50 protein-coding genes (2 of these 50 cut by a window edge) are annotated in these 57,671 nt (G+C 67.0%); 39 read left to right on the forward strand and 11 right to left on the reverse strand.

From position 1 onward, the window contains the following. A protein-coding gene (locus AB6807_RS17340) for a LysR family transcriptional regulator (RefSeq protein WP_371085522.1) crosses the window boundary here: on the reverse strand, positions 1–549 show its 5' portion. The gene continues 426 nt to the left of window position 1, outside the view; the window shows 549 of its 975 coding nt (coding positions 1–549); it begins with the start codon at positions 547–549; its stop codon lies beyond the left edge, outside the window. Positions 550–703: 154 nt separating this feature from the next. Between AB6807_RS17340 and pyrB the strand changes: the two genes are divergently transcribed. Both pyrB and AB6807_RS17350 read left to right on the forward strand, forming a co-directional pair. Continuing rightward, on the forward strand, positions 704–1,663 hold the full coding sequence (gene pyrB, locus AB6807_RS17345; protein ID WP_371085523.1) for an aspartate carbamoyltransferase: 960 nt from the start codon (positions 704–706) through the stop codon (positions 1,661–1,663). Next, positions 1,657–2,412, forward strand: a complete 756-nt coding sequence (locus AB6807_RS17350; protein WP_371085524.1) for a sulfite exporter TauE/SafE family protein — start codon at positions 1,657–1,659, stop codon at positions 2,410–2,412. The genes pyrB and AB6807_RS17350 overlap by 7 nt, the downstream gene beginning before the upstream one ends. Before the next feature lie 42 nt (positions 2,413–2,454). Here AB6807_RS17350 and AB6807_RS17355 read toward each other — a convergent pair whose 3' ends face one another. Continuing rightward, positions 2,455–4,074, reverse strand: coding sequence for a phospholipase D family protein (locus tag AB6807_RS17355; RefSeq protein WP_371085525.1), 1,620 nt, complete (start codon positions 4,072–4,074; stop codon positions 2,455–2,457). Between the two features lie 173 nt (positions 4,075–4,247). Between AB6807_RS17355 and AB6807_RS17360 the strand changes: the two genes are divergently transcribed. The 6 genes from AB6807_RS17360 (at position 4,248) to AB6807_RS17385 (ending at position 14,039) form a co-directional block, all read left to right on the forward strand. After that, complete coding sequence (locus AB6807_RS17360) at positions 4,248–6,368, forward strand: TonB-dependent siderophore receptor (protein WP_371085526.1); 2,121 nt, start codon at positions 4,248–4,250, stop codon at positions 6,366–6,368. A 29-nt stretch (positions 6,369–6,397) separates the two neighbouring features. Next, positions 6,398–7,585 carry a PepSY-associated TM helix domain-containing protein gene (locus AB6807_RS17365; RefSeq protein WP_371085527.1) on the forward strand — a complete coding sequence of 396 codons (1,188 nt, stop codon included), beginning with the start codon at positions 6,398–6,400 and terminating at the stop codon, positions 7,583–7,585. Then, positions 7,582–7,797, forward strand: a complete 216-nt coding sequence (locus tag AB6807_RS17370) for a hypothetical protein (RefSeq protein WP_116912235.1) — start codon at positions 7,582–7,584, stop codon at positions 7,795–7,797. The genes AB6807_RS17365 and AB6807_RS17370 overlap by 4 nt, the downstream gene beginning before the upstream one ends. A gap of 254 nt (positions 7,798–8,051) precedes the next feature. Then, on the forward strand, positions 8,052–10,292 hold the full coding sequence (locus AB6807_RS17375; RefSeq protein WP_371085528.1) for a metallophosphoesterase: 2,241 nt from the start codon (positions 8,052–8,054) through the stop codon (positions 10,290–10,292). Positions 10,293–10,303: 11 nt separating this feature from the next. Beyond that, positions 10,304–11,845: an esterase-like activity of phytase family protein gene (locus AB6807_RS17380; protein ID WP_371085529.1), complete on the forward strand. Its 1,542-nt coding sequence runs from the start codon at positions 10,304–10,306 to the stop codon at positions 11,843–11,845. Positions 11,846–11,882: 37 nt separating this feature from the next. After that, positions 11,883–14,039, forward strand: coding sequence for a TonB-dependent receptor domain-containing protein (locus AB6807_RS17385; RefSeq protein ID WP_371085530.1), 2,157 nt, complete (start codon positions 11,883–11,885; stop codon positions 14,037–14,039). A gap of 123 nt (positions 14,040–14,162) precedes the next feature. Here AB6807_RS17385 and AB6807_RS17390 read toward each other — a convergent pair whose 3' ends face one another. From AB6807_RS17390 to AB6807_RS17400, 3 genes are read right to left on the reverse strand one after another with little or no spacing between them, the layout of a single operon-like run. After that, a complete protein-coding gene (locus tag AB6807_RS17390; protein WP_116912231.1) occupies positions 14,163–15,035 on the reverse strand; it encodes an ABC transporter permease in 873 nt (290 codons plus the stop codon). 50 nt (positions 15,036–15,085) lie between these two features. Further along, on the reverse strand, positions 15,086–15,925 hold the full coding sequence (locus AB6807_RS17395; RefSeq protein ID WP_371085648.1) for an ABC transporter ATP-binding protein: 840 nt from the start codon (positions 15,923–15,925) through the stop codon (positions 15,086–15,088). Between the two features lie 2 nt (positions 15,926–15,927). Further along, a complete protein-coding gene (locus AB6807_RS17400; RefSeq protein ID WP_116912229.1) occupies positions 15,928–16,956 on the reverse strand; it encodes an ABC transporter substrate-binding protein in 1,029 nt (342 codons plus the stop codon). 171 nt (positions 16,957–17,127) lie between these two features. Here AB6807_RS17400 and AB6807_RS17405 point away from each other — a divergent pair, with 171 nt between their 5' ends. Both AB6807_RS17405 and AB6807_RS17410 read left to right on the forward strand, forming a co-directional pair. Continuing rightward, positions 17,128–17,802, forward strand: coding sequence for a response regulator (locus AB6807_RS17405; RefSeq protein ID WP_371085531.1), 675 nt, complete (start codon positions 17,128–17,130; stop codon positions 17,800–17,802). A gap of 1 nt (position 17,803) precedes the next feature. After that, complete coding sequence (locus AB6807_RS17410; protein ID WP_371085532.1) at positions 17,804–19,249, forward strand: sensor histidine kinase; 1,446 nt, start codon at positions 17,804–17,806, stop codon at positions 19,247–19,249. A 28-nt stretch (positions 19,250–19,277) separates the two neighbouring features. Here AB6807_RS17410 and metK read toward each other — a convergent pair whose 3' ends face one another. Further along, positions 19,278–20,459, reverse strand: a complete 1,182-nt coding sequence (gene metK, locus AB6807_RS17415; RefSeq protein ID WP_116912226.1) for a methionine adenosyltransferase — start codon at positions 20,457–20,459, stop codon at positions 19,278–19,280. A 217-nt stretch (positions 20,460–20,676) separates the two neighbouring features. Here metK and AB6807_RS17420 point away from each other — a divergent pair, with 217 nt between their 5' ends. Together AB6807_RS17420 and AB6807_RS17425 are read left to right on the forward strand one after the other, a co-directional pair. Continuing rightward, on the forward strand, positions 20,677–21,567 hold the full coding sequence (locus AB6807_RS17420; RefSeq protein WP_286513347.1) for a lysophospholipid acyltransferase family protein: 891 nt from the start codon (positions 20,677–20,679) through the stop codon (positions 21,565–21,567). Next, positions 21,564–22,448, forward strand: coding sequence for a lipid A biosynthesis acyltransferase (locus tag AB6807_RS17425; protein ID WP_286513344.1), 885 nt, complete (start codon positions 21,564–21,566; stop codon positions 22,446–22,448). Before AB6807_RS17420 ends, AB6807_RS17425 begins: the two co-directional genes overlap by 4 nt. A 45-nt stretch (positions 22,449–22,493) precedes the next feature. Here the strand turns inward: AB6807_RS17425 and AB6807_RS17430 are convergent, their stop codons facing one another. Further along, entirely contained in the window at positions 22,494–23,408 is a 915-nt protein-coding gene (locus tag AB6807_RS17430) for an alpha/beta fold hydrolase (RefSeq protein ID WP_116912223.1), read from the reverse strand. A gap of 84 nt (positions 23,409–23,492) precedes the next feature. Beyond that, entirely contained in the window at positions 23,493–24,269 is a 777-nt protein-coding gene (yihA, locus tag AB6807_RS17435) for a ribosome biogenesis GTP-binding protein YihA/YsxC (protein WP_371085533.1), read from the reverse strand. 79 nt (positions 24,270–24,348) lie between these two features. Here yihA and AB6807_RS17440 point away from each other — a divergent pair, with 79 nt between their 5' ends. From AB6807_RS17440 to AB6807_RS17460, 5 genes are all read left to right on the forward strand, one after another. Beyond that, on the forward strand, positions 24,349–25,026 hold the full coding sequence (locus AB6807_RS17440; RefSeq protein ID WP_116912221.1) for a cytochrome c: 678 nt from the start codon (positions 24,349–24,351) through the stop codon (positions 25,024–25,026). A 153-nt stretch (positions 25,027–25,179) separates the two neighbouring features. Then, positions 25,180–27,354, forward strand: coding sequence for a cytochrome c biogenesis protein ResB (locus AB6807_RS17445; RefSeq protein ID WP_371085534.1), 2,175 nt, complete (start codon positions 25,180–25,182; stop codon positions 27,352–27,354). Further along, positions 27,351–28,667, forward strand: a complete 1,317-nt coding sequence (gene ccsB / locus AB6807_RS17450; RefSeq protein WP_116912219.1) for a c-type cytochrome biogenesis protein CcsB — start codon at positions 27,351–27,353, stop codon at positions 28,665–28,667. The genes AB6807_RS17445 and ccsB overlap by 4 nt, the downstream gene beginning before the upstream one ends. Before the next feature lie 116 nt (positions 28,668–28,783). Next, on the forward strand, positions 28,784–29,806 hold the full coding sequence (gene msrP, locus AB6807_RS17455) for a protein-methionine-sulfoxide reductase catalytic subunit MsrP (protein ID WP_116912218.1): 1,023 nt from the start codon (positions 28,784–28,786) through the stop codon (positions 29,804–29,806). Between the two features lie 28 nt (positions 29,807–29,834). After that, positions 29,835–30,497, forward strand: coding sequence for a sulfite oxidase heme-binding subunit YedZ (locus AB6807_RS17460; RefSeq protein WP_286513332.1), 663 nt, complete (start codon positions 29,835–29,837; stop codon positions 30,495–30,497). Between the two features lie 27 nt (positions 30,498–30,524). Here the strand turns inward: AB6807_RS17460 and lysA are convergent, their stop codons facing one another. Together lysA and AB6807_RS17470 are read right to left on the reverse strand one after the other, a co-directional pair. Continuing rightward, complete coding sequence (lysA, locus tag AB6807_RS17465) at positions 30,525–31,811, reverse strand: diaminopimelate decarboxylase (protein ID WP_371085535.1); 1,287 nt, start codon at positions 31,809–31,811, stop codon at positions 30,525–30,527. Next, positions 31,808–32,077, reverse strand: a complete 270-nt coding sequence (locus AB6807_RS17470) for a lipoprotein (RefSeq protein WP_371085536.1) — start codon at positions 32,075–32,077, stop codon at positions 31,808–31,810. Before AB6807_RS17470 ends, lysA begins: the two co-directional genes overlap by 4 nt. 36 nt (positions 32,078–32,113) lie before the next feature. Between AB6807_RS17470 and cyaY the strand changes: the two genes are divergently transcribed. Beyond that, on the forward strand, positions 32,114–32,446 hold the full coding sequence (gene cyaY / locus AB6807_RS17475) for an iron donor protein CyaY (RefSeq protein WP_116912214.1): 333 nt from the start codon (positions 32,114–32,116) through the stop codon (positions 32,444–32,446). An 18-nt stretch (positions 32,447–32,464) separates the two neighbouring features. On the opposite strand, the gene AB6807_RS17480 is transcribed toward cyaY, so the two are convergent. Continuing rightward, positions 32,465–34,873 (reverse strand): penicillin-binding protein 1A, encoded by a 2,409-nt coding sequence (locus tag AB6807_RS17480; protein ID WP_371085537.1) that lies wholly within the window; start codon positions 34,871–34,873, stop codon positions 32,465–32,467. Positions 34,874–35,113: 240 nt separating this feature from the next. On the opposite strand from AB6807_RS17480, the gene AB6807_RS17485 reads away from it, so the two are divergent. The 21 genes from AB6807_RS17485 to AB6807_RS17585 form a co-directional block, all read left to right on the forward strand. Further along, entirely contained in the window at positions 35,114–36,193 is a 1,080-nt protein-coding gene (locus AB6807_RS17485) for a pilus assembly protein PilM (RefSeq protein WP_286513320.1), read from the forward strand. After that, positions 36,190–36,810 (forward strand): PilN domain-containing protein, encoded by a 621-nt coding sequence (locus AB6807_RS17490; RefSeq protein WP_116912211.1) that lies wholly within the window; start codon positions 36,190–36,192, stop codon positions 36,808–36,810. The genes AB6807_RS17485 and AB6807_RS17490 overlap by 4 nt, the downstream gene beginning before the upstream one ends. A gap of 6 nt (positions 36,811–36,816) precedes the next feature. Further along, on the forward strand, positions 36,817–37,494 hold the full coding sequence (locus AB6807_RS17495; protein WP_371085538.1) for a type 4a pilus biogenesis protein PilO: 678 nt from the start codon (positions 36,817–36,819) through the stop codon (positions 37,492–37,494). After that, positions 37,491–38,033 carry a pilus assembly protein PilP gene (locus AB6807_RS17500; protein ID WP_116912210.1) on the forward strand — a complete coding sequence of 181 codons (543 nt, stop codon included), beginning with the start codon at positions 37,491–37,493 and terminating at the stop codon, positions 38,031–38,033. Before AB6807_RS17495 ends, AB6807_RS17500 begins: the two co-directional genes overlap by 4 nt. Continuing rightward, positions 38,030–40,174 (forward strand): type IV pilus secretin PilQ, encoded by a 2,145-nt coding sequence (gene pilQ, locus AB6807_RS17505; RefSeq protein ID WP_371085539.1) that lies wholly within the window; start codon positions 38,030–38,032, stop codon positions 40,172–40,174. The genes AB6807_RS17500 and pilQ overlap by 4 nt, the downstream gene beginning before the upstream one ends. Before the next feature lie 23 nt (positions 40,175–40,197). After that, positions 40,198–40,752 carry a shikimate kinase gene (locus AB6807_RS17510; protein WP_371085540.1) on the forward strand — a complete coding sequence of 185 codons (555 nt, stop codon included), beginning with the start codon at positions 40,198–40,200 and terminating at the stop codon, positions 40,750–40,752. 77 nt (positions 40,753–40,829) lie between these two features. Then, positions 40,830–41,939, forward strand: a complete 1,110-nt coding sequence (aroB, locus tag AB6807_RS17515) for a 3-dehydroquinate synthase (RefSeq protein WP_371085541.1) — start codon at positions 40,830–40,832, stop codon at positions 41,937–41,939. Next, entirely contained in the window at positions 41,936–43,066 is a 1,131-nt protein-coding gene (locus tag AB6807_RS17520; RefSeq protein WP_371085542.1) for a deoxyguanosinetriphosphate triphosphohydrolase, read from the forward strand. The genes aroB and AB6807_RS17520 overlap by 4 nt, the downstream gene beginning before the upstream one ends. A gap of 26 nt (positions 43,067–43,092) precedes the next feature. Then, complete coding sequence (locus AB6807_RS17525) at positions 43,093–44,334, forward strand: CynX/NimT family MFS transporter (RefSeq protein WP_371085543.1); 1,242 nt, start codon at positions 43,093–43,095, stop codon at positions 44,332–44,334. Beyond that, on the forward strand, positions 44,331–44,906 hold the full coding sequence (locus AB6807_RS17530) for a DUF1415 domain-containing protein (protein ID WP_371085544.1): 576 nt from the start codon (positions 44,331–44,333) through the stop codon (positions 44,904–44,906). The genes AB6807_RS17525 and AB6807_RS17530 overlap by 4 nt, the downstream gene beginning before the upstream one ends. Further along, positions 44,903–45,790 carry an SAM-dependent methyltransferase gene (locus tag AB6807_RS17535; protein ID WP_371085545.1) on the forward strand — a complete coding sequence of 296 codons (888 nt, stop codon included), beginning with the start codon at positions 44,903–44,905 and terminating at the stop codon, positions 45,788–45,790. Before AB6807_RS17530 ends, AB6807_RS17535 begins: the two co-directional genes overlap by 4 nt. A gap of 67 nt (positions 45,791–45,857) precedes the next feature. Then, positions 45,858–46,553: a transposase gene (locus tag AB6807_RS17540; protein ID WP_371085546.1), complete on the forward strand. Its 696-nt coding sequence runs from the start codon at positions 45,858–45,860 to the stop codon at positions 46,551–46,553. A gap of 186 nt (positions 46,554–46,739) precedes the next feature. Then, entirely contained in the window at positions 46,740–51,488 is a 4,749-nt protein-coding gene (locus AB6807_RS17545) for a glutamate synthase-related protein (RefSeq protein ID WP_286513266.1), read from the forward strand. Between the two features lie 34 nt (positions 51,489–51,522). Beyond that, the gene (locus tag AB6807_RS17550; protein ID WP_116912200.1) at positions 51,523–53,001 is read left to right on the forward strand and encodes a glutamate synthase subunit beta; all 1,479 of its coding nucleotides are present in this window, start codon (positions 51,523–51,525) and stop codon (positions 52,999–53,001) included. Between the two features lie 100 nt (positions 53,002–53,101). Continuing rightward, entirely contained in the window at positions 53,102–53,932 is an 831-nt protein-coding gene (locus tag AB6807_RS17555; protein WP_116912199.1) for an ABC transporter ATP-binding protein, read from the forward strand. Then, positions 53,929–54,711 carry a lipid asymmetry maintenance ABC transporter permease subunit MlaE gene (gene mlaE, locus AB6807_RS17560; protein WP_116912198.1) on the forward strand — a complete coding sequence of 261 codons (783 nt, stop codon included), beginning with the start codon at positions 53,929–53,931 and terminating at the stop codon, positions 54,709–54,711. The genes AB6807_RS17555 and mlaE overlap by 4 nt, the downstream gene beginning before the upstream one ends. Before the next feature lie 38 nt (positions 54,712–54,749). Further along, the gene (gene mlaD / locus AB6807_RS17565) at positions 54,750–55,250 is read left to right on the forward strand and encodes an outer membrane lipid asymmetry maintenance protein MlaD (RefSeq protein ID WP_116912197.1); all 501 of its coding nucleotides are present in this window, start codon (positions 54,750–54,752) and stop codon (positions 55,248–55,250) included. Between the two features lie 35 nt (positions 55,251–55,285). After that, positions 55,286–56,002 carry a VacJ family lipoprotein gene (locus AB6807_RS17570; RefSeq protein ID WP_207786783.1) on the forward strand — a complete coding sequence of 239 codons (717 nt, stop codon included), beginning with the start codon at positions 55,286–55,288 and terminating at the stop codon, positions 56,000–56,002. Positions 56,003–56,173: 171 nt separating this feature from the next. Next, positions 56,174–56,833: a phospholipid-binding protein MlaC gene (locus AB6807_RS17575; protein WP_116912195.1), complete on the forward strand. Its 660-nt coding sequence runs from the start codon at positions 56,174–56,176 to the stop codon at positions 56,831–56,833. 3 nt (positions 56,834–56,836) lie between these two features. Next, positions 56,837–57,112: a lipid asymmetry maintenance protein MlaB gene (locus AB6807_RS17580; protein ID WP_116912194.1), complete on the forward strand. Its 276-nt coding sequence runs from the start codon at positions 56,837–56,839 to the stop codon at positions 57,110–57,112. Positions 57,113–57,145: 33 nt separating this feature from the next. Then, on the forward strand, positions 57,146–57,671 hold the 5' portion of the coding sequence (locus tag AB6807_RS17585; protein ID WP_116912193.1) for an ABC transporter ATP-binding protein. The gene runs 422 nt beyond the window's last position; only the first 526 of its 948 coding nucleotides appear in the window; its start codon is at positions 57,146–57,148; its stop codon lies off the right edge, out of view.

Genomic DNA, 57,671 nt, shown 5'->3' on the forward strand with positions numbered 1-57,671 from the left:
GCCGCGCTGGCAGATGGCCACGAACTCGTCCCGCAGGATGGGCGTGACCGCCAGCGCGCGTGAAGCGACAGGCAGCGTGACCAGCGCGACGTCGACCGTGTTGTCCTCCACGCGCCGCACGTAGCCCTCGGTGTTGCCGGTGCTGACGATGATGTCCAGCAGCGGGTATCGCGCGCGCAGGTCGCGCAGCACCGGCGGCAGCAGGTAGAGGCAGCCGGTGCCGCCCGTGCCCAGCCTCACGCGGCCCGCCACGCCGGCCGAATGGAAGGTGGCGGCGTTGATCGCGTTCGTCAGCGCCGTCGCCACGTTCGGCAATTCGGCCAGCAGGTCCGCGCCTGCAGGCGTCGGCCCCACGCGCCGACCGACCCGTTCGATCAGGCGCACGCCAAGACGCCGCTCCAGTTGCTTGACCTGCACGCTCACCGCCGGCTGCGTCACGCCGAGCCGTTCGGCCGCCGCCGAAAAACTGCCCAATTCAAGAACAAGTGAAAAAGTGCGCAGTTGTTCGAAATTAATGGACAAAGCCAAATCGTTTTTTATGGATTGCATAACGGCGCACGAAATTTTTTAAGCATGAACGAATACAGAATCACTTGCAGGGGGCGAAGAGCAAAACACCAGTCGAACAAATAGATGGCCGGTTTATATGCCAAGACCCCCAAGAACGCGTTTTCAAACAAAAGAACTGCTCAGGGGGATTGGCATGCAGGACCTTATTTCCATCGATGATCTTTCCAGGACCGAAATAGAAACATTGTTTTCTAACATTGACCATATACGGCGCTCGCCCGAAGACTTCCGGCGCGCGCTGACCGGCAAGGTCGTGTGCACGCTCTTCTTCGAGCCCAGCATGCGGACCCGATTGAGTTTCGAGGCGGCGGCCTACCGGCTCGGCGCGCGCGTGCTGAGTGTTTCCGACGTGCGCAACACTCGCGTCGAACTGGGCGAAAGCCTGCTCGACACCACGCGCATGGCCGGCTTCTACTGCGACGCCGTGGTCGCCCGCCATGCGGAGGACGACGTCATGCGCCGCATCAAGGGCACGGTGGGCGTGCCGCTCATCAACGCGGGCGAGGGCCGGGTGCAGCACCCGACGCAGACCCTGATCGACCTCTACACGCTGCACGACCATTTCGGCGGCGTCGACAACCTGCACATCGGCATTGCCGGCGGCATCCGGTATTCGCGCGCGGCAAGGTCGCTGATTGCGGGGTTGCGCAAATTCAGCAACGTCCGCCTGCATATCGTCGATTCGGCCCTCGACGGCGATGAAGGCAGCGAATTTCCGCCACAACTGGGCAAATTGCACGGCGTGGCGCCGCAAATGTATTCGTCCATGAAGGAAATGATCGGCCATGTCGACCTGGTCTACATGGTGCGCGTGCAGCAGGAACAATTCACCGACCCGGCCGTGTACCTGCGCCAATTGCAGAAATGCCGCTTGCACCGCGCGCTGCTGTCGCGCGCGTCGCCGGGGCTGGTTGTCATGCATTGCCTGCCCCGCACCGACGAGCTCGATGTGGACATCGACGAAACCCCGCAGAACAAGTACTTCCAGCAGGCCCGCCATGGCGTGGCCGTGCGAAGCGCCACGCTGCTGCGCTGCATGACCGATTGGAAAGGCAGGAGCTCCGGCAACTCCGCGGCGGGCAGGTCGTGCTGACGGCGCTGGTGCTGGTCGGCCTGGGCCTTTTCATCGGCGTGGTGGCGGTCACCATCGGCGGGGGAGCGACCGCCGGGGTGCCGCTGTTGCTGCTCATGGGACACCCGGCGGCGCAGAGCATTGCCACGGTCAAGTTCGCGCTGCTCGGTTCGTTCGCGACCGGTTCGCTCGCGCGCCGCGGCGACGCCTCCGAGCGCACGAAGATGCCTTGGGTGGTCTGGCCGCTGGCTGTCGTCGGGTCGGTGTCGGGCTCGCTGCTGGTGGTGGGCATTGCCGACCGGGTGTTGAAGATCGTGGTGGCGCTGCTGATGGTCGTCATTCTGTGGGTCACGCACCGCACCGACTTCTCGCGGCGCCCGCGCGACGCACAGGCGCGGCCGCCGCCCGCGCCGGTGGGTGTCGCGGTGATCTTCGGGCTGTGCGTGTACTCGGGCTTCTTCGGGGCGGGCTTCGGCAGCTTTCTGATCTTTGCGCTGATGCATTGCTACGGCCTGAGCTTCAGCGAAAGCGCGGCGGTCATGACACGCATCAACCTGCTGGTGGTGGGGGCCTCGGTGACCACCTTCATTTCGAGCGGCACGGTCGACTTCGGGCTGGGCATTCCGTTGCTGGTCGGTTGCGCGGTGGGCGGCTGGCTCGGCGCATGGGTGGGCCGCGTCGCGAGCCCGAAGCGCATGAAGGCCGCGTTCCTGGCCTTCACCTTGTTGCTGGGAGGCAAGCTGCTGTGGGAGGCAGCGGTGGCCGGATAGCAGCCGGCCGGCTGCAGTGCTCGAGCAGCAGCCGGCCCGTTGCTACAGCTGGTCCGTCGGCACGAACCAAGAGAACAGCAGCAGCTGCAGCCGCGTGAGCATGCTCGAGTCGGGTTCGCTGTCGAGCACCTCGTTCTGCACGTCGCCGGTGCCCACCCATTGCACGTTCTGGCCGTCGGGCTTCAGGGTCACGCGGTACACGCCCTCGATGTCGTCGAGCTGGTAGGCGAACAGCAGGGCCTGCGTCAGGTCGAAGCTGCGCACGCGCACGCCGAACTCGGTGTTCAGCCGGGCGGAGCGCGGGTCTAGGTTCATGGAGCCCAGCAGCACCCACTGCCGGTCGACCAGCGCCAGCTTGGCGTGCAGCCGGCCGCGCGCCTTCTTCAGCAGGTCGCGAAACTGCCCGGCGCGGCGCAGCTGCTGGGTGCTCACCTCGTACAGGTTCACGCCCAGCTTGAGCATGTCGACGCGGTAGCGGTTGTAGTTGATGTTCACCAGCGGCTCGTCGCTGTCGGCCAGCGAATTGGTGATGACGGTGATGTTCACGCCGTGCGCGCGGCCCATGCGGATGCGCTCCATGCCCTCGTCGCCTGGAATGAAGTACGGCGAGATCACCACCACGTTCGACTGCGCGGTGGCCACCATTTCATGAAAGCGCTGCGCCAGCGGTTCGGTGGGGTGCGCCATGACGCCCAGCGCCTTGTTGGGGCTGTCGGCCGTGGCGTTGGCCTCGGCGCGCATCCACTTCAGCTCGCCGACGTTGGCCAGCTGCGCGCCCAGCGGCAGGTCGCCCAGCAGGTCGGTGATGGGCAGCGGGTCGGGCGGCGGGGCGTGCGCGGGGGAGGTGGCCTCCTCGAAATCGGCCTTGAGCTCGGCCGGCGTGCGGCTGGTGCTGGCCACCCGCTGCAGCGGGTAGACCACGTCGCTGTTCCAGTAGGTGTCGAAGATGGCGGCCGACTCCGGCACCACCGGGCCGGCAAGCAGCAGCTCGAAGTCGATGAAGTTCGCGCTCTCGCTGCGCAGGAAGTATTCGTCGGCCAGGTTGCGCCCACCCGCGATGACCATGGCGCCGTCGGCCACGAACAGCTTGTTGTGCATGCGGTGGTTGAGCCGGCGGAAGTCGGTGAAGAACTCCAGCCAGCGACCCGACGAATGGTCGCGCGCGTTCACGAACGGGTTGAACAGCCGCACCTCGGCGTTGGGCTCGGCGGCCAGGCCGAGCAGCAGGCGGTCCATGCCGGCGGTGTAGAAGTCGTCGAGCAGCAGCCGCACGCGCACGCCCCGGCGCGCGGCGTTGCGCATTTCGCGCAGCAGCAGGCGGCCGGTCTTGTCGTTGCCGAGCTGGTAGGTCTGGATGTCGAGCGACGACGTGGCGCGGCGCATGAGCTCCAGCCGCGCGTCGAGCGCGAAAGAAGCCTCGATCAGCGGGCGCATGCTGGAGAGCCCGTCGGGCGGGGAATTCAGGCTCGTGGCCGCGCGGCCGAGTTCGGTGGCGGCGGAGGCCGGAATCGCGAGCGTCGGCGCCTCGGCGGTGAGGCCGCGCGGCGGCAGGCCGGCGCAGCCGACCAGCGCGAAGGCCACGAAAAAGACTGCTGCCAGGGCCATCGGGCGCAGAGCCGGACCGCGCAACGCGGGAAACAGGAAGGCAATGAGCTTGAGCATGAGGGCGGCCAGCGCACGGGGCGTGCGGGCGGCATGGTAGCTGCTCCGCCTCCAAACCAAAGACGCAATTTCACAACGCAACGCCCTTCGCCCAGGTTGGAAATTGCCAAACCGCTAACTTCCGGCTAATAAAATGAGAATAGTTCTTAATAGTATTTGGAGAGATGTCGGGTATGAGCAAGTTGGTCGCGCGGCGCAAGGCCGCATCGGTGCTGGTCGGATGCCTGGCAATCTACGCACAGCACCAAGTGCTGGCGCAAACGGCGAATTCCGGGTCGTTGCCTGAAGTGCGGGTCGACGCCAATGCCGAAGCCGAGACCGCCACTTCCGCCGTCATCGGGTACCGCGCGAAGAACGCGGTCACCGCCACCAAGACCGACACGCCGCTGGCGGAAACGCCCCAGTCCGTCACCGTGGTCACGCGCGACCAGATGGTCGACCAAGGCGCCACCAACCTGCAGGACGCGCTCACGTACGCCGCGGGCGTGCGCTCCGACGCCTACGGCCTGGACTCGCGTTCGGACAGCTTCTCGGTGCGCGGCAGCGATCCCTCGGTCTACCTCGACGGCCTGCAGACCTTTTCTTCCGGCTGGTACACGGCCACGGCACGCCCCGATCCCTACACGCTGGAGCGCCTCGAGGTGCTGCGCGGGCCGGCCGGCATGCTGTTCGGCGCCGGCACGGCCGGCGGCGTGGTCAACATGGTCAGCAAGCGGCCGCAGCAGCAGGCGTACCGCGAAGTGGGCGTGCAGCTCGGCTCCTTCGGTCGCAAGCAGGTGCAGGCCGACTTCACCGGCCCGCTGACGGCCGACGGCGACTGGTCGTACCGCCTGGTCGCGCTGCAGCGCAAGTCCGATACGCAGGTCGACTATGTGCCGGACGACCGCTCGCTCGTCATGCCGTCGCTCACCTGGCGGCCCAGCGCCGCCACCTCGTTGACATTGCAGGCCCTGTGGCAGAAGGACAAGACCGGCAGCACCTCGCAGTTTTTCCCATGGCAGGGCACCATCCTGCCGAACGTCAACGGACCGCTGCCGTCGAGCCGGTTCATCGGCGAGCCGGGCGACGGCTACGACACCGAACGCAAGACCTTCGGCTGGATGTTCGAGCACAAGTTCAACGACGACTGGACGTTCCGGCAGAACTTCCGCATGTCGCGCACGTTCAACGACTCGCACTACCACTACGGCGACTTCTTCTCGCTGCCCGGCGGCTGGGGCCTCGACCCCGTCGGCCAGCGCCTGCTGGGCCGTGTCAACGACAAGTCGCTGACCTGGACGCGCATGACCGGCGTCGACAACCACGTCGAGGGTCACTTCAACACCGGCGCGCTGCGCCACACCTTCCTGGTGGGCGCCGAATACTCGCGCCAGCGGCAGGACAAGATCGAAGGCTCCACGTTCAGCAGCATCGACGCCTATGCCCCCGTCTACGGCATCGGCTACGTGCCCGTCACCGAGCTGGCCGCCCGGCCCCGCACCACGCAGCGCAACGCAGGCGTCTACGTGCAGGACCAGATGAAGCTGGACAACTGGATCTTCGTGGCCGGGCTGCGCCATGACCGCAGCACCTCCGGCACAGCGGGCAGCGACTCGGAGACGACCAGCGCCACCTCGAAGCGCCTGGGCGTGATGTACACGCTGCCCTCGGGCTGGTCGCCCTACCTGAGCTACACCGAGTCGTTCACCCCGCAGGCGGGCACGAACGTCGAGGGCAACCTGTTCAAGCCGCTGCGCGGCGAGCAGGTGGAGGCCGGCGTCAAGTACCAGCCCGCGGGTTCGGCCACGAGCTTCACGGCCTCGGCCTTCTCGCTGAAGGAAAAGAACCGCGTCGTCTCCGACAGCACCAACCCCAACTACGGCCGCCAGGTCGACTCGACGAAGAACAAGGGCGTCGAGCTCGAGCTCAAGACCACGCTGGCGCGCGACCTGGACCTGATTTCCAACTACACCTACATCGACGTCGACCACAAGCTCACCGAGCAGCCGCGCAACCAGGTCTCGGTATGGGGCAAGTACCGCTTCGCCATTGCGGGCGTGCCGGGCTTCTCGGCCGGCGCCGGCGTGCGCTACATGAGCAACTTCACCGACCTGGACGGCACCAGCGCGGGCCCGCGCGTGCCGTCGGTGACGCTGGTCGACCTGATGCTGGCCTACGAGTCGGCCAAGTGGCGCTATGCGCTGAACATCAACAACGCCACCGACAAGACCTACTTCAGCACTTGCTTGTCGCGTGGCGACTGCTGGTACGGCGCGCGCCGCAGCGTAGTCGCCAGCGCCACGTACCGTTTCTAGAATAAGCCTTACCCAACAGCCACCACGACATGAACAGCCGAAAGATCAAGACCTGGGCCTGGGTGCACAAATGGAGCAGCCTGGTGTGCACGGTGTTCATGCTGCTGCTGTGCCTCACCGGCCTGCCGCTCATCTTCCACCACGAGATCGGCCACCTGCTGGGCACCGAGGTCGAGGCGCCGAAGATGCCGGCCGGCACGCCGCGCATCAGCCTGGACCGCGTGCTCGACATCGCCAAGGCGCAGCACCCCGACCGCGTGGTGCAGTTCGCCTCGCAGCCCGAGGACGACGACGGCCTGTGGTTCGTCACGCTCACGCCCACGCCGGCGCCCACGGACGACTTCAAGTCGATCGCGGTCGACGCGCGCACCGGCCAGATCCTGGCGCAGCCCAAGTTCGACGAGGGCTTCATGTACGTCATGTTCAAGCTGCACGTCGACCTGTTCGCGGGCCTGCCGGGCAAGCTCTTCCTGGGCTTCATGGGGCTGCTGTTGCTGGTGGCCATCGTCTCGGGCGTGGTGCTGTACTCGCCCTTCATGCGCAAGCTCGACTTCGGCACGGTGCGCCGCGAGAAGCGCTCGCGCCTGAAGTGGCTCGACCTGCACAACCTGCTGGGCGTGGTCACGCTGGTGTGGCTGTTCGTGGTGGGCTCCACCGGCATGATCAACACCTGGGCCGACCTGCTCATCAAGTACTGGCAGTACGACCAGCTCAGCGCGCTGCTCACGCCCTACAAGAACGAGCCGGTGGTGGCGGTCAACGAGCGTGCCTCGGTGCAGCGCTCGATGGACGCCGCGCTGCAGCAGGCGCCCGGCATGAAGCTGTCGTTCATCGCTTTCCCGGGCACCTCGTTCTCCAGCCCGCACCACACCACCTTCTTCGTGCGCGGCAGCGAGCCCTTCACCTCGAAGCTGTTCCAGCCGGTGCTGGTGGACGCCAAGACCGCGCAGGTCACCGCGTCGCCGAAGTTGCCGTGGTACCTCACGGCGCTGCTGGTGTCGCAGCCGCTGCACTTCGGCGACTACGGCGGCATGCCGATGCAGATCATCTGGGCGCTGCTCGACATCGCGACCATCATCGTGCTGGGCAGCGGCCTGTACCTGTGGCTCAAGCGCGGCAACACGGTGCCCGCGGCCAAGAAAAACCCGGCGCATGAACCGCCCCAGGTTCCCGGCGCCGCGCAACCCACGCCGGCCGCGGCGAAGGCACAGGCATGAAGCAGCAACACCACAGCCACCAACACCCTCAGCACCAAGGCTTCTGGCGCATGTGGGGCTGGCCGATCGTGCTGGGCCTGCTGACGATCTTCGGGCTGGTCTCCGCGCTGTTCAGCGACGGCGGGCTGGGCGACATCCTGGCGTGGATCACGCTGGGCATCCCGGTGATCGTCTGCGCGTGGTTCGGCTGGCGAAAGTCGCCCGCCCGCTAGCCGCCGCAGGCATTCATTTCGTTCGAACGGCCCGTGCAGTGCACGGGCCGTTTTGCTTGCGCGCGAAAGTGCAAAGGTGAAATGGCGCAAAGGTGTAAAGCCTTCGCATGGTCAGTCGCAGGTCAGCCTGCCGTGTCATGCGTTCGCCATGGGGAGGTCACACAGCCCCCGCATGATTCGGCCGCGCTGCGCCACCCCTGGGAAGGGGAGGCGAGGCGCTTCGCCCTCATTCGCGGACTCTCTTTTCCCCTTTTATGACCTTCTCCATTTTTCGCACGTCGCGTGCGCCGTCGGCGCTCGCCACGGTGGCCGTGCTGTCGGTGCTCGCGGCCTGCGGCGGCAGCGACAACCAGCCTGGCGCCATCGTTCTTCCGCCCGCGGCGTCCACGCCCGCGCCGGCCCCTGGCGAGGCACCGCCCGTCGTCGACGCCGGCAAGCCGGTGCAGGTGGCGTTCATGCCCGACATCCACTTCCACGACGTCTACGCCAACTTCCAGGACGGCTCGTTCCCCGGCGTGTTCAACCCGAAGTCGGGGCGCAACGCGACCATTCGCCTGATGCATGCGCAGATGACCTCGACGCGCCTGTTCAACGAAAACTACTTCGCCTTCATGACCGCGCTCGACGACGCGGTGGCGCGCGGCGTGAAGCTCATCGCGCTGCCGGGCGACTTCTCGGACGACGGCCAGCCCGTGCACATGCGCGGCCTGAAGAAGGTGCTGGACGACTACGCGGCCAAGCACGGCATCCAGTTCTTCGCCGCGCCCGGCAACCATGACCCGAACCGTCCGCTGGAGCGCGCGGGCGGCAAGAACGACTACCTGGGCCTGGACCCCAACTCGGGCCGCGTCGGCTTTCCGCAGCCCATCTACAGCAAGGGCGGCAACGGCGACTGCGCGGCCGGCAACTACAGCGGCGCGTGGGCCAAGGTCAACTTCTCGTACTGCACCGAGGAAGTGAAGGAGCTGGGCTACGCCGGCGTCACCCAGGCCCTCGACCAGCACGGCTTCATGCCCAAGGACGGCTACCGCTACTTCGAGACGCCCTACAGCACCTACACCTACCAGGACTACACCGCGGCCAAGGCGAAGGAGCAGGCCGTGTGGAGCAAGCGCGAGTTCGAGATCTGCGCGCAGGGCGCCGGCGGCACCTACAAGAAAGACGGCTACACCTTCTGCCGCAACGTGCCCGACACCAGCTACCTGGTCGAGCCCGTGGAGGGCCTGTGGCTGGTGGGCATCGACGCCAACGTCTATGTTCCGACGGGCGCCGGCGCCAACGACTTCAACGGCTCGGGCGACGCCGGCTACAACAAGATGCTGACCCACAAGCCGCACGTGATCGCGTGGCTGAAGGACGTGGTCGCGCGCGGCAAGAAGCAGGGCAAGCAGGTCGTGGCCTTCAGCCATTTCCCGATGAGCGAGTTCTTCAACGGCGCGTCCGACGACATCATCGCGCTGCTGGGCGCCGGCAAGATGCAGATGGTGCGCCGCCCCACCGAGGACGTCACCAAGGCGCTGGCCGACACCGGCCTGCAGGTGCACGTGGGCGGCCACATGCACTTCAACGACACGGCGGTGCGCACCTACGACGACGGCCACGGGCTGGTGAACATCCAGGCCCCGTCGATGGCGGCCTACGTGCCGGCCTACAAGCTGCTGACCTTCAACGACGCCTCGCACATCGACGTGCAGACCGTGCGGCTGGACAACGTGGCGCGCTTCGACGAGCTGTTCGACCTGTACCGCGAGGAGCACCGCTACTTCAGCGACTTCGGCTTCATGCTGCCCGGCGGCAGCAACGGCGTGCTCTGGGACAAGAGCATCTTGGACGCCAAGACCTACGGCGACTTCAGCACGCGCTACATGTCCGAGCTGGTGCGCCTGCGCCTGCTGAACGACGACTGGCGCTGCGAGATGCGCGAGCTGGTGAAGAGCCCGCTGTACGGCTCCGACCTGCTGGTGCTGTCGCAGCTGCAGACCAAGGTCACGCTCAAGCAGCTGGGCAACACCGGCAACCATGGCCTGCTGAGCAACGCCTTCTTCGCCTGCCTGGGCGAAGCGGGCGGCGACGGCAGCGCACAGACGGCCTACGGCCTCGACTACGCCGCCGCCGAAGGCAAGGCGCGCGCGCTGGCCGCCGCCAACGGCATGCGCCTGGAAGACTTCAACCAGTGGAAGGCCATCGACCTGGCCGGCGACTTCGTGCGCCTGGCCAATGCCGGCGACCTCGCGTTCGCGGACATTCCGGCCGACCGCGCCAGGCAGTACAAGCTGATCGCCCAGGCGCTGGCCGGCACCAACGCCACGCTGGCCCTGAACGGCAGCCAGCAGGTGATGAACGACAACGTGGTGAACGCCGTGTTCCAGGCGCGCTTCAAGCCGCTCATGGACATCCTGCTCAAGCTCGCCAAGGGCGCGCCCACGCAGCACTTCGTCATCGACCTGAAGACCAACAAGCTGACCGACCTGAGCTCGGCACCCACGCCTTTCTGAGCCCCCTTTTCATGAACTCGAATTCCAAGATCAAGCGCCGCGGCCTCCTGCTCGGCGCGGGCAGCGCCGTGCTCGCCGGCTGCGGCGGTGGCGGCAATGGCGGCGGCCTGCCGTTCCTGCCGGTACCCGCACCGGTGCCCGCCGCGCCGCCGCCGCCACCCGCGCCGGCGCCGGCCCCCGTCGAACCCGAGGTGACCGCGCCCACGCTCACCGGTCGCGCGGTGCTGCCGGCCGACAGCTACGTCGCCGGCCCCACCTCGGGCCAGTTCATTTCCGGCGGCGACCTCGCGCGCGCCAGGGACACCTACGGCTACACGCTGCCGTTCCAGGGCAAGCAGCCCATGCAGGGCTTCTCCGCCATGATCCCCAGCCCGATGGCGGGCGTGTTCTACGTGATGCAGGACAACGGCTTCGGCGGGCGCGGCGCCTCGCCCGATGCCTTGCTGCACATCTACGCGGTGCGCTTCGACTGGGCGCAGGGCAAGGTGATTCCGGCGAACTTCCAGACCGGCGAGGCGCTCGCGTCCTTCACACCCGACAGCTACATCCGCCTGAGCGACCCGAACCGCAACCTGGGCTACCCGGCGGTGGCCGACATGGCCAGCTACCCCGGCACCTCGGTGTCGCCGGCCGGCCAGACGCTGCCGGTGGACCCGGCCATCGTCAGCGGGCGCCTGCTCACGGGCTACGACATCGACCCCGAGTCGCTGCAGCTCGACGCGCAGGGCAACTTCTGGATCGGGGACGAGTTCGGCCCCTTCCTGCTGAAGTTCGACGCGAAGGGGCGCCTGGCTTCGCGCGAGGTGCAGATGCCCAACCTGGCCAAGCTGGGCAGCAACCCGCTGGTGCAGACGCCCAACAACCCGTACATCCAGTCGAACACCTCGGTGGCCAACCTGGGCGGCTCGGGCGGGCTGGAGAGCATGGCCATCAACGCCAGCCGCACCAAGCTGTACGCCATGTACGAGAAGGAGCTGAACGGCGACAACCCGCAGCGGCGCATCGTCAGCGTGTTCGACCTGGGCTCGCAGAACTTCGAGCCCGCCACCTTCGCCTACAAGGTGAGCACGGGCCAGCGCATCAACGGCGACGGCAACCTGGAGACCGAGGTCTACAGCGTGAACGACATGGTCGCCATCAACGACAAGGAGTTTTTGGTGGTGGAGAAGGACAGTGGCGCCGGCGACGTGCGCACCGGCAAGTTCGCGGCCTCGGGCACCTCGCGCAACGCCGCGCGCTTCAAGCGCGTGTTCAAGATCGACCTCACGCAGGTCGACAGCAGCGGCTATCTGAAGAAGGAAGAAATCGTCGACCTGATGAACCTGAGCGACCCGAAGGCGCTGGGCGGCGACGCGACCATCGACGGCGTGTTCACCTTTCCGATGGAGTGCGTGGAGGTGGTGACCATCGTCGACGCGCAGACGCTGATGCTGGTGAACGACAACAACTACCCCGGGGGCTCGCCGTCGCGCCTGCCTTCGAAGGTGGACGGCAACGAGTTCATCCGCATCCGGCTGCCCAAGCCGCTGGCGCTGCCCCCGGTGAAAGCCTGAGGCCGCGCGCGGGCGGCGGGGCCGCAGAATCGGCGGGATGAAATCTTCACCCGCCGCGCCTGCCGCCATCGCCGCCTGCCTGTTGCTGCCTGCCGCGCTGCCCGTCAGCGCGCAGGAACTGAAGCAGGAGCAGGCACAGACCCAGGCCCAGCCCGCCGGCGCGCTGCGCGAAATCACCGTCACCACGCCGCGCGGCGAGGTCACGCCCTTCAACGTGCCCGGCTCGGTCGACCGCGTCGACGGCGGCGAGATGCGCGACAGCCGCCTGCAGGTGAACCTTTCCGAAAGCCTGGGCGCGGTGCCCGGGCTGCAGGTGCAGAACCGGCTGAACTACGCGCAAGACCTGCAGCTGTCGATCCGCGGCTTCGGCGCGCGCTCGACCTTCGGCGTGCGCGGCGTGCGGCTGTACGTCGACGGCATTCCCGCCACCTTGCCCGACGGGCAGGGCCAGACCTCGAACATCGACATCGGTTCGCTGGACCGCGTCGAGGTGCTGCGCGGGCCTTTCTCGGCGCTCTACGGCAATTCGTCGGGTGGCGTGGTGCAGGCCTTCACCGCCTCGGGCGAGGGCGCGCCCCGGCTGTCCTACGCGCTCGCGGGCGGCAGCTTCGGCACCTGGCGGCAGTCGCTGCAACTGAGCGGCTCGCAGGGCGCCGTCGACTACCTGCTGGACGCGAGCCGCTTCCACACCGACGGCTGGCGCGAGCACAGCGCCGCGCGGCGCGACATCGCCAACGGCAAGCTGGGCATCGCGCTGGACAACGGCGACAAGCTCACGCTGCTCATGAACAGCGTGCGCATCGACGCGCAAGACCCGCTGGGCCTCACCGCCGACCAGTACGCGCTGGCCCCGCGCCTCGCGCCGCTGGCCACGCAGTACGACACGCGCAAGACGGTCGAGCAGACGCAGGTCGGCCTGCTCTACGAGCGGCGCATCAACGCCGAGCAGGGCCTGCGCCTGATGCTCTACAGCGGCGAGCGCAAGACCACGCAGTACCAGTCCATTCCGCCCTCGGCCCAGCAGAACCCGCTGCACGCCGGCGGTGTGATCGACCTGACGCGCCAGTACGGCGGCGTGGACCTGCGCTGGACCGCCGCGCTCACCCTGGCCGACCGGCCCTTCGACGTGGTGGCGGGCCTGGGCTACGACAGCCTGCGCGAGAAGCGCAAGGGCTACGAGAACTACGTCGGCGCCGTCTCCAACCCGGTGCTCGGCGTGCAGGGGCGGCTGCGGCGCAACGAGCTCAACGAGGTGTGGAACCTCGACCCCTACGCGCAGGCCAGCTGGCGCTTCACCGACCGCTGGACGCTGGAGGCCGGCGTGCGCCGCAGCAGCGTGCACTTCAACTCGCAGGACCGCTACATCGTGGGCGCCAACCGCGACGACAGCGGCAGCGCGCGCTACGGCAAGACGCTGCCCGTGGCCTCGCTGCGCTACCAGGCCACGCCCGACCTGGCGCTGTACGGCTCCATTGGCCGCGGCTTCGAAACGCCGACGCTCAACGAGCTGTCGTACCGCGCGAACGGCGCCAGCGGCCTGAACTTCGCGCTGCGGCCTTCGGTGAACGACAGCATGGAGCTCGGCGCCAAGGCCCGGCTCGCGGGTGGGCTGTTGACGGCGGCGTTGTTCCAGACCCGCACGCGCGACGAGATCGTGACGGACACCAACGTCGGCGGCCGTGCCACGTTCCAGAACGCGGGCCGCACGAAGCGCAACGGTTTCGAGCTGGGTTGGCAGCACGAAACGGCCGACCACTGGCGCACCCAACTGGCCTACACATGGCTGGACGCAACCTACCGCGACGCGTTCTGTTCGCCGTCGCCTTGCGCGTCCGCGAACACGGTGGCGGCGGGCAACCGCATTCCGGGCATCGCGCGGCAGTCGCTGTTCGCGTCGCTGGGCTGGGTGCCACCCGAAGGCTTTCGTGCGGGGGTGGAGATGCGCGCGCTGGGCCGCATCCAGGCCAACGACGTCAACACCGCGGTGGCCTCGGGCTATGCGGTGGCCGCCGTGTATGCGGGCTACCTGAAGAAGTGGGAGCGCTGGGAGTTCAACGCGTTCGCGCGCATCGACAACCTGTTCGACCGGCGCTATGTGGGGTCGGTGATCGTCAATGAAGGCAACGGCCGCTACTACGAGCCCGCGGCGGGGCGCAATTGGACCGTGGGGTTGAGCGGCGCCTATCGGTTCTGATTCGAGGCGCTCATGAGCCATGGCGTGCCCAGGTGAACAGGGCGGCCTGTTCACCCGCGCCGAACAGCAAAACGAAAAACGGCGGGGAGATCCCCGCCGTTCAGGTGTGAAGCAAGACGGTCGTCAGAACGCAGCAGGCCGCCACTTCAACAGCCGCTTCTCGAGAGAGCTGAGAAGGAAGTCCGCAGCCAACGCCACCACGGCCAGCACGATCATTGCCGCGAACACGCCGCTTGCATTGAACGCGCCCTGGGCCGTGGAAATCAGCAGGCCGATGCCTTCCTTGGCGCCCAGAAACTCGCCCACCACCGCACCGACCAGCGCAAAGCCGAAGCTCACGTGCAGGCTCGCGAGGATCCACGACATGGCCGAGGGAATGACCACCGACATCGTCACCTGCCGCGGCGAGGCACCGAGGATCTGCGCGTTGGCGATCATGTACTTGTCGGCCTCGCGCACACCCTGGAAGGCGTTGCCGAAGACCACGAAGAACACCATCACCACCGCCAGCGCCACCTTCGAGGCCATGCCCAGGCCTAGCGCAATCACGAAGATCGAGCCGAGCACCACGCGCGGAATGGAGTTGGCGATCTGGATGTACAGGCTGAACACGTCCGACAGCAGCTTGTTGCGCCCGAGCAGGATGCCGCACAGCACGCCCGCGATCGAGCCGATGAGAAAGCCGATGACGGTTTCTTCCAGCGTGACCGCCACCTGCATCCACAGCGAGCCCTGGGAGGTGCCGTCGCGCATCCACTCCACGAGCTGGTCGTAGATCATCGAAGGCATCGAATAGAAGAACGGGTCGATCCACTTCAGGCGCGCCGCGATCTCCCAGCCGCCGAGCGCCACCACCAGCACCACCAGGCGCAGCGCGATGATCATGCGGCGGCGCCCGCGAATGGCCGCCTGCGCGACCTCGGACTCGCGCGCCAGCGCGGCGTCGCTGAGCGACGAGGGCAGCACGGCGGCCGCGGGGGTGGTGGAGGGCGTCATGGTCTTCGCTGCCGATGTGGTTGTCGCTGTGGTTGTCGTCGTGGCCGTGTTCATTGGATGACCACCTCTTCGCGCAGGTCGTCCCAGATGTGCTTCGACAGCTCGATGAACTTCTTGTCGTAGCGCACTTCGGACATCACGCGCGGGCGCGGCAGGTCGATCTCGTACACGCGCTTGAGCGTGGCCGGGCGCGCCGACAGCACGAACACGCGGTCGGCCAGCGCAATGGCTTCTTCCAGGTCGTGCGTGACGAACACCACGCAGCCGCCGTTGCCCGACCACAGCTGCAGCAGCTCGTCCTGCATCAGGGTGCGCGTCTGTATGTCGAGCGCGGAGAAGGGCTCGTCCATCAGCAGGATCTCGGGGTTGTTGATGAAGGTCTGCGCCAGCGCCACGCGCTTGCGCATGCCGCCGGAGAGCTGGTGCGGGTAGTGCTTGCCGAACTTGGACAGGCCCACGCGGTGGATCCACTCCTGCGCGAGCGCCATCGCCTCTTTCTTCGGCTTGCCGCGGAACACCGGGCCCGCGGCCACGTTGTCTTCCACGCTGCGCCACGGGAACACCGCGTCGGCCTGGAACACGAAGCCGATGCGCGGGTCCACGCCCGTCACGGGCTGGCCCATGACCTTCACGTCGCCCACCGTGGGCTTGAGCAGGCCGGTGATCATGTTCAGCGTGGTCGACTTGCCGCAGCCCGTGGGCCCGACGATGGCGACGAACTCGCCGCGCGCCACCGACATGCTGAAGTTGCGCAGCGCCACCGTCGCGTTGCCGTCCTGCGAGATGAAGCGCAGAGAGACGTCGTCGAAGTCGATGGCCGAGGTGACGGCGCTGCTGCTGCTGCTGCTGTTGCTGCCGCCGCCGCTGCTGGAGGGAATGCCGTTGCGCATGGTCACTTCGCCGCCACTGCAGCGCTCGCCAGGTAGGCGTTGCTGTACGTCTTCGACAGGTCGATGTTCTTGCTCTTCACCAGCGGCTTGTAGGTGGCGAGCACCTTCAGCACGGTCTCGGGGCCGCCGGCGGGCATCTTCGCGTCGGTGGTGAACATGGGCAGCGAGGCCTTCAGGGCGGTGATGTACAGCTCCTTGTCGTTGCCGTAGTAGTCGCGCGGCACCTTTTCGGCGATGTCTTCGGCGCTGTGCGTGTGGATGTAGGCCATGGTGCGCGCGAAGGCGTGGGCCAGCTTGCCGGCCTCGGCCTTGTGCGACTCGGCCCAGGTGTTCTGCACGTAGAGGCTGGCCGCGGGGTACAGGCCGCCCAGGGCCTTGACGGTGTCGGCCTCGGTGCGCAGGTCGACCAGCACCTTGGCGTCGCCGGTCTTCAGCATCTGCGACACGGTGGGCTCGGTGGTCATGCCGGCCTGGATGCGGTCCTGCTTCATGGCGGCGATGAAGGTGTTGCCTGCGCCCACGGGCAGCAGCGAATAGTCCTTCGAGGCCACGCCGGCGCGGTCGGCGAGGTAGCGCGTGAGGAAGTCGGTGGACGAGCCCAGGCCGGTCACGCCCAGCGTCTTGCCGCCCTTGGCGTCGGCCATGCTCTTGAAGCCGGCGGCGTCGGCCTTGGTCGACACCAGTTCCACTTCGCCCGGCACCTTGCAGAACACGGCGATGGCCTGGATCTCCTTGCCCTTGCTCTGCAGGTCGATGGTGTGGTCGTAGAACCCGACCACGCCCTGCACGGCGCCGGCGATGAGCTGGTTCTCGGCATCGACGCCGGCGGGCTGCGACTGCAGCTCCACGTTCAGCCCCTCGTCCTTGAAGTAGCCCAGCGCCTCGGTGAGCTTGGCGGGCAGGTAGATGATCTTGTTGATGCCGCCCACCATGATGGTGATGGGCGCGTCGGCGGCCTGGGCCAGCGGGGCCGCGGCGGCGAAGGCGGTGCAAAGGGCGGCTGCGAGCAGGGTGCGGCGGGTGGCGGACATGGCTTGTTGTGTCTCCGGTAGGGTTGTGCGACGAGGGTGTGCGACCGGGCCAGTCTAGGAATCGGCATCCTTCGGCCAGCTTTCAGCGGGCGCCGCGATTCCTCATGGTTATCCCTAGGCCAGCGCAAATGCCGTCATGCTTCCTAGAATTCACCGCCATCCCCGCGACCCATGAAGCTCCTGCTGATCGAAGACAACCCGCAACTCGCGCACTGGCTCGCAAGCCTGCTGCGCGCGCAGGACTTCGTGGTCGACCACGTCGAGAACGGCGAGGCGGCCGACCTGCTGCTGACCCAGGCCGCCTACGACGTGGTGCTGCTGGACCTCAACATCCCCGGCCTGCCGGGCAAGGCCGTGCTGCGCCGCTTGCGTGAGCGCGGCGACACGGTGCCGGTGATCATCCTCACGGCCACCGCGTCGCTCGACCAGAAGGTCCTGTGCCTGGAGATCGGCGCCGACGACTACCTGGTGAAGCCCTTCGAGATCCGCGAGCTGGTGGCGCGCATCAAGGTGCTGGTGCGCCGGCAAATGCCGGGCAAGGCCAACGACATCGCCTGCGGCGACCTGCGCTACGACCTGCGCACGCGCCAGTTCACGCTGGCCGGCGACGAGCTGGCGCTGCCGCCGCGCGAGCGCACGCTGCTGGAAACGCTGGTGCTGAAGGCGGGCAGCACGGTGTCGAAACAGGCGCTGATCGACGCGATCTTCGGGCTGGACGACGAGCCCAGCGCGGACGCGGTCGACATCTACATCCACCGGCTGCGCAAGAAGCTAGAGGCGAGCCAGGCGACCATCATCACGTTGCGCGGCGTGGGCTACCTGCTGCGCACGCGCCAGGAAGACTAGGGTGCCCGGGCGCGCCAGCCTTCGCCTGCGGCTCGCGCTGTGGCTGCTGCTGCCGCTGTCGGTGTTCGTGGCGCTGTGCGGCTACCTCAACTGGCGCAACGCCGCGGAGGTGGCCGACTACGTGCAGGACCACGACCTGCTGTCGTCGGCCAAGGTGCTGTCGGACCGGCTGATCTGGGAGGGCGACGACGTGCAGGCCAGCGTGCCGCCTTCGGCGCTGAGCCTGTTCGTGTCGCCCGAGCGCGACCGCGTGTTCCTCAGCGTGACGGGCGCCAACGGCGAGTTGCTGGCCGGCTCGCCCGACTTTCCGCTGCCCGCCGTGCGCAAGCCCGAAGGCGTGGACCGCGCGCAGTGGTACGACACGCACTTTGCCGGCCAGCCGCTGCGCGCGGTGGTCACCACGCGCGCCATGTACGAGTCCGCGGGGTCGCGCGACATCACCATCGCCGTCGGCAAGACCGAGGGCAGCCGCGACCACATGCTGCGCACGCTGTGGTGGCCCTCGATGGAGTACCTGCTGATCGCGCTGGTGCTGGCCATCGTGCTGGCCGTGGCGGCGCTGACGCTGGAGCTGCGTCCCATCGTGCGGCTGCGCCAGCAGCTCGCGCAGCGCGATCCGCTGCACCTCGACCTGGTGGTGGACCCGGCCGCGCTGCACAGCGAGCTGCGCCCGGTGGCCGACACCATCAACCGCTTCGTCGGCCAGCTGAAGGCGCATTCGGAGGCGCAGCGCCGCTTCATCGCCGACGCGGCGCACCAGCTGCGCACGCCGCTGGCCATGCAGGCCTCGCAGATCGAGTTCGCGCGCTACACGCGCCAGCACCGCGGCGAATGGGACACGCGCCGCGCCGACATGGACGCGATGTGGGTCGCCATGCAGACCAGCAACCGCCGGCTGGTCGATGTGACCAACAAGCTGCTGCTGCTCGCGCAGGCCGAGCACGGCGACGCGCACACGCGGCTGGAGCGGGTCGACCTGGCGGCGGTGGCGCTGCGCTGCGTCGAGCAACTGGCCGCGCTGGCCGACCGGCGGCGCATCGACCTGGGGCTGGAAGCCGCGCAGGAGGCCGTCGTGCTCGCGCAGCCCGCGCTGCTCGATGCACTGGCGGGCAACCTGCTGGACAACGCGCTGCGCTACACGCAGGAAGGCGGCCGCGTGACCGTGGGCGTGAGGCGCGTGGGGGCGGAAGGCGCGGTCGAGCTGACCGTGGAAGACAACGGCCCGGGCATTGCGCCCGAGGTGCGCGAACGGGTGTTCGAGCGCTTCTACCGCGTGGCCCAGGACACCGAGGGAACGGGGCTGGGGCTGGCCATCGTGCGCGAGATTGCGCGGGCCTTCGATGCGAATGTGGACCTGGCAGCCAACCCGCGCGAGGCGAGCGGGCTGCTGGTCACGGTGCGCTTTCCGCCGGCGGGGCCGGCGAACGAAGCGCAAGAACCTGGCTGAGCCTTACGGCTTTACAGGCTCATTGGGCTTACAGGCCGGCGGCTGCGCGCAGCGCGGCGGCCTGGTTGGTGGCCTCCCAGGTGAACTCGGGCTCTTCGCGGCCGAAGTGGCCGTAGGCGGCGGTCTTCTGGTAGATCGGGCGCAGCAGGTCGAGCATCTGGATGATGCCCTTCGGGCGCAGGTCGAAGTGCTCGCGCACCAGCTCGGCAATCTTCTCGTCCGAGATCACGCCGGTGCCTTCGGTGTAGACCGTGATGTTCATCGGCTGTGCCACGCCGATGGCGTACGCCACCTGGATCTGGCACTGGCGCGCCAGGCCGGCGGCCACGATGTTCTTGGCCACGTAGCGCGCGGCGTAGGCGGCCGAGCGGTCGACCTTCGACGGGTCCTTGCCCGAGAACGCGCCGCCGCCGTGCGGGCAGGCGCCGCCGTAGGTGTCCACGATGATCTTGCGGCCGGTGAGGCCGCAGTCGCCCTGCGGGCCGCCAATGACGAAGCGCCCGGTCGGGTTGATCAGGTAGCGCGTGTTCTGCAGCCATTCCTTGGGCAGCACGGGTTTGATGATTTCCTCGATGATGGCTTCGTTGAACGAGGCCTTCATCTTGGTCGGCGTTTCGCTCTGGTCGGGGTGGTGCTGCGTGGAGAGCACCACGGTGTCGATGCTGTGGGGCTTGCCGTCCACGTAGCGCATCGTGACCTGGCTCTTCGCGTCGGGGCGCAGGAAGGGCAGGCGGCCGTCCTTGCGCAGCTGGGCCTGGCGCTCCACGAGGCGGTGCGCGTAGTAAATGGGCGCGGGCATCAGCTCGGGCGTTTCGTCGCAGGCGTAGCCGAACATCAGGCCCTGGTCGCCGGCGCCGGTGTTCAGGTGGTCGTCGGAGGCGTGGTCGACGCCTTGGGCGATGTCGTTGGACTGCTTGTCGTAGCAGACCATCACCGCGCAGCCCTTGTAGTCGATGCCGTAGTCGGTGTTGTCGTAGCCGATGCGCTTGATGGTGTCGCGCGCCACCTGGATGTAGTCGACGTGCGCGTTGGTGGTGATTTCACCCGCCAGCACCACGAGCCCGGTGTTGGTCAGCGTTTCGGCGGCCACGCGGCTGCGGGGGTCCTGCTCGAAGATCGCGTCCAGGATGGCATCCGAGATCTGGTCGGCGACCTTGTCGGGGTGGCCTTCGGAGACGGATTCGGAAGTGAAGAGGAAATCGTTCGCCATTTTTCAAAGCTCCTTGAAGTGATTTGGCGCGTTGCCAACTCTGCGGAGCCCTGGCGAACGCTTTAGCAGATGTCGACGAATCGACGGGGCACAATCGCCTTTGCGCTTGTGTGTGTCGCCCTGCAAGTTGTTCCGTAACTCGGCGACAATTTGGATTCTATTCGAGCCGCGCATACCATGCGCGCGCGTCCGTTTTTTGACCCCCCACCCGTTTTCAATGATCACCCTGTTCCGCCTGCTTGCCCGCGTGCCGATGCCGTTGATGCATCGGCTCGGCGCGTTGCTGGGCTGGCTGGTCTGGTGGAGCGCGCCGGGCTATCGCCGCCGCTTCAGGGCCAATGCCGAAAGCGCGGGCTTCGCGCCCGACCAATACCGTCCCGCCATCGCCGCCGCCGGCAAGATGGCCTCCGAGCTGCCGTGGCTGTGGCTGCGCCCGCACGGGCAGACCGTGCTGGACCGCGTGGTGCGCTGGGAGGGCGTCGAGGCCTTCGAGGCCGCCATGCAGGCGAAGAAGGGCGTGATTCTTGTGGCGCCGCACCTGGGCAGCTGGGAAATGTGCGGCCAGGCCATCGGCGAGCGCTTCCTGGCGGCCTACGGGCCCATCACCGCGCTGTTTCGCCCGGCGCGCAAGAAGTGGATGGCCGACCTGATTGCCGCCGGCTCGCGCGACCGCCCCGGCCTGCAGACCCTGCCCACCAACAACAGCGGCGTGCGCGGCCTGATCCGCACGCTGCGCGGCGGCGGCTACACCGGCATCCTGCCCGACCAGGTGCCGCCGCTGGGGCAGGGCGTGTGGGCCCCGTTTCTCGGCCGGCCCGCGTACACCATGACCTTGCTTCCCCGTCTCGCGCAACAAACCGGCGCGGCCTGCTTCCTGAGCGTGTGCGAGCGCCTGCCGCGCGGCGCGGGCTACGTGATTCGCTTCGAGCCCATCGTGGGCACCGCGCTGACCGACCCTTCGGCGTCCATCGAGGATGCGGCGGCCGCCATGAACGACGGCATCGGCCGGCTGATCCACAGCCTGCCGGGCCAGTACGTGTGGGACTACGCCCGCTACAAGGAGCCGCGCGCCGAGCGCGTCACCGCGGCCACCGGGGAGGCGGCATGAGCTTCGGTTCCCGGCTCGGCATCGGCTTCATGCGGGCGATTGCGCCGCTGCCCTTGCCGCTCGTGCGTGGCTTCGGCCGCGTCCTGGGCCGCATCCTGCACACCGTGGCCGTGCCGCGGCGGCGCGTGGTCGACACCAACCTCGCGGTGTGCTTTCCGCAGAAGTCCGAAGCCGAGCGCCGCGCCATGGCGCGCGAAACTTTCGTGTACGTGGCGCAGTCGTGGCTGGACCGCGGCTGGCTCTGGCATGCGCCGGAGAAGGTGGTCGCGAGCCGTCTGAAGGTGGTGGGCGCGGCCTCGGAAATTCGCGAGATCGCCGACGGCCACGCGCCCATGATCCTGTTCGCGCCGCACTTCTACGGGCTCGATGCCGCGGCCACCGCGCTCACCATGCACACGGCGCGCCCCTCGGCCACCATCTACACGACCCAGCGCGACCCGATGGTCGACGCCTGGATCCGCGAAGGCCGCACGCGCTTCGGCGACGTGGCCGCGTTGAACCGGGTCGACGGCATCAAGCCGGTGCTGCAGGGCCTGCGCAAGGGCGGCCTGCTGTACCTGCTGCCCGACATGGACTTCGGGCGCGACCAGACCATCTTCGTGCCGTTCTACGGCGTGCAGGCGGCCACCGTGCCCTCGCTCTCGCGCTTCGCGCGGCTGGGCAAGGCGAAGGTGGTGCCGGTGGTGTCCAGGCTCACGCCGGGCGGCTACGAGATCCAGGTGCTGCCGACGTGGCAGAACTTTCCGACCGACGACGTCGAGGCCGACACGGCGCTCATGAACGAGCGCCTGCAGGGCTACATCGACACGATGCCGGCCCAGTACTACTGGGTGCACCGCCGCTTCAAGACGCGGCCTGAAGGCGACCCGCCCATCTACTGAGCACCGGGCACTCCCGGTGCTTCGGTGCTTTGGTGTCTTGGTGCTTTACGGCGCGCGCTGAAGAAACGCCTCGATCTCGCGCGCCACCAGCTGCGGCTGCTCGTGCACGATCCAGTGGGTCGCGTTCGGCACCTTCTTGATCTCGAGGCTGGGCACGTAGTCGTCCAACCCTTCGAGCAGGCCGGGCAGCAGCGCCGCGTCGTCGAGCGCCCAGAACACGAAGGTCGGCACGTTCACCGTGAGCCGCTCGCGCGGCAGCACGGGAATGCCGTCGATGGTCTGGCCGGGCAGCGGCGGCTTCATCGGCGTCACGCGATAGAGGTTGCACGCGCCCGTGAGGCCCGCGCCCCACACCTCGCGGTACTTCTGCTTCACTTCTTCCGTGAGCCAGCCGAAACCGTCGGGGCCGGCCTTCATCAGCGTGAAGAAGGGCCACATGCGCTTGAAGTCGTCGGCTGCGAGCAAGGCCTCGGCGTCGGGGCGCGCGAGAAAGTTCATGTACGCGCTGGCCTGCTGCTGCGCCGGGTTGTTGCGCAGCTCGCGGGTGAAGGTGCCCGGGTGCGGCGAATTGATGATGACCAGCTTGCCAACTTGCGCCGGGAACGCATTGGCGTAGCCCCAGCCGAAGGCGCCGCCCCAGTCGTGCGCCACCAGCGCGGCCATGGTGCCGTCGGCGCTTTCGGTGGCGACGAGCTGCTGGATGTCCTGGATCAGCAGGTGCGGCTTGTACGCAGCCACATCGGTGGGCGCGCTCGATTGCTCGAAGCCGCGCAGGTTGGGCGCCACGCAGCGGTAGCCGCCATGGGCCGGGTCCGAGAAGTAGTCGAGCAGCTCGTCCCAGATGAACGCGGCTTCGGGGAAGCCGTGGAGGAACACCATCAGCGGCTGCCCCGGCTTGCCGGCGGCGCGGCAGCTCAGGGTGGTGCCGTTGGGCAGGCTGCGTTGGAAGGTCTCGGTCATGCTTCTTGTCTCCTTGGGTTGACTGTCGCTATTCTTTTGATAGTGAACTTCGCACGCTGGACGGCCGCTGCAGCCTGGCCGGGGTCAGGTTTCTTCGGACGGCTCCGGCGTGTCCGGCGTGTCTGATGCTTCGGCTGAAGCCCCGGATGGTGCGGGTGCCGCAGCCCCTTCCGGATGCACCCAGCGCCACAACAGTTCAGCGGCCTCGCCCACGCCCTGCTTCTTCAGGGCGGAGAACAGTTTCACCTCGCCGCCGCCGGCGTTCAGTCGCGTAATCGACAGCACCTTGGCGGCTTCGGTGCGCGTGAGCTTGTCGGACTTGGTCAGCAGCACGAGGAATTTCAGGCCTTGTTCCACGCGCGGACGGATCACGTCGAGCAGGATCTCGTCGAGCTCGGTGAGGCCGTGGCGCGGGTCGCACATGAGCACCACGCCGCGCAGGCTTTCGCGCGTCATCAGGTAGTTGCCCATCACGCGCTGCCAGCGCAGCTTGGCTTCCCTGGGCACGGCCGCGTAGCCGTAGCCGGGCAGGTCGGCCAGCACGGCGTCGTCGACCTTCTGCTTGCCGATGCCGAACAGGTTGATGTGCTGCGTGCGGCCCGGCGTCTTCGAGGCGAAAGCCAGGCGCGTCTGCTGCGTCAGCGTGTTGATGGCGGTCGACTTGCCCGCGTTGGAGCGGCCGACGAAGGCGATCTCCGGCAGGTCGACAGGGGGCAGATGCTCGAGCTGTGGAGCGCTGGTGAGGAAGTGGGCGGTGTGCAACCAGCCCAGGGCCACGCGTTCGCGTTCGGCGACCTGGGGGTCCGCGGCGGGCGCCGCGCGGGGAGGATAGGCAGCGGGCTTGGCGCGCGGGGAGGGCATCTACGGACTTTCGAAACTAGACCCACATTGTAGAATCGTGAGGTTTTGCGCCAATAAATTCGAAGCGAAGCCCCCCGATATGAAGTTGTTTGCCAATATTCTGCTTGCAGCCCTCGTGGGTCTTGCAGCCAGCGCGAGTCTTGCAGCCGATGAACATGCGGCAGCGCCCAGTGCGGCAGCGGCGCCCGCGAAGCCCCCCAAGCCGGACCCGGCCAAGGGCGACACGGTGTTCAACGCAACGCCGGCCAACAGCCAGAGCTGCGCTTCGTGCCACAACGCCGACGGCAACTCCGCCATTGCGGCCAACCCCAAGCTGGCGCAACAGCACCCCGAGTACATCCTCAAGCAGCTGGAAGACTTCAAGTCCGGCAAGCGCAAGAGCGCGATCATGAAGCCGCTGGCTTCCGCGCTGTCTGAAGAAGACATGCGCAACATCGCCTGGTTCGTGGGCTCCAAGAAGGTCAAGCCGGGCTTCTCGAAGGACAAGGACACCATCGCCATGGGCGAGAAGATCTACCGCGGCGGCATCGGCGACCGGCAGATCCCGGCCTGCGCCGGCTGCCACAGCCCCAACGGCGCCGGCATTCCCGCCCAGTACCCGCGCCTGGGTGGCCAGAACGCCGAGTACACCGTGGCCCAGCTCACCGCCTTCCGCGACAACGTGCGCCTGAACAGCGCCCCCATGACCGGCGTGGCCGCCAAGCTCAACGACCGCGAGATCAGGGCCGTGGCCGACTACATTGCCGGCCTGCGCTGATGAACACGCGTTGTCGGGTCCGTCAGGTCTGATGCGCGTGAAGCGCTTGAACTAACCGCCGATAACAACACCCCAACAAAGGGCGGGCCGATCCAGCAGGATGGCCCGCCCTTTTGTTTTTCTTTCTCTTTCTTTCCTCATTCCTCTCGCCCGATGTCCGTCTCCACACATGGCCTTCGCGTTCATCGCGGCCCGCAGGTGCTTCGCGCGGCGGTGGAGCTGTTTTCGTCGATGCGCTTCGCGATCGCGCTGCTCACCGTCATCTGCATCGCGTCGATCATCGGCACCGTGCTCAAGCAGCACGAGCCCATCAACAACTACATCAACCAGTTCGGGCCGTTCTGGGCCGAGCTGTTTCGCGCGGCCAGGCTCGACGCGGTCTACAGCGCCTGGTGGTTCCTGCTGATCCTGCTGTTCCTGGTGATCAGCACCTCGCTGTGCATCGCGCGCAACACGCCGCGCATCCTCGTCGACCTGAAGACCTTCAAGGAAGACATTCGCGCGCAGAGCCTGAAGGCCTTCGGCCAGCGCGCTGAAAACCGCCTGGGCGAAACGCCCGAGGCTGCGGCCAACCGCATCGGCCAGTTGCTGGTGAGCGGCGGCTGGAAGGTCAAGCTGCAGCAGCGCGAGGCCACGGGCGGCAACCGCTCGACGGCCGCGGGCTGGATGGTCGCGGCGCGCGCGGGCGGCGCGCACAAGCTGGGCTACATCGCGGCGCACAGCGCCATCGTGCTGGTGTGCATCGGCGGCCTGCTCGACGGCGACCTCATGGTGCGCGCGCAGACCTGGTTCAACGGCAAGAGCGTGTTCACCGGCGGCGGCATGATCGCCGACGTGCCGCCGCAGTACCGGCTGTCCGCCAGCAACCCGACCTTCCGCGGCAACATCCTCGTGCCCGAGGGCGGGCAGGGCAGCGTGGCCATCCTGAACCAGGCCGACGGCGTGCTGCTGCAGGAGCTGCCGTTCTCCATCGAGCTGAAGAAGTTCATCGTCGACTACTACTCCACCGGCATGCCCAAGCTGTTCGCCAGCGAGGTGGTGCTGCACGACCGCGAGACCGGCGAGGCGGTGCCCGCGCGCATCGAGGTGAACCATCCGGCGAGCTACAAGGGCGTGGAGATCTACCAGTCGAGCTTCGACGACGGCGGCTCCAAGGTGAAGCTCAAGGCGGTGCCGATGGCGGCCGCGGCCAAGCCCTTCGAGGTGGAAGGCGTCATCGGCGGCCCGAGCACCGAGATCACCAACGGCAAGGACAAGCTCACGCTGGAGTACGCCGCGCTGCGGGTGATCAACGTCGAGAACTTCGCCGATGCCGGCGCCCTCACGAGCGGTGCCGACGTGCGCAAGGTCGACCTGCGCCACGACATCGAGTCGCGCCTGGGCGCGGCCAACAAGGTCAACAAGCCGAAGGTGCTGCGCAACATCGGCCCGAGCATCGGCTACAAGCTGCGCGACGCCTCCGGCCAGGCGCGCGAGTACCAAAACTACATGGTGCCGGTGGACACGGGCGATGGCCAGCCCGTGTTCCTGCTGGGCATGCGCGAGAAGCCCGAGGACCCGTTCCGCTACCTGCGCGTGCCGGCCGACGACCAGGGCTCCATGGACGGCTTCGTGCGCATGCGCACCGCGCTGGGCGACGCCGACACCCGTGCGCGCGCCATCGAGCGCTACATCGCCAAGGCGAGCGATCCGCAGCGCCCCGAGATGGCCGGGCAGCTGCGCGTGTCGGCCACGCGCGCGCTGGCGCTGTTCGCGGGCAGCGAGCGTGCCAAGGCAGACGCCACCACCGTGGGCGGCTGGCAGGCGATTGCCGAGTTCATGGAGGTCAACGTGCCCGAGGCCGAGCGCGAGCGCGCTGGCGGCGTGCTGGTGCGCATATTGAACGACGTGCTGTTCGAGGTGCTCAACCTCAGCCGCGAAGGCGCCGGCCTGGCCGCGCTGCCCAACGACGAGAAGTCGCAGGCCTACCTGACGCAGGCCGTGCTCGCCATCAGCGACGCGCACTTCTATCCGGCCCCGGTCGCGATGATGATGACCGACTTCACCCAGGTGCAGGCCAGCGTGTTCCAGGTGGCGCGCGCGCCCGGCAAGAACGTGGTGTATCTGGGCTGCCTGTTGCTGATCGTCGGTATTTTTGCCATGCTGTACGTTCGCGAGCGCCGCCTGTGGGTGTGGCTCACGCCCGACGGCACGAGCCCCGCAGACGCGCACACGGCCGCCACGATGGCCTTTTCGGTCAACCGCAAGACCATCGACAGCGACCGCGAATTCGAGCATCTCAAGCACAAGCTGCTCGCAATGGACAAAGAACCAACGGCGACACCATGAACACCACGACCCTCACGCTCAATGAAAGCTGGCTCTCGCGCCGCAACCTGTTCGACTGGGTGTTCGCGGCGCTGGTGCTGGCCGGCGGCCTGTTCGCGTTCACGCGCTACGCGGGGTCGATGGACTACTACGAGAAGCCGATCCTCGCCGCCGCGGTGATCGCCATGATCTCCATCGGCTGGTTCTGGCGGCCGTTGCGCGTGCTGGCCCTGGTGGTGGCGGCGGCCTCGCTGCTGGCCATCAGCTCGTACCAGGGCGACCTGGCGCGCGCCGACACGGTGTTCTGGCTGAAGTACTTCCTGTCGAGCCAGTCGGCCATCCTGTGGATGAGCGTGCTGTTCTTCATGAGCACGATCTTCTACTGGCTCGGCTTCTTCGGCGGCAAGCAGGCCGACACTTTCGACGCCATCGGTTCGCGCCTGGCCTGGGCCGCGGTGACCATGGCACTCATCGGCACCATGGTGCGCTGGTACGAAAGCCACCAGCTCGGCCCGGACATCGGCCACATCCCGGTGAGCAACCTGTACGAGGTGTTCGTGCTGTTCTGCTGGCTCACGGCCGCGTTCTACCTGTACTTCGAAGAGCGCTACAACACGCGCGCGCTCGGTGCCTTCGTGATGCTGGTGGTGAGCGCGGCGGTGGGCTTCCTGCTCTGGTACACGATCGTGCGCGAGGCGCATGAAATCCAGCCGCTGGTGCCTGCGCTGCAGAGCTGGTGGATGAAGCTGCACGTGCCCGCCAACTTCATCGGCTACGGCACCTTCTCGCTCGCGGCCATGGTGGCCTTCGCCTACCTCATCAAGGAGCAGGCCGAGGAAAAGCGCTGGTACAAGCTCACGCCGATCTGGCTGCTGGGCGTGGCGCTGTGCTTCGTGCCGGTGGCCTTCCGCCAGCGCGTGCAGGAAGCCGGCGGCAGCTACTGGGTGGTGTACGCGGGCATCTCGGCGCTGATCGCGGCCGGCATTTTGCTGGGGCGAAAGCGCATCGCGGCGCGGCTGCCGGCCAACGAGGTGCTGGACGACGTGATGTACAAGTCGATCACCGTCGGCTTCGCCTTCTTCACCATCGCCACCGTGCTGGGCGCGCTGTGGGCGGCCGACGCCTGGGGCGGCTACTGGAGCTGGGACCCGAAGGAAACCTGGGCGCTGATCGTCTGGCTCAACTACGCGGCCTGGCTGCACATGCGGCTCGTGAAGGGCCTGCGCGGCACCGTGGCGGCCTGGTGGGCGCTGGGCGGGCTGGCGGTCACGACCTTCGCCTTTCTCGGCGTGAACATGTTCCTGAGTGGATTGCACAGCTACGGCACGCTGTAGCCACAAGCTCGCGGGCTTTCGCGAAGAATTGAAACCACGCGCCGCGATGGCGCGTAACCAAACCAGGGCACGTCACGAACTACCCTGAGTACAACGATTCACGCGAAAGGCCTGTCATGTCGTTCCATTCCCGCCCGGTCCGCAAGAGCATCAGCAGCGACAACGGCTTCGTCCATCCGCTGTCGAGCGAGATCACCCCGCGCGCCGACTACGAAGGCCGCCGCGACCTGCTGAAGCTCATGGCCGGCGGCGCCGCCGGAGCCGCGCTGGCGGGCTTCGCCTCGCGCGAGGCGGTGGCGCAGACCGTGCGCCCGAACAAGCTCGAGGCACTGGCGGGCGCTAAGTCGGCGGTGCCCGGCGCCATGTCGATGGACAAGCTCACCGACTACAAGGACGCGTCCACCTACAACAACTACTACGAGTTCGGCACCGACAAGGCAGACCCGGCCAAGAACGCCGGCACGCTGAAGACGCGGCCCTGGACCGTGGAGATCGAAGGGCTGGTCAAGAAGCCGGGCAAGTACGGCATCGAAGACCTGCTGAAGCTCAGCGCGCAGGAAGAGCGCATCTACCGCCTGCGCTGCGTCGAGGGCTGGTCGATGGTGATTCCATGGGTCGGCTATTCGCTGGCGGAGCTGATCAAGAAGGTCGAGCCGCAAAGCGGCGCCAAGTTCGTCGAGTTCGTGACGCTGGCCGACCCCAAGACCATGCCCTTCGTCGGCTCGCGCGTGCTCGACTGGCCCTACACCGAAGGCTTGCGCATGGACGAGGCCATGCACCCGCTCACGCTGCTGGCCTTCGGCATGTACGGCGAGGTGCTGCCCAACCAGAATGGCGCGCCGGTGCGCCTGGTGGTGCCATGGAAGTACGGTTTCAAGTCGGCCAAGTCGATCGTGAAGATCCGCTTCGTCGACAAGGAGCCGAGCACCGCGTGGAACAAGGCGGCGGCCAATGAATACGGCTTCTATTCGAACGTGAACCCCAACGTCGACCATCCGCGCTGGAGCCAGGCCACCGAGCGGCGCATCGGCGACGGCGGCGGACTGTTCGCCAAGCGGCGCAAGACCGAGATGTTCAACGGCTACGAAGCCCAGGTCGGCCAGCTGTATGCGGGCATGGACCTGAAGAAGAACTTCTGAGCACGCGCGCCGCGCACTCGCCGCTCCCATGAACAAGCTGCTCATGCACCCGGCCAGCAAGCCGGTGGTGTTCCTGCTGTGCCTGCTGCCGTTCGCGTGGCTCGCCTACGGCGCGTTCACCGACGGGCTCGGCGCCAACCCGGCCGAGTACCTGATTCGCGCCACGGGCGACTGGACGCTGCGCTTCATCTGCATCGTGCTGGCAGTGACGCCGCTGCGGGTCATGACGAAGTGGAACGCGCTCGCGCGCTACCGCCGCATGCTGGGCCTGTTCGCGTACTTCTACGTGGTGGTGCACCTGCTGTGCTACAGCTGGTTCGACATGGGTTTCGAGTGGGGCGACATCGCGAAGGACATCGCGAAGCGGCCGTTCATCCTCGTGGGGTTCTCGGCCTTCGTGCTGCTCACGCCGCTGGCGGCCACGTCGTTCAACCGCGCGATCAAGGCGATGGGCGCTAGGCGCTGGCAGATGCTGCACAAGCTCGTCTACGTGATCGCGGGGCTCGGGCTGCTGCACTTTTTCTGGATGCGCGCGGGCAAGAACAACTTCGCCGAGGTGTTCATCTACGTCGCGATCATCGGGGTGCTGCTGGCGTGGCGCGTGTGGAACTTCGCGAGCAAGCGCAACAAGGCCAGGCAGCCTGCAGCGGGTGTGACACGCGGCGGCGAGAAGCCGCTGCGCACCCGCTGACCTTGCTTTAGTGGACTGAGACGGCGCTCAGCCGTCGATCTCTGCGCGCAGCTGGTCTTCCATCGTCTCGCGACGGCGGATCAGCTTGGCAGTGGCACCGCTCACCAGCACTTCGGCGGCACGTCCGCGCGTGTTGTAGTTGCTGGACATGCTCATGCAGTACGCCCCGGCCGACAGCACGGCCAGCATGTCGCCGGCCACCACATTGAGCGCGCGGTCGCGTCCGATCCAGTCGCCGCTTTCGCAGACCGGGCCCACCACGTCGTAGGTCGGTGCGTCTCCGGCGCGCGTGCGCAGCGGCACTATGCGCTGGAAGGCCTGGTACATGGCCGGGCGCGGCAGGTCGTTCATGGCCGCGTCGACGATGCAGAAATTCTTGTCTTCGCCGGGCTTGGTGTACAGCACCTCGGTCACGCACACGCCTGCATTGCCCACCAGCGAGCGGCCAGGCTCGATCACCAGCTTGCGCTGGCCGAAGCCGCGCGCGTCGAGCTTGGCGAGCAGCTGCTGCCAGAGGTCGTCTGCCTTGGGCGGCACTTCGCCGTTGTAGTCGATGCCCAGGCCGCCGCCGAAGTCCAGGTGATGGATGGGCACGCCGGCCGCCTCGATGGCCTCCACCAGGTCCAGCACGCGGTCGCAGGCGTCGAGGTAGGGCGAGGCTTCGGTGATCTGCGAGCCGATGTGGCAGTCGATGCCCACCACTTCCAGCCCGGGCAACTTCGCGGCGTGGCGATAGGCCTCGACCGCGCGGTCGTGCGCGATGCCAAACTTGTTGCCCTTCAGGCCCGTGGAGATGTACGGGTGCGTCTTCGGGTCGACGTTCGGATTGATGCGGATGCTGATCGGGGCACGGCCGCTTTCGGCCAGCGCCACTTCGTTGAGCACGTCGAGCTCGGCTTCGCTTTCCACGTTGAAGCAGGCGATGCCGGCCGCGAGGGCCTGGCGCATTTCGGCGCGGGTCTTGCCGACGCCCGAGAAGATGATCTTCTTCGGGTCGGCGCCCACGGCCAGCACGCGCGACAGCTCACCGCCCGAGACGATGTCGAAGCCGCAGCCGGCTTCCGCGAACACACGCAGCACGCCGAGGGACGAATTGGCTTTCATCGCGTAGCAGATGAGCGCGTCGCGGCCTTCGAAGCCGCGCTGGTAGGCGGCGAGGGCGTCGAGCATCCATTGCTTCGAGTAGACGAACAGGGGGGTGCCGTGTTCGCGGGCCAGCGCCTCGAGCGCGACGCCTTCGACATGCAGGGCGCCGTCGCGTTGGGCGATATGCGGCTGGCCGGGGAGGGAGGAGGAAGCTGAAACGGCTGTCACTTGCGCGGTTCCGTGGTGGTGCCGGCGGGGGCGCTGGCGGCTGAAGCCGGTGCGCTGGCTGCGGCAGCGGGTGCCGGGGCTGCGTCGCTGGACGAAGAGGGGGAGGGTCTCAGGCTGTCGGGGGTGATCAGCTGCGGCAAGGTGGCGCGTCCGGCGGCGGCGGGGTCGGTCGGGAGGTACAGCGGACCACGCTGTCCACAGGCGACCAGCCCGGCGGCGCCTGCGACGAGGCAGACCATGAGCGCAGCGCGGGGGCGGGTGCTCACTAGAATTTGGCGAACATTCAACATAGCGAAATTGTAATGACCGACATTGAGTACATGGACCGCGCCGAAGCAGCGCTCTCTGCCATCGAGCAGGGTTGCGACCGCATCAACGACGCGAGCGACGCCGACCTCGACAACCAGCGGGTGGGCGGGATGATCACGATTTCATTCCAGAACGGCAGCCAGTTGATCGTGAACCTGCAGAAGCCCCTGCAGGAAATCTGGCTTGCCGCGCGCTCCGGCGGCTACCACTACCGCCACGACGGCAAGGCCTGGGTGGACACCAAGACCGGCGAGGAATTCTTCGGCAACCTGTCGCGCGAAGCGACCCTGCAGGCAGGCCAGCCGCTGGTGTTCGCGGCCGCCTGATTCACTGACTCACCCGCGTCAGTTCCTGAACATGTCGAGGATGCGGTTGCGCTCTTCGGGCGGTGCCGGCGGGCTCACCGGCGCACCGGTGAGCGCCTCAGCAGGCGCCACCGGCGCTGCCTCCACGCCCAGGCTCGCCACGCCGCGGCCCGGTGCGTAGTCGTCGTAATACCACTCGCCCCCCACGCTCACGATGCCCGGCGGCGGGTTGGCCGACAGCTCGGTCACCGGCACGCCCTTGATGGCGGTTTCCATGAAGGTGATCCAGATCGGCAGGCTCAGGCCGCCACCCGTTTCACGGTCGCCCAGGTTGCGCGGCGTGTCGTAGCCGATCCACGAGATGGCCGTCATCGTCGGCTGGAAGCCGGCGAACCAGGCGTCGAGCGAGTCGTTGGTGGTGCCGGTCTTGCCGTAGAGGTCGGGGCGCTTGAGCATGGCCTGGGCCTTGGCCGCGGTGCCGGCGCGCGCCACCGAGTTCAGCAGCGTGTCCATGATGAAGGCGTTGCGCTGTGGAATGGCGCGGTTGGCCTCGTTGAGCAACGAAGGCTGCTTGTCGACCAGCACCTTGTCCTTGTGGTCGGTGATGCGGGTCACGAGGTACGGGTTGACGCGGTAGCCGCCATTGGCGAACACCGAGTAGCCCACCGCCATCTGCATCGGCGTGACCGAGCCCGCGCCCAGCGCCATCGGCAGGTAGGCCGGGTGCTTGTCCTTGTCGAAGCCGAAGTTGGTGATCCAGTCTTGCGCGTAGCGCGTGCCGATGGACTGCAGGATGCGGATCGACACGAGGTTCTTCGACTTCATCAGCGCGGTGCGCATCGTCATCGGGCCGTCGTAGCCGCCGCCGTAGTTCTTCGGCTCCCAGGGCTGGCCGCCGGTGGTGCCGGCATCGAAGAAGAGCGGACCGTCGTTGATGACGGTGGCGGGCGTGAAGCCCTTCTCGAGCGCCGCCGAATAGATGAAGGGCTTGAAGCTGGACCCCGGCTGGCGCCAGGCCTGCGTGACGTGGTTGAACTTGTTCTTGCCGAAGTCGAAGCCGCCGACCAGCGCCTTGATTGCACCGTCGCGCGGGTCCATGGCGACGAAGGCGCCTTCCACCTCGGGCAGCTGCGTGATTTCCCAGGTGTTCTTGGGCGTCTTCACCACGCGGATCACCGCGCCGCGGCGGATCTTGATGTTGGGCGGTGCCTTGTCCGAGAGGCCCGACTGCGCGGGCTTGAGTCCGTCGCCCGTGATCTGCACCGCATCGCCGTTGGCGCGCACGGCGTCGATCTGCTTGGCCGTGGCCTTGAGCACCACGGCGGCCATGACGTCGCCGTTGTCGGGGTGGTCGCTGAGCGCATCGTCCACGGCCTCGTCGACGTCCTTGGCGTCCGCCGGCAGGTCGACGAACTTCTCGGGGCCGCGATAGACCTGGCGGCGCTCGTAGTCCATGATGCCCTTGCGCAGCGACTTGTACGCGGCCGCCTGGTCGGCCGCCACCAGCGAGGTGTAGACCTTCAGGCCGCGCGTGTAGGTGCTGTCGCCGTACTGCGCGTACATGAGCTGGCGCACGGTTTCGGCGACGTACTCGGCGTGCAACCGGGTCGGGTCGGCGGCATCGCGCAGGTGCAGCTCTTCCTTCTTCGCCTCGGCCGCCTGCTCGGCGGTGATGAAGCCGGCGTCCTGCATGCGATCGATCACGTAGAACTGGCGCCCGCGCGCGCGCTGCGGGTTGTTCACCGGGTTGTTCGCGCCGGGGGCCTTGGGCAGGCCGGCGAGCATGGCCGCCTGCGCGATCGTGAGCTCCTGCAGCGGCTTGCCGAAATACGCCTCGGAGGCGGCGGCAAAGCCGTAGGCACGGTTGCCCAGGTAGATCTGGTTCAGGTAGATCTCGAAGATCTGGTCCTTGCTGAGCAGGTGCTCCAGCTTGAAGGTCAGCAGCACCTCGTAGATCTTGCGCGTCAGCGTCTTCTCGGAGCTGAGGTAGACGTTGCGCGCCACCTGCATCGTGATGGTCGACGCGCCTTGGCTCTTCACGCGGTTCATGTTGGCCAGGCCCGCGCGGACCATGCCCTTGTAGTCGACGCCGCCATGATCGTAGAAGCGGGTGTCTTCAGCGGCGAGCACCGCGTCTTTCACCACCTTCGGAATGGCGGAGATGGGCGTGAGGTTGCGACGCTCCTCGCCGAACTCGCCGATCAGGATGCCTTCGGCCGAGAACACCCGCAGCGGCAGCTTGGGCCGGTAGTCAGAGAGCTCGGTGATGTCGGGCAGGTTCGGATACGCGACCGCCAGCGCCACCGCCACCACGCACAGCACCGACAGCACGCCTGCAGCGGCAATGCCGAAGCCCCAGAAGAAAAGGCGCAAAAGCCATCTCAGCCAGGTCGGGCGTCGGGGGGGAGGGGTCTTGGCTGGCCCTTTGGGGCTTGATGTTTCTTGCATGGAGGGCCGGAGAGTCACCGGACATTATAAAAAGCCGCTCCCTTCCCACGATCCGATCTTTGTTGCCCTTGCATTGCCCTAATTCAAAAGTTACAAAATGCGGATTTGACGTCAGGTTTTGACAACGGATGTGTGTTTTGCGCCCCGGCGTTGCTTGGTAGGTGCTACGCCTGCTGCTAGCATGCAACCGAACGCAAATTTTTCTATTGGTTACAAATACAGGGGATAGAGGAACCTACCTTGGCTGCTCTTGGATCATTGTTTCGTCGTCAGAACGCTCCCCTGCTCGGGCTGGACGTCAGTTCGTCCAGCGTCAAGCTGGTTGAGCTCGGCCGTGAGGCCAGCGGCAAGCTGGTCCTGGAACGCTGCGCCATCGAACCCCTGGAACGTGGCTGGATCACCGACGGCAACGTCGAGAAGTTCGACGAGGTGGCGGAAGCCGTTCGCCGCGTCATTCGCAAGAGCGGCACCCGCACCCGCAATGTCGCGCTCGCGCTGCCGCCTTCGGCGGTGATCACCAAGAAGATCATTCTTCCCGGTGGCATGAGCGAACAGGAGCTCGAGATCCAGGTCGAGTCCGAAGCCAACCAGTACATCCCGTTCTCGCTGGACGAAGTGAGCCTCGACTTCTGCGTGACGGGTCCGAGCACCTCGTCGCCCGGCGACGTCGAAGTGCTGATCGCCGCGTCGCGAAAGGAAAAGGTCCAGGACCGCGAAGGCCTGGCCGAAGCCGCTGGCTTGAAGGCGATGATTCTCGACGTCGAGTCCTACGCCTCGCGCCTGGCCACAGCCCGCCTGATCGAGCAGTTGCCCGGCAAGGGCACCGACGCCATCGTCGCGCTGTTCGAAGTGGGCGCGTTCACCACCAGCATGCAGGTTCTGCGCAACCAGGAAGTGCTGTACGACCGCGACCAGGCCTTCGGCGGCGCGCAGCTCACGCAGCTGATCGTTCGCCAATACGGGTTCTCTGGCGAAGAGGCCGAAGCCAAGAAGCGCAACGGTGACCTCCCCGACGACTACGGCTCGGGCGTGCTCAAGCCCTTCGTGGAAAGCATCGCACAGGAAATTGCGCGCGCGCTGCAGTTCTTCTTCACCAGCACGCCGCACAACCGGGTGGACTACGTGCTGCTCGCGGGCGGCTCCGCATCGCTGCCCGGGCTGACCAATGCGGTGACCCGGCAGACCTCGTTCGCCTGCTCGCTGCTGAACCCCTTCGACGGCATGGAACTCAGCTCGAACATCCGCGAAAAGAAGGTTCGGCGCGAGGCGCCTTCCTATCTGACCTCATGCGGTCTGGCCATGCGGAGGTTCCTGCAGTGATCCTCATCAACCTCCTTCCCCACCGCGAAGCTGCACGCAAGAAGCGTCGCGAGGCGTTCTACGGCACCCTGGGCGGCGCGGCCGTTCTCGGCCTGCTGATTGCCGGGCTGGGCTACCTGTGGTTCGAAGCCCAGATCGCGGCTCAGCAATCGAAGAACGGCTTCCTGCAGGCCGAGATCAAGAAGCTCGAAGTCGAGATCAAGGAAATCTCGACGTTGCAGGAAGAAATCGCCGGCTTGCGCGCGCGCCAGCTGGCAGTCGAAGACCTGCAGGGCGACCGCAACCTGCCGGTGCATTTGCTCAACGAGCTGGTGCGGCAGTTGCCCGACGGTGTCTACCTGACCAACATGAAGCAGGAGAACCAGACCGTCACCCTGCAAGGCATGGCGCAATCGAACGAGCGCGTCTCCGAACTGCTGCGCAACCTGGGCAACAACAGCCCCTGGCTCGTCAAGCCTGAACTGGTCGAAATCACCTCGGCCAATGTCAACCTGAGCCAGCGCGACCAGCGCCGCGTCGCGAACTTCACGATGCGCATCGGCCTGAAGCGGCCCACCGACGCGCAGAAGGCCGCCGCCGACAAGGCCTTGGCCGCAGCGGCGCAGACCAAGGGGTAATCGATCATGGCAAGCAATCGCCCCTCCCAGAAAGTAGATGTCGCCGCGGCGCTCCGCCGTTTCGGCGACCAGTTCCGCGGACTCAATCCGAACGATCCGTCGATGTGGCCGACGGTGCCTCGCTACGCGCTGTGCCTGGCCGTGACCGCGCTGGTGCTGGTCGCCCTGTGGTTCGTCTGGCTGACCAATTCGAACGACGAACTCGAAAGCGAGCGCAGCAAGGAAGTCGCGCTCAAGGCCGACTACTCGAAGAAGGTGGCGCAGGCCGCCAACCTCGAGCTGCTGAAGAAGCAGCGCGAGCAGGTGCAGCAATACGTGACCTTGCTCGAGAAGCAATTGCCCAGCAAGGCGGAAATGGACGCGCTGCTCTCGGACATCAACCAGGCGGGCCTTGGTCGCAGCCTGCAGTTCGAGCTGTTCCGCCCGGGCCAGGTGTCGGTGAAGGACTATTACGCCGAGCTGCCGATCGCTGTGCGCGTTACCGGTCGCTATCACGACATGGGGGCCTTCGTGGCCGACGTGGCGGCGCTGTCGCGCATCGTGACGCTGAACAACATCACGGTCACGCCGCAGAAGGACAAGGACATGCTGACGATGGACACCACGGCGCGCACCTTCCGCTACCTTGATGACGACGAGCGGGCCGCACAGAAACGGGCCGCCACGCAGAAGGTGAAAAAGTGAAGGCCGTAGCCAAGATTCTCTGGCTGACGCTGGCTGCTTTGGGGTTGAGCGCCTGCGAATCCGATCAGGGTGAGACGCAGCGCTGGATGGCCGAGCAGCGCGCACAGGTCAAGCCTTCGGTGCCGCCGATCACCGCCCCGAAGAAGTTCACGCCGCAGGCCTACACCGAGGCCACCTCGTTCGAGCCCTTCAACATATTGAAGCTGACGCAGGCGCTGCGCCGCGAGTCGAACCAGCCCACCACGTCGGAGCTGATCGCGCCGGAACTTGCACGCCGCAAAGAGGCGCTCGAAGCCTTCCCGCTCGACGCCATTGCCATGGTGGGCAGCATGAACCGCAACAGCCAGCCGGTGGCGCTGGTCCGCGTCGACAAGCTCCTCTACAAGGTGCGCGTCGGCGAGTACCTGGGACTCAACTACGGGCGCATCACCCGTATCAACGAAACCGAAGTCGGCCTGCGCGAGATCGTGCAGGACGCGGCCGGTGAATGGATCGAGCGCGTCGCAACGCTGCAGCTGCAAGAGAGTGGAAAGAAATGAACCCCAAAAATTCCAAAATGGCACAGTGGCTGCGCGCGGCAGGACTGGGTCTGCTGGCCTTCGGTGCACTGGCCGCAGCCCATGCTCAAAACGCCATCGAGGCGGTGACCAGTTCCACGCAATCCGGCGCGGAGGTGGTTCGCATCGATCTCGCGCAACCGCTCACGGCCGTGCCAGCTGGCTTTGCCGTTCAGACGCCTGCGCGCATCGCGCTCGACTTCCCGGGCGTCACGAACGGCATCGGCCGTTCCGCCATTGAAGTGAACCAGGGCAACCTTCGTTCCGTCAACGTGGTCCAGGTGGGTGAGCGCAGCCGCGTGGTGCTGAACCTGAAGCAGGCCACGGCTTACAAGGCAGAGATTCAAGGCAAGTCGCTGCTGGTCGTTCTCGAGCCTGCGGCGGGCGCGGCGCTCGCCACGTCCGCGGCAACGGCATTCGCCGAGAACCGCAACCGCGACACGCTGCCGCTGCGGGACGTCGACTTCCGGCTCGGCAGCGACAGCACAGGCCGCGTGATCGTCGATCTTCCGAACAACCAGGTCGGCGTGGACGTCAAGCAACAGGGCAAGAACCTGGTCGTCGAGTTCACCAAGTCGACGCTGCCCGAAGGCCTGCGCCGCCGCCTCGACGTTGCCGATTTCGGCACGCCCGTGCAGCTCATCACCTCGCAGCAGTCGGGCGATCGCGTCCGCATGACGATCGAAGGCAGGGGCGACTGGGAGCACAGCGCCTACCAGAGCGAAAACCAGTTCGTGGTCGAAATGCGCGCCCGCAAGGTCGACCCGACGAAGCTGACCCAAGGCGTGGGCTACAACGGCGAGAAGCTATCGCTCAACTTCCAGAACATCGAGATCCGCTCGCTGCTGCAGGTGATCGCCGACTTCACGAACTTCAACATCGTGACCTCGGACTCCGTGACTGGCGCGCTGACGCTGCGGCTGAAGGATGTGCCGTGGGACCAGGCGCTCGACATCATCATGCAGGCGAAGAACCTGGGCATGCGCAAGAACGGCAGCGTGCTGTGGATCGCGCCCAAGGACGAACTGAACGCCAAGGAAAAGCTCGAGTTCGAGGCGAAGGCCGCGATTGAAAACCTGGAGCCGCTGCGCACGCAGTCATTTCAGCTCAACTACACCAAGGCACTAGTCATTGCGCAAGGCCTGACCGGGACGGGAGCCTCCGCAGGCGGTTCCGGTGGCGGCGGTGCAAGCGGCACGGCGACCCGTATCCTGAGCCCGCGCGGCAGTGTGATTGCCGAGTCGCGCACGAACCAGCTCTTCGTGTCCGACATTCCGTCTCGCCTTGCGCAGGTTTCCGAGTTGATCCAGAAGCTGGACATTCCCGTTCGCCAGGTGCTGATCGAGGCCCGGATCGTCGAGGCGTCCGACACCTTCGGCAAGTCGCTGGGCGTCAAGCTCGGTGGCGGCATCGCCGGTGAGCGTTTTGCTTCCTCGGCCGGCAACCGTGCCTTTGCCAACGTCGGGACGATCCCGACGTCGAACAGCACCGGGGGCTCTTCCAGTACCTTCACCAACTCCAACTTCGTCAACCTCCCCGCAGGCGACGCTGGCGGCACCGGTAACGCGGCAGGCACCTTCGCGATTTCGTTGTTCAACTCCAGCTTCTCGCGCATGCTGAACCTGGAAATCTCCGCGCTCGAAGCCGACGGCAAGGGCAAGCTGGTGTCCAGCCCCCGCGTCATCACGGCCGACCAGACGAAGGCGCTGATCGAGCAGGGTGAAGAAATTCCGTACCAGCAGGCCACGTCCAGCGGCGCGACCTCGATCTCGTTCCGCAAGGCGGTGCTGAAGCTCGAAGTGACGCCGCAGATCACGCCCGAAGGCAACATCATCCTCACGCTGGACGTGAGCAAGGACGCCCGCGGCGTGAACACCTCGGCGGGCCCGGCCATCAACACCAAGCACGTGCAGACCGAGGTGCTGGTGGAGAACGGCGGCACGGTCGTCATCGGTGGTATCTTCGAGCTCACCGAAACCAATGACGAATCGCGCGTGCCGGTGCTGGGTGAAGTGCCCTACTTGGGTGCACTGTTCCGCAAGCGCGAACGCGTTGCCAACAAGACCGAAATGCTCGTCTTTATCACCCCGAAGATGATTACCGACCGCAACGCCGCGCGCTGACGCGCGGGCGTAGCAGCCACCGCGTGGCGGTCGCACTCGTCGGTTTGCCCGGCGCCGGAAAATCCGCAGTGGGTCGGCGCCTGGGAATGCGGCTGGACCTTCCTTTCATCGACACCGATCACGTGATCGAGCAACGCATCGGCTGCTCGATCCGCGATTACTTCGACCGCGAGGGCGAAGCCTCCTTCCGCGACCTCGAGCAGAACGTGATCGCCGACCTGGCCGCCAGCGCCGAGGGCGTGCTGGCCACCGGTGGGGGCGCGGTGCTCAGGGAGGCCAACCGCAACCAGTTGCGCGATCACTTCCACGTGATCTACCTCCGGTCCTCCCCCGAAGACCTGTTCCGGCGACTGCGCCACGACGTCAAGCGGCCCTTGCTCCAGGTGGCCGATCCGCTGGGCCGGTTGCGGGAGCTGCACGACGCGCGCGACCCGTTCTACCGGGAAACCGCCCACGACGTGGTCGACACCGGTCGGCCCTCCATCGCCATGCTGGTGAACATCATCGTGATGCAGTTGGAGCTGGCCGGCATCGTCGAGCCCGGCGCCCATCCCGAAGAGCCTGGCGCCGGAGCCTGAGTCCGCAGCCGGCTCGGCTCGGTCGGTCGGTCGATGCGGGTCAGCCGGCCCCGGCCGCAGCGCCTAAACTCGCTGCCATGTCTTTGCCCGTACTTTCCGCTTCGCCAGAACGCGTCGACATCCAGCTCGGCGACCGCAGCTACCCGATCCTCATCGGCGCCGGCCTGCTCGACGACCCCCGGAATTTCGCCGCCGCGCCGGCCGCCGCTTCCGCCCTGATCGTCAGCAACACCACGGTGGCGCCGCTCTACGCCAAGGCACTGAAGGCCGCGCTGGCGGGCCGCTATCGCACGGTTCACCTGCTCGAGTTGCCCGACGGCGAAATGCACAAGAACCTGCAGACGCTGAACCTGATCTTCGACGCCCTTCTGGGCCACGGCAGCGACCGCAAGACGGTGCTGTTCGCCCTGGGTGGCGGCGTGGTGGGCGACATGACCGGCTTTGCCGCCGCCAGCTACATGCGCGGCGTGCCTTTCATCCAGGTGCCGACCACCCTGCTGGCGCAGGTCGATTCGTCGGTTGGCGGCAAGACGGCCATCAACCATCCGCTGGGCAAGAACATGATCGGCGCGTTCTACCAGCCTCAGCTGGTGGTGTGCGACCTGTCCACGCTGCAGACGCTGCCCCCGCGCGAGTTGAGCGCCGGGCTGGCCGAGGTCATCAAGTACGGGCCGATCCACGACATGGCCTTTTTCGACTGGATCGAGGCCAACGTCGATGCGCTGGTGGCGCGTGACCCGGCCGCGCTGGCCTACGCCGTGAAGCGCAGCTGCGAGATCAAGGCGCTGGTGGTCGGGCAGGACGAGCGCGAGACCGGCCTGCGCGCCATTCTGAATTTCGGCCACACCTTCGGCCACGCGATCGAGTCGGGGCTGGGCTACGGCGAGTGGCTGCACGGCGAGGGCGTCGGCTGCGGCATGGTCATGGCGGCGCACCTGTCGCAACGGCTGGGCGGCGTGGATGCGGCCTTTGTCGAGCGGCTCACGCGGCTGATCCAGCGTGCCGGGCTGCCGACCGTCGGCCCGGCACTCGGCGCGGACCGCTACCTGGAGCTGATGCGCGTCGACAAGAAATCGGAAGCCGGCGAGATCCGCTTCGTGGTGATAGACAAGCCCGGCTCGGCCGTGGTCCGCAGTGCGCCCGACGCGCTGGTGCGCGAAGTGCTCGCGCGGTGCTGCGAGGGATGAGCCTCGCGGCCTATGCCTGCCAGCCCGCGCGCTCGCGCGGCCGTCGGCATGCCGAGCCGCCCGCGCCCACGCGCGATGTGTTCCAGCGCGACCGCGACCGCATCGTGCACTCCACCGCGTTCCGCCGGCTGGTCTACAAGACTCAGGTGTTCCTGAACCACGAGGGCGACCTGTTTCGCACGCGGCTCACGCACTCGCTCGAAGTGGCGCAACTGGGCCGCTCCATTGCCCGGGCCCTGCGCATCAACGAAGACCTGGTCGAGGCGATTGCCCTGGCGCACGACCTGGGCCACACGCCCTTCGGCCATGCCGGGCAGGACGCGCTGAACGCCTGCATGGCCGGCCACGGCGGCTTCGAGCACAACCTGCAGAGCCTGCGGGTGGTCGATGCGCTGGAGCACCGCTATCCGCAGTACGACGGCCTGAACCTCAGCTTCGAGACCCGCGAGGGCATCCTGAAGCACTGCTCGCGCGCGAACGCCGAGCGCATCGAGGCGGCCGAGCCCGGCGGCGTGGCGCGGCGCTTTCTGGACCGCACGCAGCCCGGCCTCGAGGCCCAGCTGTGCAACCTGGCCGACGCCATCGCCTACAACGCGCACGACATCGACGACGGCGTGCGTTCGGGCCTCATCAGCGTCGAGCAACTGGGCGACGTGGAATTGTTCGAACGCTACCGCCGCGAGGCGCTCGCCGAATACCCGCAGCTGCACGGCCGTCGCGTGCTGTACGAAACCATCCGGCGCATGCTGAGCGCGCAGGTCTACGACGTGATCGACGCCACGCGTGCCGCCCTGGAAGCCCTGGCGCCCGCCGATGCCGACGCGGTGCGCCAAGCGCCGCCCGTCGTGGCCTTCAGCGAGGGCATGCAGGCGCAATCGGAAGACCTGAAGCGCTTTTTGTTCCGCAACCTCTACCGGCACTCGCAGGTCACGCAGACCACCGACCAGGCGCAGCAGGTGGTGCGCGAGCTGTTCGACGCCTACCTCGCGCGCAGCACGGAAATGCCCGATTCCTATGCCGAGCGCGACGACAGGCACCGCGCGGTCGCCGACTACATCGCCGGCATGACCGACCGTTTCGCCATGCGCGAGCACGAGCGGCTCACTGGCCGCCGGGGCATCGCGTGAGCCAAGCCGACACTGCGCGACCGCGCGTGCCGGTCGCCGTCTTCGCCGTGCTGCTGGGCGGCGTGAGCGGCGCCTTGCACCTGGGCAAGCTGCCGCCCGCGGTGCCGGCGTTGCAGGCCTCGCTGGGCATCGGCCTTGTGGAGGCCGGCTTCCTGCTGTCGCTGGTGCAGGTCGCGAGCATGACGCTGGGCCTGGTCGCCGGCCTGGCCGCCGACAGCATCGGCCTGCGCCGCAGCATGCTGACCGGGCTCGGTGTGTTGACGGTCGCCAGCCTGTTGGGCGGGCTGGTCGGCCAGGGTGCAGCGGGTGCGGTGGGCGGTGCGCACGCCGTCGAATGGCTGCTGGTGTTGCGCGCCATTGAAGGTATCGGTTTCCTGCTGGCCGTGATGCCCGGGCCGGGGCTGATTCGCGCCCTGACGCCGCCGGGCGCCGACAAGGCTGCCCTGGGGTTGTGGGGCGCCTACATGCCGCTGGGCGTGGCGCTGGCGCTGCTGCTGGGGCCGGCGTTGATCGCCTGGGGCGGATGGCCCGACTGGTGGTGGGCGTTGTCGCTCGTCTCGGCGCTCGCCGCGTTCTGGGTGTGGCTGGCGGTGCCGGCCGACCGGCTTCGCGCGGCGGCGCCCGGAAGCGTGTCGACCGGCTGGACCTCGCGCCTGCGCGCCACCGTCGGCGCCCGCGCCCCCTGGTTGGTCGGCCTGACCTTCGCGGTGTACTCCTCGCAATGGATGGCGGTGATCGGCTTCCTGCCGGCCATCTACGCCGGCGCCGGCGTGCCGCCCGCCTGGAACGCGGTGCTGACCGCGCTGGCCGCGGCCATGAACATCGTCGGCAACATCGCGGGCGGGCGCTGGCTGCAGCGCGGCGTGGCGCCGCAGCGCCTGCTGCAGTTCGGCTTCCTGACCATGGCGCTGGGTGGCGTGGCCGCCTTCGCGCAGCTGGGGCAGGGCGCGGACGCGCTGGGCCTGCCGCCCGCGCTGCGCTACATCGCGGTCTGCGCGTTCTCGCTGGGTGGCGGCATGGTGCCGGCCACGCTGTTCTTTCTCGGTGTGCGCCTGGCGCCCGGGCCGTCCACCGTGTCCACGACCATCGGCCTGATGCAGCAGGCGTCCTCGCTGGGCCAGTTCCTGGCGCCGCCCGCCGTGGCCTGGCTGGCCCACCGCGTCGGCGGCTGGCACTGGACGTGGGCGGCCACGCTGGCCTGCTCGCTGGTCGGCATGGCGGTCGCGCGGCGCCTGGGGCGGATTCGCCCTGCCGCGGAGATGGCATGAGCGGCATGGCGACAATAGCCCCCCTCCAGGCCGAAGCCGACATGCGGCGCTGGCTGGAGCGCGCCGTGCTCGGCCTCAACCTGTGCCCGTTCGCGAAGGCCGTGCACGTGAAAGGCCAGATCCACTACGCCGTGTACGAGAGCGCCGACCCGGCCGACCTGATGGACGCGTTGCTGTCCCAGGCCGAAGCGCTCGCGGCGCTGGACGCCTCCGAGCGCGACACCACCCTCTTGATTGCACCGAACACCTTGGCCGACTTCCTGGACTTCAACGACTTCACGGCGCGCGCCGAGCGCCGGCTCGCGCGCGCCGGCTACGAGGGCGTGTTCCAGCTGGCCAGCTTTCATCCGCGGTTCCAGTTCGCCGGCACCGAGGCCGACGACATCGGCAACGCCACCAACCGCGCGCCGTACCCCACGCTGCACCTGCTGCGCGAAGACAGCGTCGGCCGCGCGGTCGATGCCTTTCCAGACGCCGAAACGATCTTCGAGCGCAACATAGACACCCTCGAGGCGCTGGGCCCCCAAGGCTGGGCGGCGCTGGACGTCGGCCCCGGGAGTGCCAAGCCATGAACATGAAGACCGCCACCAAAGAAGCAAAGACGAACAAGGCCGCCAAGGCGGACACCGAACTGGCCGAGGTGCTCAAGCCCGGCCAGTCGGTCGAGCTGCTGAAGGAGCTGCACATCCTCACCCGCGAGGGCCGGCTCAACCAGGACTCGCGCCGCAAGCTCAAGCAGGTCTACCACCTGTTCCAGTTCATCGAGCAACTGCTGCGCGAGCTGCCCGAAGAGGGCGCGGGCGCCACGCTGGCCGACCATGGGGCGGGCAAGTCGTACCTCGGCTTCATCATCTACGACCTGTTCTTCCGCGCGCGGCAGGGCGGCGGCCACGTCTACGGCATCGAGACGCGCGGCGAGCTGGTCGAGCGCTCGCGCGCGCTGGCGCAGCGCCTGGGCTTCGAGCGCATGTCGTTCCTGAACCTCACGGTGGCCGAGTCGGCGCAGGCGAGCGAGTTGCCCGCGCAGATCGACGTGGTCACCGCGCTGCACGCCTGCGACACCGCCACCGACGACGCCATCGCCTTCGGCCTGGCCAAGAAGGCGCGCTGCATGGTGCTGGTGCCCTGCTGCCAGGCCGAGGTGGCCGCCTGCCTGCGCGAGACCAAGGCGCTGGCGCTCTCGCGCACGCCGCTGGCCGAGCTGTGGCGCCATCCGCTGCACACCCGCGAGATCGGCAGCCAGCTGACCAACGTGCTGCGCTGCCTGTACCTGGAGGCCAACGGCTACAGCGTCACCGTCACCGAGCTGGTGGGCTGGGAGCACAGCATGAAGAACGAGTTGATCCTGGCGCGCTACACCGGCAAGCGAAAGGCCAGCGCGGCGACCCGGCTGCGCGAGCTGCTGGCGCAGTTCGGGCTCGACGCGCTGGGCGACACGCGCTTTCGCCTGGCCTGAGCGGCGGCGCAGCCCACACACACAGCGCTCACACACAGCCCGCAGGTCGGTTCGCAGACACACGCCCATGGCCCGTCTTCCCCGTCTCACCCTGGCCGGCATGCCGCACCACGTGATCCAGCGCGGCAACAACCGCCAGCCGATCTTCGTGGACCGTGCCGACCACGAGAAGCTGCTCTCGCTGCTGGCCGAAAACGCCGTGCGCTTTCGCGTCGCGCTGCACGCCTACGTGCTGATGGACAACCACTTTCACCTGCTGGCCACGCCCGACAGCACCACCGGCCTGCCGCAGCTCATGCAGTCGGTGGGGCGCAGCTACGTGCGTTACTTCAACGACCGGCACGGCCGCAGCGGCACGCTGTGGGAAGGGCGCTACCGCTCGACGCTGATCCAGACCGACCGCTACCTACTGACCTGCATGGCCTACATCGACCTGAACCCGGTGCGCGCGGGCATGGTGGCCGATGCGCGCGACTTTCCGTGGTCCAGCCACTGCCACTACGCCGGGCTGCGGCACGACCGGCTGCTGACGCCGCACCCGCTGTACTGGGAGCTGGGCAACACGCCGTTCGCGCGGGAGGCCGCCTATGTCGAGTTGGTGCGCGGCGGCGTGCGCGGGGCCGACCAGGCGGCACTGACCGAGGCCACCTTGCGCGGCTGGGCAGCGGGCGACGAGGATTTTCTGGACTCGCTGCAGAAGTCCACTGAGCGCCGGGTGGTGAAGGCCAAGGCGGGTCGGCCGCCTTCCAACCCCCAATCCTGAGCGCTTGAACCGCCGCTTCGCCTCGGCAGCAATAGGTCATTCGCTCCTGTTTTTGATATGTCCCCAATTTAATTCCGATCAGAAAACTCAAGATTTAATAGGAATCTGACCCCTATTAAAGTGTTTGGCATTCTTTGTGCATCGCAATATGCTCCCTTTCCCTGCGAAAACTGAAGGAGCGCGCCCATGACGACGGCTGCCGAGATTCAACATCTCCAAGAACACGGTCTGTATTCCGGTGCCGACGAGCACGATGCCTGCGGCGTCGGCTTCGTTGCACACATCAAGGGCGAGAAGAGCCATGCCATCGTGCTGCAGGGCCTCAAGATCCTTGAAAACCTCGACCACCGCGGCGCCGTCGGCGCCGACAAGCTCATGGGCGACGGCGCGGGCATCCTGATCCAGCTGCCCGACCACCTCTACCGCGAGGAAATGGCCAGCCAGGGCGTCACGCTGCCCCCGCCGGGCGAATACGGCGTCGGCATGATCTTCCTGCCCAAGGAACACGCGTCGCGCGAAGCCTGCGAGCAGGAAATGGAACGCGCCATCAAGGCCGAGGGCCAGGTGCTGCTGGGCTGGCGCGACGTGCCGGTCAACCGCGACATGCCCATGTCGCCCACCGTGCGCGCCAAGGAACCGCTGCTGCGCCAGGTGTTCATCGGCCGCGGCAACGATGTGATCGTGCAGGACGCGCTGGAACGCAAGCTCTACGTGATCCGCAAGACCGCCAGCGCCAACATCCAGCGGCTGAAGCTCAAGCACAGCAAGGAATACTACGTTCCCAGCATGTCGAGCCGCACGGTGGTCTACAAGGGCCTGCTGCTGGCCGACCAGGTCGGCACCTACTTCCTCGACCTGCAGGACAAGCGCTGCGTGTCGGCCCTGGGCCTGGTGCACCAGCGCTTCTCGACCAACACCTTCCCCGAATGGCCGCTGGCGCACCCGTACCGCTACGTGGCGCACAACGGCGAAATCAACACCGTCAAGGGCAACTACAACTGGATGAAGGCGCGCGAGGGCGTGATGTCTTCGCCGGTGCTGGGCGCCGACCTGCAAAAGCTGTACCCCATCAGCTTCGCCGGCCAGTCCGACACCGCCACTTTCGACAACTGCCTGGAGCTGTTGACGATGTCCGGCTACCCCATCAGCCAGGCCGTGATGATGATGATTCCCGAGCCCTGGGAACAGCACGCCACCATGGACCCGCGCCGCCGCGCGTTCTATGAATACCACGCCGCCATGCTCGAGCCGTGGGACGGCCCGGCTTCCATCGTGTTCACCGACGGCCGCCAGATCGGCGCCACGCTCGACCGCAACGGCCTGCGCCCCTCGCGCTACTGCGTGACCGACGACGACCTGGTCATCATGGCGTCGGAGTCGGGCGTGCTGCCCGTGCCCGAGCAGAAGATCGTGCGCAAGTGGCGCCTGCAGCCCGGCAAGATGTTCCTGATCGACCTGGAACAGGGCCGCATGATCGACGACGAGGAGGTCAAGTCCACCCTCGCCAACAGCAAGCCCTACAAGCAGTGGATCGAGAACCTGCGCATCAAGCTCGACAGCGTCAAGGCAGAACCGGTCTCCGCACCGTTGAGCCAGGTTGCGCTGCTCGACCGCCAGCAGGCCTTCGGCTACACCCAGGAAGACATCAAGTTCCTGATGAGCCCGATGGCGCAGGCCGGCGAAGAAGGCATCGGCTCCATGGGCAACGACAGCCCGCTGGCCGTGCTCTCCAGCAAGAACAAGCCGCTGTACAACTACTTCAAGCAGCTGTTCGCGCAGGTGACCAACCCGCCGATCGACCCGATCCGCGAAGCCATCGTCATGTCGCTGGTGTCCTTCATCGGCCCCAAGCCCAACCTGCTGGACATCAACCAGGTCAACCCGCCGATGCGGCTCGAAGTGAGCCAGCCGATCCTCGACTTCTCCGACATGGCGAAGCTGCGCGACATCGGCAAGTACACGCAAGGCAAGTTCAAGAGCTACGTGCTCGACATCACCTACCCGCTGGCCTGGGGCGACGAAGGCGTGGAAGCCAAGCTGGCCTCGCTGTGCGCAGAAGCCGTGGACGCCATCAAGGGCGGCCACAACATCCTCATCGTGAGCGACCGCGGCGTGAGCCCCACGCAGGTGGCCATTCCCGCGGTGCTGGCACTGTCGGCGGTGCACCAGTACCTGGTGCGCGAAGGCCTGCGCACCACCGCCGGCCTGGTGGTGGAAACCGGCTCGGCGCGCGAGGTGCATCACTTCGGCGTGCTGGCGGGCTACGGCGCCGAAGCCGTGCACCCGTACCTGGCCATGGAAACGCTGACGGCCATGCACGCCGACCTGCCGGGCGACCTGAGCGCCGACAAGGCCGTCTACAACTACGTGAAGGCCATCGGCAAGGGCCTGTCGAAGATCATGTCGAAGATGGGTGTCAGCACCTACATGAGCTACTGCGGCGCGCAGCTGTTCGAGGCCATCGGCCTGAACACCGCCACCGTCAACAAGTACTTCACCGGCACCGCCAGCCGCGTGGAAGGCATCGGCGTCTTCGAGATCGCCGAGGAAGCCATCCGCATGCACAAGGCCGCCTTCAGCGACGACCCGGTGCTGGCCACCATGCTGGACGCCGGCGGCGAATACGCCTGGCGCACCCGCGGCGAAGAGCACATGTGGACGCCCGACGCCATCGCCAAGCTGCAGCACAGCACGCGCTCCAACAACTGGAACACGTACAAGGAATACGCGCAGCTCATCAACGACCAGAACCGCCGCCACCTCACGCTGCGCGGGCTGTTCGAGTTCAAGATCGACCCGGCCAAGGCCGTGCCGGTCGACGAGGTCGAGTCGGCCGTCGAGATCGTCAAGCGCTTCGCCACCGGCGCCATGTCGCTGGGCTCCATCAGCACCGAGGCGCACGCCACGCTCGCCGTGGCCATGAACCGCATCGGCGGCAAGAGCAACACAGGCGAAGGTGGTGAAGACCCCGCGCGCTACCGCAACGAGCTCAAGGGCATCCCGATCAAGCAGGGCGACACGCTCAAGAGCGTGATCGGCGCTGCCAACGTCGAGGTCGACCTGCCCCTGAAGGACGGCGACTCGCTGCGTTCGCGCATCAAGCAGGTCGCCTCGGGCCGCTTCGGCGTCACCGCCGAGTACCTGCATTCGGCCGACCAGATCCAGATCAAGATGGCGCAGGGCGCCAAGCCGGGCGAGGGCGGCCAGCTGCCCGGTGGCAAGGTCACCGAGTACATCGGCAAGCAGCGCTATGCGGTGCCGGGCGTTGGCCTCATCTCGCCGCCGCCGCACCACGACATCTACTCGATCGAAGATCTCGCGCAGCTCATTCACGACCTGAAGAACACCGCGCCGCACGCCAGCATCAGCGTGAAGCTGGTGAGCGAGATCGGCGTAGGCACCATCGCGGCGGGCGTGGCCAAGTGCAAGAGCGACCACGTCGTGATCGCCGGCCATGACGGCGGCACGGGCGCGTCGCCCTGGTCGTCGATCAAGCACGCGGGCAGCCCGTGGGAAATCGGCCTGGCCGAAACGCAGCAGACGCTGGTGCTCAACCGCCTGCGCAGCCGCATCCGCGTGCAGGCCGACGGCCAGATGAAGACCGGCCGCGACGTCGCCATCGGCGCGCTGCTGGGCGCGGACGAGTTCGGCTTCGCGACCGCGCCGCTGGTGGTCGAGGGCTGCATCATGATGCGCAAGTGCCACCTGAACACCTGCCCGGTGGGCGTGGCCACGCAGGACCCGATCCTGCGCAAGAAGTTCTCGGGCAAGCCCGAGCACGTCGTCAACTACTTCTTCTTCGTGGCCGAAGAAGTGCGCCAGATCATGGCCCAGCTGGGCATTCGCAAGTTCGACGACCTGATCGGCCGCGCCGACCTGCTCGACATGCGCAAGGGCATCGAGCACTGGAAGGCCTCGGGCCTCGACTTCAGCCGCCTGTTCGCGCTGCCGAGCGTGCCGGCCGACGTGCCGCGCTTCCATGTGGAGAACCAGGAGCACGGCCTGGAGCGCGCGCTCGACGTCAAGCTCATCGAGAAGTCGCGTCCCGCCATCGACAAGGGCGAGAAGGTGCAGTTCATCGAGGTGGTGCGCAACGTCAACCGCTCGGTGGGCGCGATGCTCTCGGGCGCGCTGACCAAGGTGCATCCGCAAGGGTTGCCCGACGACTCGATCCGCATCCAGCTCGAAGGCACGGGCGGCCAGTCGTTCGGTGCCTTCCTGGCGCGCGGCATCACGCTGTACCTGATCGGCGACGCCAACGACTACACCGGCAAGGGCCTCTCGGGCGGCCGCGTGGTGGTGCGCCCCAGCCTGGACTTCCGCGGCGAAGCGGTGCGCAACACCATCGTCGGCAACACCGCGCTGTATGGCGCGACCACCGGCGAGGCCTACCTGTGCGGCGTGGCCGGCGAGCGTTTCGCGGTGCGCCTGTCGGGCGCCACGGCGGTCATCGAGGGCACCGGCGACCACGGTTGCGAGTACATGACCGGCGGCACGGTGGCCGTGCTCGGCAAGACCGGCCGCAACTTCGCGGCCGGCATGAGCGGCGGCGTGGCCTTCGTGTACGACGAAGACGGCCAGTTCGCCTCGCGCTGCAACCTCGCGATGGTGTCGCTGGACAAGGTGCTCACCTCGGCCGAGCAGACGGCGAGCGTGCACCGCAAGATCTGGCATGGCGGCGAGACCGACGAAGCGCAGCTGAAGAAGCTGCTCGAAGACCACCACCGCTGGACCGGCAGCAAGCGCGCGCGCGAGCTGCTCGACACCTGGGCCGTGTCGCGCACCAAGTTCGTGAAGGTGTTCCCGAACGAATACAAGCGCGCGCTGGCCGAGCTGCACGACCGCAAGGTCGAGCTCACGAGCAGCGGCAACAACGCGCACGTCGGCCTCGAGCCGCATGCGCTGGTGGCCCCGTCCGCAACCGCCGCGGTCTGAGCGGCACCGAACACGAAGAACAGAGGAAAGCACGATGGGAAAGATCACCGGCTTCATGGAGCATGAACGCGTCGAAGAGGGCTACAAGCCCATCGAGGAGCGCGTCAAGCACTACAAGGAATTCGTCGTCGGCCTGGACACCGACCAGGCCAAGGTGCAGGGCGCGCGCTGCATGGACTGCGGCACGCCGTTCTGCAACAGCGGCTGCCCGGTCAACAACATCATTCCGGACTTCAACGACCTGGTGTACCGCAACGACTGGCAGAACGCCTTCGCGGTGCTCGACTCGACCAACAACTTCCCCGAGTTCACCGGCCGCATCTGCCCCGCGCCCTGCGAGGCGGCGTGCGTGCTCAACGTGAACGACGACGCGGTCGGCATCAAGTCGCTGGAGCACGCGATCATCGACCGCGCCTGGGACGAAGGCTGGGTGGCGCCGCGCGTGGCCAAGCACAAGACCGGCAAGAAAGTGGCCGTGGTCGGTGCCGGCCCCGCCGGCATGGCCGCCGCGCAGCAGCTGGCGCGCGTGGGCCACGACGTGACCCTGTTCGAGAAGAACGACCGCATCGGCGGCCTGCTGCGCTACGGCATTCCCGACTTCAAGATGGAGAAGACGCACATTGACCGCCGCGTCGAGCAGATGAAGGCCGAGGGCGTCACCTTCCGCACCGGCGTGATGGTCGGCGCCGCGAAAGACCCGCTGGGCAAGGGCTCGAAGGTGACGAACCTGGCCAAGGAAACCGTCACGCCCGAACAGCTGCAAAAGGAGTTCGACGCCGTGCTGCTCACCGGCGGCGCCGAGCAGTCGCGCGACCTGCCGGTGCCCGGGCGCGACCTTGACGGCATTCACTTCGCCATGGAGTTCCTGCCGCAGCAGAACCGCGTCAACGCGGGCGACAAGGTCAAGGGCCAGCTGCGCGCCGACGGCAAGCATGTGATCGTCATCGGCGGTGGCGACACCGGCTCCGACTGCGTGGGCACCAGCAACCGCCATGGCGCGGTCAGCGTCACGCAGTTCGAACTGATGCCGCAGCCGCCCGAGGAAGAAAACCGTCCCATGACCTGGCCGTACTGGCCGGTGAAGCTGCGCACCAGCTCCAGCCATGAAGAAGGCTGCGAGCGCGAGTTCGCCATTTCCACCAAGGAATTCATCGGCGAAAAGGGCAAGGTCACCGGCCTGAAGACGGTTCGCGTCGAATGGAAGGACGGCAAGATGCAGGAAGTGGCCGGCAGCGAGCAGGTGCTCAAGGCCGACCTCGTGCTGCTCGCGATGGGCTTCATCAGCCCCGTGGCCACCGTGCTCGATGCCTTCGGCGTGGAGAAGGACGCCCGCGGCAACGCGCGTGCCACGGTCGACTTCATCGGCGGCTACGCCACCAACGTTCCCAAGGTGTTTGCCGCGGGCGACATCCGCCGCGGCCAGTCGCTGGTGGTGTGGGCGATTCGCGAAGGCCGTCAAGCGGCGCGTTCGGTGGATGAATTTCTGATGGGATTCAGCGACTTGCCGCGCTGAATTTTGTTTCAATTTCGCGGGTCCGGTCACGGCCCCGTTATCATCCGCGTGAAACCGCATGCCGGGATGCTTGTGAAAGCGCCCCGGCTTTTTTATTGAGATGGACCCAGCCGCACCCCTGCCACATCCCTTCGTAGAGTTCCGCGACGTCACGTTCGGCTACGGCGCGCGCGCCATTCTCGACGGCGTTTCATTCACCGTGCCGCGTGGCAAGGTGACGGCCCTGATGGGTGCATCGGGCGGTGGCAAGACCACCGTGCTGCGCCTCATCGGCGGACAGCAGAAGGCCCAGCGCGGCGAGGTTCTTTTCGATGGTCAGGATGTCGTCAGGTTCGACGCCAAGGCGCTCTACGCGGCACGTCGCCGCATGGGCATGCTCTTTCAGTTCGGCGCCTTGTTCACCGACATGAGCGTGTTCGACAACGTGGCGTTTCCGCTGCGCGAGCACACGCAACTCTCCGAAGCGCTGGTGCGCGACGTGGTGCTCATGAAGCTCGATGCCGTGGGCCTGCGCGGCGCGCGCGACCTGATGCCCAGCGAGGTGTCGGGCGGCATGGCGCGGCGCGTGGCGCTGGCACGGGCCATCGCGCTCGACCCCGACCTCGTGATGTACGACGAGCCCTTCGCCGGCCTCGACCCCATATCGCTGGGCACGGCGGCGCGCCTCATTCGCCAGCTCAACGACACGCTCGGGCTCACCAGCATCATCGTGTCGCATGACCTGGAAGAAACCTTCCGCATCGCCGACCACGTGATCATCCTGGCCAACGGCGGCATCGCGGCGCAGGGCGCGCCCGACGATGTGCGCAACAGCGCCGACCCGCTGGTCCACCAGTTCGTGAACGCGCTGCCCGACGGGCCGGTGCGTTTCCACTACCCGGGCGTCAGCATCGAAGACGACTTCGGCAATGGCGAAGGAGGCCGCTCATGAGCTGGTGGAAGCCTGCCGACATCGGCTACGGCGTGCGCAGCCACCTGGCCAACCTGGGCTACGGCGCGAAGCTCTTCCTGCGCCTGCTGGGGCCGGGCGCGCAGATCATGCGGCGCTTCAGCCTGGTGCGCGACCAGATCCATTTCCTGGGCAACTACTCGCTGGCCATCATCGGCGTGTCGGGCCTGTTCGTGGGTTTCGTGCTGGGGCTGCAGATGTACTACGCGCTGCAGCGCTACGGTTCTTCCGAAGCGCTGGGCCTGCTGGTCACGCTGAGCCTGGTGCGCGAGCTCGGGCCGGTGGTGGCCGCGTTGCTCTTCACCGGCCGCGCCGGCACGTCTCTGACGGCCGAGATCGGCCTCATGAAGGCCGACGAGCAGCTGAGCGCCATGGAAATGATGGCGGTCGACCCGGTGCAGCGCATCCTGGCGCCGCGCTTCTGGGCCGGGGTGATCACCATGCCGCTGCTGGCGGCCGTGTTCAGCGCGGTCGGCATCATGGGCGGCTACGTGGTGGGCGTGCTGATGCTGGGCGTGGACCCGGGCGCTTTCTGGGGCCAGATGCAGGGCGGCGTCGACGTGTGGCGCGACGTGGGCAATGGCGTCATCAAGAGCATCGTGTTCGGTTTCACCGTGACCTTCATCGCGCTGCTGCAGGGCTACGAGGCCCAGCCCACACCCGAAGGCGTGTCGCGCGCGACCACGCGCACGGTGGTGACGGCGTCGCTGGCGGTGCTGGGGCTGGACTTTCTGCTCACCGCCATGATGTTCAGTATCTAAAGGGGCCCGCCCCCAATCGTTTCTAGAGAGTGCAAACCATGCAACGTTCCAACAATGACATCTGGGTCGGCCTGTTCGTGCTGATCGGCGCGGCCGCATTGCTGTTCCTGGCGCTGCAGTCGGCCAACCTGCTGAGCCTGAACTTCCAGAAGACCTATTCAGTCACCGCGCGCTTCGACAACATCGGCGGGCTCAAGCCGCAAACCGCGATCAAGAGCGCGGGCGTGGTGGTCGGCCGGGTGGAGTCCATCTCCTTCAACGACAAGACCTTTCAGGCCGACGTCACACTGGCTTTGCAAAACCGCTACAGTTTTCCCAAGGACAGCTCGCTCAAGATCCTGACCAGTGGCCTGCTCGGCGAGCAGTACATCGGGATCGAGGCGGGCGCCGAGGAGAAGAACCTGCAGGCCGGCGACACCATCACTGCCACGCAATCCGCGGTGGTGCTGGAAAACCTGATCAGCCAGTTCCTCTACAGCAAGGCCGCCGACGGGAGCTCGAACTCCGGTTCGGCGCAGGGAACCCCCAATAAAAAATGAAAACACGATCCTTTTTGCAAGTCGCCCCGACTGCCATGAAAAACCTCGCCAAATACGCGCGCTGGACCAGTGCCGCCGCCGTGTTTGCCCTTGTCGCCGGCTGTGCCACCGGCCCCAACGCGAACCCGTCCGACCCGTTCGAGCCCTTCAATCGCGGGGTGTTCACCTTCAACGACAAGCTCGACGAAGCCGTGCTGGTGCCTGTGTCCACGGCATACGTCAACGTGCTGCCCTCGATGGTGCGCACCGGCGTGAACAACTTCTTCGGCAACATCGGCGACGTCTGGAGCTTTGCCAACAGCGTGGCCCAGCTGAAGCTGCAGAACAGCGCCGAGACCTTCATGCGGGTCAACGTCAACACCTTCTTCGGCCTGGGCGGCCTGCTCGACGTGGCCACCGAGGCCGGCATCGACCGCCATGACGAAGACTTCGGCCAGACGCTCGGCCGCTGGGGCGTGGGTGCCGGCCCGTACATCGTGCTGCCGGTGCTGGGCCCGTCCACGCTGCGCGACACGATCGCCAAGCCGGTCGATTTCTACGGCGACGGCCTCAATGCCCTGAACGACGTGGCATGGCGCAATTCGCTGACCGTGCTGCGCGTGGTCGACAAGCGCTCGCAGTACCTGCGCGCCGGCCGTTTGATCGACGACGCCGCGCTCGACAAGTATTCGTTCACGCGCGATGCCTTCCTGCAGCGCCGCCGCAGCCTGATCCAGGACGGCAAGTCGCCGGACGAGGACGCCGGCAAGTAAGACCGAGTCGACGGGCCGCGACAGTGCACAGGCCGCCTGCTTGCATTCCGTTGCAAGGCTTCACCTGTGCTTCAGGAACCCGGTAGGCCGGGGCCCTGTCGAACCCGTTCTATGCGTGGCACGCCATTCCTGTGCGTGCTGCGTGAAACCAGAAACCAGAGGGACCTGTCAATGAACAACAAGATGATCCTGCAACGACGCGGCTTCGGCCACCTGGTGCTCGCCGGCGCGATGCTGTTCAGCGCCGCCGCCACCTTCGTGAGCCCCGCGCGCGCCGCGGACGAAACCCCCGATGCGTTGGTCAAGCGCATCTCGACCGATGTGCTCGAGACCATCAAGTCGGACAAGTCCATCAAGTCGGGCGACGTCAACAAGATCATGGTGCTGGTCGACAGCAAGATCATGCCCAACGTCAACTTCCAGCGCATGACGGCCTCGGCCGTCGGCCCGGCCTGGCGGACCGCCACGCCCGAGCAGCAGAAGCGGCTGCAGGAAGAGTTCAAGACGCTGCTGGTGCGCACCTACGCGGGCGCGCTCGACCAGGTGAGCGACCAGACCGTCAGCGTGCGTCCGTTCCGCGGCTCGGCCGACGACACCGACGTGCTGGTGCGCACCGAGGTCAAGGGCCGCGGCGACCCGGTGCAGCTCGACTACCGCCTCGAGAAAACCCCCGGCCAGGGCGCCGGCTGGAAGGTCTACAACCTGAATGTGCTGGGCGTGTGGCTGGTCGACACCTACCGCACCCAGTTCTCGCAGGAAATCAACAAGAGCGGCGTCGACGGCCTCATTTCCGCCCTGGCCGCGCGTAACAAGGGCAACAGCAAGGGCTGACCGATGCTGGTTTTGCCCACGCGCCTGACCCACGACGAGGCCCCCGCCTGCATGCGCATGCTGCAGCAGGGGCTCAAAGGCCAGACCGATTCGTCCTCCACCGTGGTGGACGCCACCGCGCTGGCCCAGTTCGATTCGTCCGCGCTCGCGGTGCTGCTCGAATGCCGGCGCGAATCCAGCGCGCTGGGCCGCGGTTTCTCGGTGAAGGGCTTGTCGCCGCGCCTGCGCGAGCTGGCCGCGCTGTACGGAATCGCAGGCCTTTTGCCCGCCGCGCCCTGAAAAAGTAACGGCCCCGTAAAATCGCGGGCTCCCATGCCCGCGATCTCATTCCAATCGGTCTCCAAGACCTACCCCCCCTCCAGACAGCAAAAAGCCCAAGGCAAGCAAGGGCTCAAGGCGGTCGACGAGGTCACATTCCAGATAGAGCCAGGCGAATTCTTCGGTCTGCTCGGGCCGAACGGGGCGGGCAAGACCTCCCTGATCAGCATGCTCGCGGGCCTGTCGAGGCCCACGTCCGGCGCCATCAGCGTGCACGGTTTCGACGTGCAGCGCGACTTCGCCGAGGCGCGCCGCCAGCTGGGCATCGTGCCGCAGGAGCTGGTGTTCGACCCCTTCTTCAACGTGCGCGAGTCGCTGCGCATCCAGTCGGGCTACTTCGGCATCAAGAACAACGAAGCCTGGATCGACGAGCTGTTGCAGAGCCTGGGCCTTGCCGACAAGGCCACGGCCAACATGCGCCAGCTCTCGGGCGGCATGAAGCGCCGGGTGCTGGTGGCGCAGGCGCTGGTGCACAAGCCGCCGGTGATCGTGCTGGACGAACCCACGGCCGGCGTCGACG

The sequence above is a fragment of the Variovorax sp. RCC_210 genome (assembly GCF_041355175.1).
In the GTDB taxonomy this organism is placed as follows: domain Bacteria; phylum Pseudomonadota; class Gammaproteobacteria; order Burkholderiales; family Burkholderiaceae_C; genus Variovorax.

Excerpts from the sequence above, each read along its gene's own strand:
- pyrB (WP_371085523.1), top strand. The coding sequence starts at position 704 with ATGCAGGACCTTATTTCCATCGATGATCTTTCCAGGACCGAAATAGAA.
- AB6807_RS17355 (WP_371085525.1), bottom strand. The coding sequence starts at position 4,074 with ATGCTCAAGCTCATTGCCTTCCTGTTTCCCGCGTTGCGCGGTCCGGCT.
- AB6807_RS17360 (WP_371085526.1), top strand. The coding sequence starts at position 4,248 with ATGAGCAAGTTGGTCGCGCGGCGCAAGGCCGCATCGGTGCTGGTCGGA.
- AB6807_RS17365 (WP_371085527.1), top strand. The coding sequence starts at position 6,398 with ATGAACAGCCGAAAGATCAAGACCTGGGCCTGGGTGCACAAATGGAGC.
- AB6807_RS17370 (WP_116912235.1), top strand. The coding sequence starts at position 7,582 with ATGAAGCAGCAACACCACAGCCACCAACACCCTCAGCACCAAGGCTTC.
- AB6807_RS17375 (WP_371085528.1), top strand. The coding sequence starts at position 8,052 with ATGACCTTCTCCATTTTTCGCACGTCGCGTGCGCCGTCGGCGCTCGCC.
- AB6807_RS17380 (WP_371085529.1), top strand. The coding sequence starts at position 10,304 with ATGAACTCGAATTCCAAGATCAAGCGCCGCGGCCTCCTGCTCGGCGCG.
- AB6807_RS17385 (WP_371085530.1), top strand. The coding sequence starts at position 11,883 with ATGAAATCTTCACCCGCCGCGCCTGCCGCCATCGCCGCCTGCCTGTTG.
- AB6807_RS17390 (WP_116912231.1), bottom strand. The coding sequence starts at position 15,035 with ATGACGCCCTCCACCACCCCCGCGGCCGCCGTGCTGCCCTCGTCGCTC.
- AB6807_RS17395 (WP_371085648.1), bottom strand. The coding sequence starts at position 15,925 with ATGCGCAACGGCATTCCCTCCAGCAGCGGCGGCGGCAGCAACAGCAGC.
- AB6807_RS17400 (WP_116912229.1), bottom strand. The coding sequence starts at position 16,956 with ATGTCCGCCACCCGCCGCACCCTGCTCGCAGCCGCCCTTTGCACCGCC.
- AB6807_RS17405 (WP_371085531.1), top strand. The coding sequence starts at position 17,128 with ATGAAGCTCCTGCTGATCGAAGACAACCCGCAACTCGCGCACTGGCTC.
- metK (WP_116912226.1), bottom strand. The coding sequence starts at position 20,459 with ATGGCGAACGATTTCCTCTTCACTTCCGAATCCGTCTCCGAAGGCCAC.
- AB6807_RS17420 (WP_286513347.1), top strand. The coding sequence starts at position 20,677 with ATGATCACCCTGTTCCGCCTGCTTGCCCGCGTGCCGATGCCGTTGATG.
- AB6807_RS17425 (WP_286513344.1), top strand. The coding sequence starts at position 21,564 with ATGAGCTTCGGTTCCCGGCTCGGCATCGGCTTCATGCGGGCGATTGCG.
- AB6807_RS17430 (WP_116912223.1), bottom strand. The coding sequence starts at position 23,408 with ATGACCGAGACCTTCCAACGCAGCCTGCCCAACGGCACCACCCTGAGC.
- yihA (WP_371085533.1), bottom strand. The coding sequence starts at position 24,269 with ATGCCCTCCCCGCGCGCCAAGCCCGCTGCCTATCCTCCCCGCGCGGCG.
- AB6807_RS17440 (WP_116912221.1), top strand. The coding sequence starts at position 24,349 with ATGAAGTTGTTTGCCAATATTCTGCTTGCAGCCCTCGTGGGTCTTGCA.
- AB6807_RS17445 (WP_371085534.1), top strand. The coding sequence starts at position 25,180 with ATGTCCGTCTCCACACATGGCCTTCGCGTTCATCGCGGCCCGCAGGTG.
- ccsB (WP_116912219.1), top strand. The coding sequence starts at position 27,351 with ATGAACACCACGACCCTCACGCTCAATGAAAGCTGGCTCTCGCGCCGC.
- msrP (WP_116912218.1), top strand. The coding sequence starts at position 28,784 with ATGTCGTTCCATTCCCGCCCGGTCCGCAAGAGCATCAGCAGCGACAAC.
- AB6807_RS17460 (WP_286513332.1), top strand. The coding sequence starts at position 29,835 with ATGAACAAGCTGCTCATGCACCCGGCCAGCAAGCCGGTGGTGTTCCTG.
- cyaY (WP_116912214.1), top strand. The coding sequence starts at position 32,114 with ATGACCGACATTGAGTACATGGACCGCGCCGAAGCAGCGCTCTCTGCC.
- AB6807_RS17480 (WP_371085537.1), bottom strand. The coding sequence starts at position 34,873 with ATGCAAGAAACATCAAGCCCCAAAGGGCCAGCCAAGACCCCTCCCCCC.
- AB6807_RS17495 (WP_371085538.1), top strand. The coding sequence starts at position 36,817 with ATGGCAAGCAATCGCCCCTCCCAGAAAGTAGATGTCGCCGCGGCGCTC.
- pilQ (WP_371085539.1), top strand. The coding sequence starts at position 38,030 with ATGAACCCCAAAAATTCCAAAATGGCACAGTGGCTGCGCGCGGCAGGA.
- aroB (WP_371085541.1), top strand. The coding sequence starts at position 40,830 with ATGTCTTTGCCCGTACTTTCCGCTTCGCCAGAACGCGTCGACATCCAG.
- AB6807_RS17520 (WP_371085542.1), top strand. The coding sequence starts at position 41,936 with ATGAGCCTCGCGGCCTATGCCTGCCAGCCCGCGCGCTCGCGCGGCCGT.
- AB6807_RS17530 (WP_371085544.1), top strand. The coding sequence starts at position 44,331 with ATGAGCGGCATGGCGACAATAGCCCCCCTCCAGGCCGAAGCCGACATG.
- AB6807_RS17535 (WP_371085545.1), top strand. The coding sequence starts at position 44,903 with ATGAACATGAAGACCGCCACCAAAGAAGCAAAGACGAACAAGGCCGCC.
- AB6807_RS17540 (WP_371085546.1), top strand. The coding sequence starts at position 45,858 with ATGGCCCGTCTTCCCCGTCTCACCCTGGCCGGCATGCCGCACCACGTG.
- AB6807_RS17545 (WP_286513266.1), top strand. The coding sequence starts at position 46,740 with ATGACGACGGCTGCCGAGATTCAACATCTCCAAGAACACGGTCTGTAT.
- AB6807_RS17550 (WP_116912200.1), top strand. The coding sequence starts at position 51,523 with ATGGGAAAGATCACCGGCTTCATGGAGCATGAACGCGTCGAAGAGGGC.
- AB6807_RS17555 (WP_116912199.1), top strand. The coding sequence starts at position 53,102 with ATGGACCCAGCCGCACCCCTGCCACATCCCTTCGTAGAGTTCCGCGAC.
- mlaE (WP_116912198.1), top strand. The coding sequence starts at position 53,929 with ATGAGCTGGTGGAAGCCTGCCGACATCGGCTACGGCGTGCGCAGCCAC.
- mlaD (WP_116912197.1), top strand. The coding sequence starts at position 54,750 with ATGCAACGTTCCAACAATGACATCTGGGTCGGCCTGTTCGTGCTGATC.
- AB6807_RS17570 (WP_207786783.1), top strand. The coding sequence starts at position 55,286 with ATGAAAAACCTCGCCAAATACGCGCGCTGGACCAGTGCCGCCGCCGTG.
- AB6807_RS17575 (WP_116912195.1), top strand. The coding sequence starts at position 56,174 with ATGAACAACAAGATGATCCTGCAACGACGCGGCTTCGGCCACCTGGTG.
- AB6807_RS17580 (WP_116912194.1), top strand. The coding sequence starts at position 56,837 with ATGCTGGTTTTGCCCACGCGCCTGACCCACGACGAGGCCCCCGCCTGC.